Genomic DNA, 57,671 nt, shown 5'->3' with positions numbered 1-57,671 from the left:
TCTACACGCTGACTTCGACCGAAGCCAACGTGATGAACTTCATCTTCAACCTGAACCACAATGACGAGACCAAGCGAAAGCTCTTCCGCAACAAGGATTTCCGCGCAGCACTCTCCATGGCGCTCGACCGCCAGGCACTGATTGATGCCGTTCTCGTCGGCCAGGGTGCGCCTGCCCAGCCTTCGATCAAGCAGGGCGATCCGCTCTACAATGAGCAGCTCGCGACGCAGTTCACGAACTACGACGTCGACAAGGCAAACGCCATGCTCGACACGCTCGTCCCGAAGCGTGACGACCAGAACTTCCGTCTGGACGAGAAGGGCCGTCGCCTGACGGTGATCTTCGAGATCGACCAGGCGCGCGCCGTCTTCCTCGATCTTTTCCAGCTGGTCATACCGATGTTCCAGGCTGTTGGTATCGATGCGCAGATGCGCACCATGGACCGTTCGCTCTGGGAGACCCGTGTCCGCCAGGGCCGCGATTTCGATGCGACGGCTCACCAGTTCGGTGCCAATGGCGGCGTAGCTGCCATGCTCGACCCACGCTACTATGTGCCGACGGATTCAAACGCCATGTATGCCCCGGCCTGGCAGCTCTGGTATCTCGACCGCAACAATCCCAATGCGGAAGAACCGCCGGAGGAGACGAAGAAGCAGCTCGAGCTTTACGACAAGCTGAAATCGACCTCCGACCCAGCGGGTCAACAGGAGATCATGAAACAAATCCTGCAGGGTGCCGCCGACAACTTCTACGTCTTCGGCATTTCCCTGCCACCGGATGGCTACGGCATCGTCAAGAACAACATGAAGAACATCACCAAGACCATGCCGAATTCCTTCGGCTGGCCGACGCCCGCTCCCACCATGCCGGAGCAGTTCTACAAGGTCTGATGGCCTGAAATAGCTTGATGCATTGCAGGCGCCGGTCCCATCGGCCGGCGCCAAGGCCCCTCTTTTGCCAATGATTGGATGAAGTCGATGCTCGACGCCAGAAGACAGAATACCGACACGTTGCGCACACCGGATTGGTTCAAGACCGCAACGCGCTGGACCCAGCTCACTTTCGTAGAGGACGATCCTGAGAAATACGATCCGGCCTTCTGGGTCGATGTCTTCAAGCGCACCAAATCCAACGCCGTGTGCCTCAGCGCCGGCGGCTACATCGCCTATTATCCAAGCGAAGTGCCCTATCACTATGTGAGCAAATATCTCGGCGACAAGGATATTTTCGGCGCGCTCGTCGATGCCGCCCGTAAGCTCGATATGCATGTCATGGCCCGCGTCGACCCGCATGCTATTCACGATGATGCCGCCAAGGCGCACCCCGAATGGGTGATGATCAATGCCGACGGCACGCCGCGCCGCCATTGGGCCTATCCCGATGTCTGGGTCACCAATGCCTATGGCGATTACAACACCGTCTTCATGCCGGAAGTGGTCAAGGAAATCGTGCGCAAATACGACATCGACGCCATCTTCGCCAATCGCTGGCAGGGCCATGGTGTCGATTACAGCGAAGATAGCGCCCGCCGCTTCAGAGATATGTTCGGCCATGATCTGCCAAAGACGCCGAATGCCGAAGACCCGGCTTGGCAAGCCTGGGTGCAGTGGCGCCGCCGGGTTCTGACCGACATGATCGCCCAGTGGGACGATGCGGTCAAAGCGATCCGGCCGCATGCGAGCTTCATCCCGAATATGGGCGGCGCTTCGCTGATGGAATTCGACCTCTCGGTCATCGCCAGACATTGCCCTTTTCTCGTCGTCGACCATCAGGGCCGCAAGGGCCTCGAGCTCGGCTGGTCGGCCGGCCGCAATGGCAAGCGCATCCGCGCCACCTTCCCCGACCGCCCGGTGGTCCTCATCACCTCGATCGGTCCGGAAGAGGAATATCGCTGGAAGGATGCCGTCACCTCCGGCGAGGAAATGCAGCTCTGGATCAATGATGGCACGGCCCATGGCCTCTACGCCTGGTTCACCAAATTCAACGGTGTCGTGCCGGACAAGCGCTGGGTCGAACCGGTCGCCGACTCCTTCGCCCTGCAGGCCGCCGTCGAACCGATTCTCGAAAGCATGCACCCAACCGCCGAAATCGCCGTCATCGACCCCTCGACGACGCTCCGACATTGGGCGCCGGAAGAGCGCCACGGCGCCGAAAAACATGATCTCGGTTTCTATCATGCCCTCGTCGAAGCCCGCCTCCCCTTCGAGCTTCTTTCGGACCAGGTTCTGACCAAGGAAAATCTCGACCGCTTCAAGCTGATCATCCTCGCCAATGCCTCCTGCTTATCGGATGCACAGAACGAGGCGATCCGCGCCTATGTGGAGCGTGGCGGCAGCGTTGTCGCATCCTACGAAACCTCGCTTCGCGACGAATTCGGCAAGAAGCGCAGCGAATTCGGCCTGTCCGATGTGCTCGGCGCCAGGTTCGTCTCCGGTCCGCGCGGCATCGTCAAGAACACCTACGTCGCGCTCTCGGGCGATCACCCGATCAATCAGGGCTACGAAGGCGCCGAGCGCATCATGGGCGGTACGCGCCTCATCCATGCCGACGCGACCGGCAATGCGACGACGCCATTTCTCTATGTGCCCGATTTCCCGGACCTGCCGATGGAAGAAGTCTATCCGCGCAAGGCACCGGAAGGCGCTGGCGTCATCGCCCGCGAAACCGGCAAGGGCGGCCGTACGGTCTACATTCCCTGGAATATCGGCGAGATCTTCTGGGAAGTCTTTGCCGTCGACCACGGGAGGCTGATCGCCAATGCTGTCCGCTGGGCACTAGGCAAGACCTCACGCGTCACCGTGGAAGGCCCCGGCGTCATCGACATGGCGCTTCGTGAAAATGCCGAAGGCATTGCGGTCAGCCTCTTCAATCTCACCAATCCCATGATGATGAAGGGCCCAATACGCGAAAATTACCCTCTGGCGACCCAGACGGTTTCAGTGGAAATTCCTCGGGGCAAATCGGTGGCAAAGGCATGGCTTGTCGTGACCGACCGCGCCGCAAACTTCAGCGTCAGGGATGGCCGCGCGCAGGTGGAGGTGCCGGGCATCGAGCGGCTGGAGGTGCTGCACCTTACCTGGAAATGAGGTGAGGAGACTAGGAGGAGCGCTTTCGGCCTGGAGGGGCCGAAAGCGGATGGAGATCCGAAGGAAGCGCCTGGCCGGGCGCTCTCAACGGGAGGAGAAACAATCTGATGCTTGGCTATATCTTCAAGCGCGTGCTCTACATGATCCCGACCCTGATCGGCATGTCGCTGATCTCGTTCCTGATCATCCAGCTGCCGCCGGGCGACTATCTAACCTCGATGATCGCGACGATGAGCGATAGCGGCCAGGCCGTCGATCCGGCGCAGATCGAGCGGTTGAAAGAGATCTACGGCTTCGATGATCCCTTCTATATCCAGTATCTCAAATGGATGTGGGGCATCGTCAGCCGTGGCGATTTCGGCTGGTCTTTCGAATGGAACCAGCCCGTCTCCGGCCTCATCTGGGCGCGCATGGGCTCGACGTTAGTCATCTCACTGCTCAGCCTCCTCTTCGTCTGGATCGTCGCCCTGCCGATCGGCATCTATTCGGCCGTGCGCCGCCATTCGGTCGGCGATCACGTCTTCACCTTCTTCGGCTTCATCGGCCTTGCGGTGCCGAACTTCATTCTGGCGCTGACGCTGATGTACATCGCCTATCGCTACCTCGGCCAAAGCGTCGGCGGGCTTAATTCCCCCGAATTTGCAGAGGCACCCTGGAGTCTTGCCAAGGTCGGCGATTTCCTCGCTCATCTCTGGATCCCGATCATCATCATCGGCGCCTCAGGCACGGCTGCCCTTATCCGCATCCTGCGCGCCAATCTGACGGACGAGCTGCACAAGCCCTATGTCATCACCGCGCGTGCAAAGGGCCTGCCCGAATACAAGGTGATCATGAAATATCCGGTACGCATTGCGCTCAACCCCTTCGTCTCTGCAATCGGCTGGGTGCTGCCGCACCTCGTCTCGGGTGTGACGATCACCGCCATCGTCCTGAACCTTCCGACCGCAGGTCCCCTGCTCTTCCGCGCGCTGGTCTCGCAGGACATGTATCTCGCCGGCAGCTTTATCCTGCTGCTCTCGGCGTTGACCCTCGTCGGCATGCTCCTATCGGACCTGCTGCTCGCGCTGCTCGATCCGCGCATCCGGTTCAATTGAGGAGGCGCCGATGACGCACGAAACATTCGGAACCCATAAAGGTCCTTTGAACGTCACCGCCGACGGTCCGTCGATCAGCCCGTTGAAACAGGGCAAAACCGTCTCGACCGCCGCCGTCGGTCCCTGGCGGCTGATTGCCGGTAAGCTGATCCGCCAGAAGGTGGCGATGTTCGCCGGCGTGATCATCCTGCTGCTCTATCTCATCGGCCTCTTTGCCGAATTCCTGGCTCCGTCTCTGCCCGCGACCTCCAAACCGCAATATACCTATGCGCCACCGCAGGGCCTCAGCTTCTTCGTCACCAAGCCGGACGGCGGCTCCCAATTCAATTTCCACGTAAAGGGTTACAAGGTGGAAATCGACAAGGTGGCGCTGCGGCGCACCTTCGTTGTCGATGACACCAAGGTCGTACCGGTCGGCTTCTTCGTCAGAGGTCCGGCCTATTATCTCTGGGGCCTGATCCCGATGACCACGCATTTCTTCGGTCCGATCAATCCCAACGATCCCATGTACCTGCTCGGCGCCGATCGTCTCGGCCGTGATGTGCTTACGCGGCTGATCTATGGCACCCGCATTTCAATGTCGATCGGTCTCGTCGGCGTCGCCATGTCACTGGTGCTCGGGGTTGTCCTCGGCTCCATCTCCGGCTTCTACGGCGGTTGGGTAGATACGCTGATCCAGCGCGTGATCGAGGTCGTGAGCGCCATGCCGACCATCCCGCTTTGGCTCGGCCTTGCAGCAGCGATCCCGCTCACATGGTCGCCGGTCAACGTCTACTTCGTCATCACCGTCATCGTCTCGCTGCTTGGCTGGACTAGCCTTGCCCGCGAGGTGCGAGGCCGCTTTCTGGCGCTGCGCAGTGAGGATTTCGTCACCGCCGCGAAACTCGACGGCTCAAGCGAAGCAAGGCTGATCTTCCGCCATATCCTGCCCTCGCTGACGAGCCATATCCTCGCCGTGGTCACTCTTGCCGTGCCGACGATGATCGTCGCCGAGACCTCGCTATCCTTCCTCGGCATAGGCCTCAAGCCGCCGGTCGTCAGCTGGGGCGTGCTGCTGCAGGACGCCCAGAACATCCGCACGGTCGCAACCGCGCCCTGGCTGCTGATCTGGCCGTCGCTCGCTGTCGTAATTGCCGTCCTGTCCTTCAACTTCTTCGGCGACGGCCTACGCGATGCAGCCGATCCCTATGACAATTGAGGAGGAAGCCATGACCGATCTTCCTGATGACGTTGTTCTCTCGGTTGAAAACCTCTCGATCGATTTCCGGCTGCGCACACATATCCTGCACGCCGTCGAAGATGTCAGCTTCCAGCTAAAGCGCGGCCAGACGCTCTGCCTCGTCGGGGAGAGCGGCTCCGGCAAGAGTGTCACGGCCCGCTCGCTGCTGCAGATCGTCGACAAGCCCGGTACCATCGTCGGCGGCCGCATCCTGTTGCGCAGTGGCAGCGAGATCACCGATATTGCCACACTACAGCCCGGCAGCCGCGCCATGCGGGAGATCCGCGGCCGGCGTATCGGCCTCATTTTTCAGGAGCCGATGAGCTCCCTATCGCCGGTCCATACGATCGGCTCGCAGATCGTCGAGGCAATCCGCCTGCACAGCAATCTCGACAAGAAGGCGGCCCGCGCCCGCATGGTCGAACTGCTGCGCCAGGTGGAAATACCCAATCCCGAGAAGATGGCCAACCGCTATACGTTCGAGTTCTCGGGCGGCATGCGCCAGCGCGCCATGATCGCCATGGCGCTAGCCGGCAATCCCGATATCCTGATCGCCGACGAGCCGACCACCGCGCTCGACGTGACCACGCAGGCCGAAATCCTCGATCTCATCAAGCGCCTGCAGGTCGATCGCGGCATGGCAATGTTGCTCATCACCCACGATATGGGCATTGTGGCCGAAGTGGCGGATGAAGTCGCCGTTATGCGCTTCGGCCATATTGTTGAGCGCGGCCCGGTCGATGCGATCTATCACGCCGCTACCCATCCCTATACGCGCCAACTGCTGGCCTCGACTGTGAAGCTCACCCATCATATCGAAGGCAAGCTTCCAGCCATCGCTCTCTCATCGGAAGCACCGCAACCAATCCTGTCAGTGCGTAATCTCGGCAAGACCTTCGGCTGGCACGGCAATGCCAATATGCTGCGCGCCGTCGATGACGCCAATTTCGACCTCTATCCCGGCGAAAATCTCGGTATCGTCGGCGAAAGCGGTTCCGGCAAGACCACGCTCGGCCGCCTGATCCTGCGCACTGTGGAGCCGACGACCGGCACAGTGCTTTACCGCGGCAAGGATGGCAGCGAGACCGACGTCACCAAGATAGGCAAGAAGGAGTTGCGTAATTTCCATCGCGAAGTCCGCCTCGTCTTCCAGGATCCCTTCGCCTCACTCAATCCGCGCATGACCGTCAAGGAAGTGATCGGCGACCCGCTCATCGTCAACGGGCTTGCCAAGGGCAAGGCTCTTGAGGACCGTGTCGCCGAACTGATGCGCCTTGTCGGCCTCGATCCGATGGGCATGGAGCGTTATCCCCATGCCTTCTCGGGCGGTCAGCGTCAGCGCATCGGCATTGCTCGCGCCCTTGCCCTCGATCCACGCATCATCATCGCCGATGAAGCAACCTCGGCGCTCGACGTCTCCATCCGCAGCCAAATCCTCGACCTGCTGCTTGATATCCGTCAGCGGCTGAACCTGAGCTTCATCTTCATTTCCCACGATATCTCCGTGGTACGCTACTTCTGCGACCGCGTGGCCGTCATGCATCGCGGCAAGATCGTTGAACTTGGCGAGGCCGAGCAGATCTGCACCGCGCCGCAGGAAGCCTATACGAAGAGCCTCATTTCAGCCGTTCCCAATCCCGACCCACGCGACAAGCGCATGCTGCACCGGCATCGCTTCATCGCTCCAGCTAATGCCTGAGGATGTTCCAGTGCCGAAATTTTCCGCCAATCTTTCTTTCCTCTATCAGGATCTTTCCTTCCTGGACCGCTTCGCCGCCGCCGCAAAGGACGGTTTTGGCGCGCTCGAATATCTCGGCCCCTATGCCGAACCGAAGGAAAAGGTCGCCGATGCGCTCCAGGCAAACGGCCTGAAACAGGCGCTCTTCAATGTGCCTTCGGGTGATTGGGCCGGTGGCGAGCGCGGCATTGCCTGCCTGCCGAACCGTATAGGGGAATTCCGCAATGGAGTCTCACTGGCGCTCGACTACGCCAAGGCGCTCGCCTGCCCGCAGGTCAACGTCATCTCCGGCCTCGTGCCTGATGGTGCCGATCTCGAAACTCTGGAAAAGATGCTGGTCGAAAATCTGAAGTATGCCGCCGAACGCACGGCCGATGCCGGCGTGAAGCTGCTGATCGAACCGATCAATCTGCGCGATATTCCCGGCTTCTTCCTGTCGAACACCGATCACGCCGAGCGCATTCTCGAAAAGGTCGGCTCCGACAATCTCTACATCCAGTATGATTTCTACCACATGCAGATCATGCAGGGCGACCTGATCCCGACCTTCATCCGGCTGAAGGACAAGATCGCCCATGTGCAGATCGCCGACAATCCCGGCCGCAACGAACCCGGCACGGGCGAGATCAACTACACCTTCATCCTCTCCGAACTCGACCGCCTCGGCTACGACGGTTGGGTCGGCTGCGAATACAAGCCGAAGGCCGGTACCAGCGAAGGGCTCGGCTGGATGAAACCCTATCGGAAGTGAGCGTAACATGAATATCGGTTTTATCGGACTGGGCGTCATGGGCCGCCCGATGGCGGAACACCTGATTGATGCCGGCCACACGCTGCATCTGAGCCGCGTGAAGGAGGCCTCCCAGCATCTCGTCAGCAAGGGCGGCAAGGCCGCTCATAGCGCCAAGGCTGTCGCCGAAGCCTCAGACATCATCATTCTGATGCTGCCGGATACGCCTGATGTCGAAGCGGTTCTCTTCCGCGAAGATGGCGTGGCCTCCGGCCTGTCCGCCGGCAAGCTGATTGTCGACATGAGCTCGATTTCCCCTGTCGCCACTCAGGATTTTGCTAAACGCATCGAAGCGCTCGGCTGCGACTATCTCGATGCGCCCGTCTCCGGCGGCGAGGTCGGCGCCAAGGCCGCCTCGCTGACAATCATGATCGGCGGCAAGGAGCAGGCTTTCGAGCGCGCCCGGCCGCTTTTCGAAAAGATGGGCAGAAACATCACGCTGGTCGGCGGTGTCGGTGACGGCCAGACGGCCAAGGTCGCCAACCAGATCATCGTCGGTCTCACCATTGAGGCCGTCTCAGAAGCCCTGCTCTTTACCAAACGCGCCGGCGCCGATCCCGCCAAGGTGCGCGCTGCCCTGATGGGTGGTTTTGCCGCCTCCCGGATTCTCGAAGTCCATGGCGAGCGCATGGTCAAGGAAACCTTCGACCCCGGCTTCCGCATCCGCTTGCACCGCAAGGATATAACGCTTGCCGTCGATGCCGCCCGCGCGCTCGATCTTTCGCTGCCGAACACGGCCTCCACCCAACAACTCATGAATGCCGCGATCGCTAATGGCGACGGTGAACGCGACCATTCCGCCCTTATCCGCACGCTTGAGCTCCTCGCCGGAGGGCCGCGCTAGATCACGACCACCTAGAACACCCGGACCACATCTTCGATTGCCTCCTGCCGGAGCCTTTTCTCCGGACGGCGAAGCCATGTCCGGACATCGATAGAGAAGGACAGCACAATGCTCAGAAACGATATCCAATTCCCTTTCGGCGCCGTCTATTTCCGCAAATCCAATCCGCCGCGCGACGATTGGGAACGCGACTACACAACCGCCAGCGAAGACGGCCTCAACATCTTCCGCCACTGGTTCATGTGGAGCGCGATCGAAGTGGCCCCCGGCGTCTACGACTGGGAAGAGTATGATCGCCAGCTCGATCTCGCCGCCAGGAACGGTATCAAGACCGTTATCGCCGAACTCATCCATGCCGTGCCGGACTGGGCGGTGCGCAAATATGCCGATGCACTGCAGGTCAATGCCGACGGCACCAAGCTCGGCTCTTATATGGGCGTCTCGGCCGCAACCGGCGGCTTTTCCAATAATGGCGGTGGCGCCGGTGCGCTGACGCTGAATTGCCCGGAGGTGAAGGAAGCAGCCGGCAAGTTCCTCACCGCGCTCGCCACCCGCTATAAGGACCATCCGGCGATCTACGGCTACGACGTCTGGAACGAGGTCAATTATTCCGCCGATGTCGACTACAGCAGCTATGCAAAGGCCGCCTTCCGCAAGTGGCTGGAGAAGAAATACGGCGGCCTGAAAGTTCTCGCCAAAGCCTGGCACCGCTACAGCTATGCCGAATGGGAGGATATCGAGCCGCCGGTCCATATGGCGCCCTACCCTGAATGCATCGACTGGCTGCAGTTCAAGCGCGACAATTTCTATGACCAAATGCAGTGGCGCATTGATACGATCCGCGCGGTCGATCAGAAGAATGTCATCGCCGCTCACGGCATTTCTGGCGCAATCCCGAACATGGCCGCCAATGGCTGCGATGACTGGCTCGCCGCCTCCAAGGTTGAAATCTACGGCTTCACCTGGATCCAGGCCCGCAAAGGCACCGAACCCTGGAAGACCTGGTACGGCGTCGATATCAACCGCGCCGCCGCCCGCGGCAAGCCCTTCTGGCACGCAGAGCGTCAGGGCGGTCCGCTCTGGCTGCAGCCGCAAGTGATTGGCCGCGACAAGGAAGACGGCCGTGTCGCCGAGCCCGAGGATATCCGCATCTGGAGCATGACCTCCTTTGCCGGCGGCGCGCGTGGTGTGCTGAACCTGCGCTGGCGCCCGTTGCTCGATGGCCCGCTCTTCGGTGCCTTTGGCGCCTATGGTATGGACGGCAGCCGCACGCCGCGCTCCGACATGCAGAGCGCCATGGCGAAATGGGCGAACGACCCTGCGCAAAAGGCACTCTGGGACGCGAAGCCGGTGCGAGGCGAGGTCGGCATTCTCGTGGTCCCCGAAACGCAGGAATGGGATTACCTGCTGAACTACGACCGCAAGGAAAAGCCTTATCCGGAAGCCATGTGGGGCGCCTACCGCGCCTTCCTCGGCCAGGGATTGCAACCGGACTGGGTGCATATCGATGATATCGATGCCTACAACTTCCTCTATTTCCCTTACCCGATTATGTTCACCGCCGAGCAGGCGGCGCGCCTGAAAGCCTGGGTAGAAAAGGGCGGCACGCTGATTGCCGAAGCCTGCCCCGGTTACTTCGGTGACCGCGGCCATGTCGGCCAAGTGCAGCCGAATATGGGGCTCGACGAGGTCTTCGGTGCGCGTGAGGAAGAAGTGGAATTCATGCCCGATATCGGCGACCGCATCCACTTCAAGTTCGATGATACGGCTGTTGACGGTGGCGGTCTCCTCCAGTCCTACCGCCTGACCGGCGGCACCGGCCGCGGCACTTTCGATGGCGGCCGTCTAGCCGTCGTCGAAAACCGCTTCGGCAAGGGCCGCACCCTGCTGATCGGCACCAACCCCTCGGTCGCCTTCTACCGCACCGACGGCAAGGCCAATGCCGCCTTCTTCGCCGAATTGGTGAAATGGAGCGGCAGGACCCGTCATGTGACGCTATCCAACGACGCGGTCTTCGCCCGCATCCACAAGGGCGAGAAGGGCAGCTTCCTCTGGCTGGTCAACCCGACGCGCAAGGCGCAGACGACAACAGTCAGCCTTGCCGAAGGAAAACTCTCCGGCAGCAAGCCCGCCTGGCCAGTGGAATACGGCTACGATGTAAATCGTATTGAGGTGCCGGCCCGAGACGTACTGATCCTGCCGCTCGCGTAACTAGCGGGCGGCGAGCTGCTCGACCCAACCGCCTTCCGAAAGCGCGGTTCGGTCGAGTTGGCTCTCGATGCGGCCGGCCTGCATCAGCACGGCACGGTCGCACATATGCGCGACAACGCCGGGATCGTGGCTGACGAGCACGAAGGTCATGCCATGCGAGGCCTTCAGGTCGTTCAGCAGGTTCAGGATCTCAGCCTGAACCGAAACATCGAGCGCCGAGGTCGGCTCATCGAGCAAAAGCAGCTTCGGCTTCAGAAGCAGAGCGCGAGCAATTGCCACGCGCTGCCGCTGCCCGCCGGAGAGCTGATGCGGATAGCGCCCCGCTGCGGCGGCCGGCAGGCCAACCTGATCAAGCGCGATGCGCACTTCTTCCTCGACATGGCGGGTGCCACGCAGCGACAAGGGCTCGCCAAGAATGCGAGAGATCCGATGGCGCGGATGCAACGAAGAATAGGGATCCTGAAACACCATTTGAATGTTGGATCGCAAGGCCCCGGTGATCTTGTGCTCCGGCCGCAATGCCTCATCGAAAACCGTGATGGAGCCCTGCCAATTGGTATTCAGTCCGGCAACGGCACGCAGCACCGTCGTCTTGCCACAGCCGGAGGGACCGATCAGCCCGAATGTCTCTCCAGGCGCAACCGCGAAGCTTACGCTACGCACGGCAGTGAAACCCTTGCTGCTGCCCTGGAAACTCACCGAGAGATCGGAAACGGCAAGTGCGCTCATGCCTCGTCTCCGTAAACCGGCAGGCGTGTTCCGTAGGTCGCGGCAGACGGCCGAGCCACCCAGAGTGCCCGCGTATAATCCGATTTTGCATTGGCAAGATCGACCGATGCCATTTGCTCCTCGATCCTTCCGTGACGCATGACCATGACGCGGTTGGCATAGCGAGAGACCTGCTGCAGGTCATGGCTGATGAGCAATAGTCCCATGCCGAGTTCTTCGGTAAGCGACCGCAGCAGCGTGAGAATCTGGTCCTGCAGGCCGCGATCGAGCGCCGAGGTGGGTTCATCGGCGATGAGTAACTTCGGTTGGTTAATCAGCATGGCCGCGATCATTGCGCGCTGTCCCATGCCGCCGGAAAGGGCAGCTGGATAACTCGAATAAACCCGCTTTGGATCGAGCAGCCCAACCTTATCCAGCATGTCGAGCGCCCGCTCGCGCCGCTCGGCGGCAGAAAGCTCCGTGTGCAGAAGCAACGCCTCTTCCACTTGCCGACCAACCTTATGCGCAGGGTTCAGCGAATATTTCGGATCTTGCAGGATCAAGCCAAGGCCGCTGCCGCGCAGTCTGTTCCAGCCGGAGGCAGAAAGCGTCATCAGCTCCTGCCCATCGAAGACGAGACGTCTTGCGCGCGCTTCCGCCCGGCGCGGCAACAAACCCATGATCGCTCGCCCCGTCATCGACTTGCCAGAGCCGGATTCGCCAACGAGCGCCACGACCTCACGCCCGACCGAAAAGGAGATACCGTCGACGACGCGCACGGGCCCAGTCTCTGATGGAAAGGCGATCGACAGATCCTCGACAGAAAGCAGCGGCTCAGTCATTACGCGGATCCAGAATATCGCGCAGGCCGTCGGCCAGAAGATTGAAGGCGAAGGAGGTAATCAGAATGGCAAAGCCGGGTACAGCCGCCACCCACCACTGATCGAAAATCACCTGCGTTCCCTCAGAGACCATCGAGCCCCATTCCGCCGTGGGTGGACGAACACCAAGCCCCAGGAAACCAAGACCAGCGGCAGCAAGGATGATGCCCGAGAGATCAAGCGCCAGACGGATGATCGCTGAAGGCAGCACCAGCGGCAGGATATGCCCCCAGAGCAGCCGCACGCCGCGAATGCCGACCATCTCGGCAGCCGCAAGATAATCGCTGCGCTGCAGCGCCGCCGTCTCGACGCGCGCCTGCCGGGCATAGGCTGGCCAGCTTGTCAGCGCCAGTGCCAGCGCGCCATTGATCAATCCCGGCCCCATGATGGCGACGAAAGCGAAAGCGAGCAGCAAGCGTGGGAAGGACATGACGATATCGGTGAGCCGCATCAGCAGGCGCTCAGTGATGCCGCCGAAGAACCCCGAGAGGATGCCGACGAGAATGCCGAGCGGCGCCATCAGTAGCATCACGACAAGCACGAGCAGCAGCGTCGGCCGCGCACCGTAGATGATCCGCGACAGAATATCCCGCCCGAAGCCATCCGTGCCGAGCCAGTGCGCAGCACTCGGCGGCATCAGTCGATTGGCAGTTTCCTGCAGGTTCGGATCATAGGGCGCAATCAAGGGTGCCAGCAGGGCAAGCGCCAAAATGACGAGAACCACTGCGCTGCCCGCCGCGGCCGAGGGAGAATGGAGTACGCGCCGCAGGAATGATGGCCCGCCGAGCGGCGCCTGGACGATCACGCTCATCGCTTCTTCCCCGCTTCCAGCCGTGCCACGCCGAGATCAGTCAGCGCGTTGAGAAGCACGAAGGAGGCACCGACGACGAGCGTGGCCCCGAGGATTGCCGGCATGTCGCCGGCAAACATCGCCGTCGTCAGGTAGCGGCCGATGCCCGGCCATGCAAATACCGTCTCAGTCAAGACAGCACCTTCCAACAGGCTGGCATAGGAAAGCGCAATCACGGTAAGCAGCGTGCCGGAGACATTCGGCAGGATATGAACGAAGACGATGCGGCCAAGACTCGCGCCCTTGGCCCGCGCGGTCGTCACATATTCCTGCCCAAGCTCGGTCAGGATCGCAGCGCGCGTCAGCCGCGAAATCGCAGCGAGCGCATGGAAGGCAAGTACGATCGCCGGTAGCGCCAGATGCGCCATCGCATCGCGGAAAGCTCCCGCCTTGCCGGAGATCCACGTATCGATCAGCGCAAAGCCGGTGACGGATTTGACGGTATATTGAAACACGACATCGGCCCTACCCGGTCCCGGTGCCCAATGCAGGTGTGCATAAAACAGGAGCAGCATCAACAGGCCGAGCCAGAAAATCGGCACGGAATAGCCGAAGAGCGAAACGAAACGTGCAAGACCGTCAAGCCATGTCCCCTGCCGCATGGCGGCTGCAATGCCGAGCGCAAGCCCGATGCCCGCGCCAAGGATGATCGCCGCTGTCGCAAGCTCGATGGTTGCTGGAAAGGTGCGGGAAATATCCTTTGCCACAGGCTGGCCGGTCGAGATGGACTGACCGAAATTGCCGGATAGAGCGGTCTCGACATAGCGGAAAAACTGCACCGGCAGCGGCTGATCCAGCCCAAGCTCCAGTCGTGCCTGCTCATAGGTGGACTGGCTGGCATGATCGCCGACGAGCTGCAGTGCCGGATCGATCGGCGAAAGCCGCGTCATCGCAAAGGTGACCAGCGCCAGCCCGAAGAGCGTCAGCACAAATGACCACAGCCATTTCGAAAGCGGCCAGACGAACGACAACTCCCGCCAGCTGTTGCGCTGGCGGGAGTTGCTCATGTCGGCTTTATCGATCGTTGCCGGTTGCGGCACTTATTTTGCTACCTTGTCATAATAGACCTGGTCCGCATTGAGACCTTGGGCATAGTTCTTCACCTTGTCGCTTAGCACGACCTGGTCATTGCCTTGAAGCATGAAAACGAAGGGCGAGCTTGCCTGGATCTTCTTCTGCAGATCCTGATAGAGCGAGGCCCGCTTGGCGGCATCCTGCTCCTTGACGGCTGAAAGCGTCTCGTCTGTCAGTTCAGGGATCACCCAGCCGGCCTGCTTCGCAACGGTGTTGGCCGAGTTGTCCTTGTTGATGGCGAAGGCGCTGGCATTGGAGTGAGCGTCGAAATAATCCGGGATCCAGTAGCGCAGCGTCATTTCGAACTTGCCAGCGCGGCCGCGCGCATAGATGTCGCTCGCCACGCCCGGCTGGATGTCGAGCGTGATGCCGGCCTGGGCGAAGGTAGACTGCAGCGACTGAGCGATCGACAGGAATGGCTGGTCGTTGAAGACGATGAATTCGATCTTGAACGGCGTCTTGATACCGCCATCGGCGAGGATCTTTTTGGCCTTCTCGACATCGAGCTTGAAGGGTGTGTCGCTGAGCGCGCCGGGGAAACCGTTCGGCAGGAAGGCCTGGTGAACGCTGCTCTGGCCACGCAGCAGGTTCTTTGTGATGCCGTCATAATCGACGAGATAACGTGCCGCTTCCCAGAAAGCCGGGTTGCCGAGCGTCGGGTTCGCCTTGCTGTTCAGCAGGATATAGTCCTGCCGGGCCGAGGGAACGGAGAGCACCTTGATACCGCTCTTGTCCTTCAGCGCTTCGATCTGATCGGCAGACAGGCCACGAGCGATATCGGCATCGCCCTGCTCGACGAGCAAGCGGCGGGCGCCGACGTCAGGCACGTTGCGGATGATGACACTTTCGAGGGTTGGCTTGTCGGAGGAATTCGCATTGGCCTGCAGCACCAGCGCTTCATGCGGCGTGTAGGTGGCGATCGTGTAGGCGCCGCTGCCGGCTGAATTGGTCTTCAGCCAGCCATTGCCGAAATCATTGTCCTTGGACTGCGCCGAAACTGTCTCTTCATCGACGATGGAGGCGATCGGCGCCGTCAGGATCGACAGCGCGAAGCCGGAGCCGACGTCGGCCGTCCAGGTGAGCTTGACGTGCTTGTCGTCTACCTTGGTGATGCCAGCATCGACGTTCTCGGCCTTCCAGCCGAGTTCGTTGAGGATGAAAGCCGGCGATTTGTTGAGCTTCACCGCGCGCGTCAGCGAGAAGATCACGTCCTCAGGGCGAACCGGATTGCCGGAGGCGAACTTGGCATCGGCAAGCGTAAAGGTCAGGCTTTTGCCATCGCTGCCGGCCTCCCAGGAAGCTGCAAGTGCCGGCTCGATCTTCGTGCCGTCGTCGCGATTGGACTGCACCAGACGCTGATAAAGGTTGTTGAACGACTGAACGGTGGTCAACTCGAAGCCTTCGGCGGGGTCGAAGCTGACGGCATCGTCGATCGACTGGGCAACGACGAGTACGTTCGGCGGCGTTTCAGCGTGAACGGCCGGCGCGCTGAAAGCCAGCGCCAGGCTGAAAACGGTGCCGAGCAGCTTGGCACGGCTGGTGATGATGGACATGGAAAACTCCCCTCGGGTGATGAAACTTCAGTTAGCGCCTTCGGCAAAAGCCTCAAGCTCGGGATCGAAATCGACCTCGATGACATTATTGAAAACGGCAGTGGCAATCATGATGCCCGCAAAGGCGACGAGATCGACGAGCACCTTGGTGTCGTAGCGCGCCTTCAATTCGGGCCAGAGATCGGCAGGAATGGCATTGGAATCGACGACGATGGCTGTGCCGAAACGTTTAAGCAGAGATTCGGTCTCGCTCAGTTCCAGGGCATCTGGGTTAAAGCCGCTATTGATGAGCGCCCGGCGGAAGAAGGTGATGGCGATATCGGACTTCAACGCCTTGGAGATCGAATGCGAGAAGATCCAGATCTCGCGATCGTTAACGGCGGGGTTGAGTTCAGCCCGCAATGTGAACCATTCGGCGTAGATACGGTGCGCTGCCGGCGAATGCAGCAATGTCCGTTTCATATTGGTCATGCGGCCACGAACACGCATTTCCTCATCGTGCGCAACCCGAATCTCTTCGGAAGCGGTATCGTAATCGATCTGCGGAAGCTGGCTCATGCGGGTTGCTCTTTCTTTGTGCGATAGGAGGCTAGCGAGGTGGCAAGATATTGTGCAGTCCATATTCATCCAGCTTTTCAGCCTTTTGACGAAAAATATTCCGCCTGCCGGGACACCGCACAAACGAACTTTTCCCCACAGATATATCAGCATTTCGTATTCGACATTCTTGACATCAGCGCGCACAAACGACACGATGAAACCGGTTTCAATCGTACATAGGGAGTGATCGTGCGGTTCGACCTTTCGATCCTCTTGCCCCATCTGGGCTTTCTTGGTCAAGGCGCTCTGCTGACGGCGGAAGCCTGCGTGCTGGCATTGATCGGAAGCGTCGTCATGGGCGCCTTCGTCGCCATTGCCCGTACCTCTTCATCTGCCCTTCTGCGCAGGATTTCCTTCGTCTACGTCGATATCTTCCGCAACGTCCCCTTCATCGTGCAGCTGTTCTTCTTCTATTACGGCCTGCCCGAGATTGGCATCTATATCGATGCCTTCACGACGGGTGTCGTGGCATTATCGATTGCCGGCGGCGCCTATGCGTCCGACGTGATCCGTGCCGGCATTCTAGCGATCGATCCGGGCATCATCGAAGCCGCCGAAGTGAGCGGCCTGTCGCGCAGGGTGACCTTCACCAAGATCGTGCTGCCGATCGCGCTCAGAACCTCGGTTCGTCCGCTTGGCTCCGTGCTGATCAACATGATTCTCACATCGTCGATCCTTTCGACCATCACGCTCAACGAGCTGACCGGCTCGGCGCAGATCGTCGTTTCGCAGACCTACCGGCCCTTTGAGGTCTATGTCGTGCTGCTCGTCGTCTATGCTCTTCTGACCTATCTCGTCTCGCTCGGCATCGCCTTCCTCCATCGCCGCCTGAATCGCGACATGATGGAGGCCGTTGCCTGATGCGCTTTTCCGATTTCACGCCTTTCGATATCTGGTTGCTGCTGCAGGGTCTCGGCGTCAGCCTCGGCCTGTTTTTCTCGACGTCGCTGATCGGCCTCTTGATCGGCACATCATGGGCAATCTGCCGCTTCTACCGCGTACCGGTACTGACCTCGATCATCACCTTCTTTGCCGAACTCCTGAAGAACTCGCCCGTGCTGGTGCAGCTCTTCCTCGTCTTCTTCGGCCTGCCCGGCCTCTTCCATATCCGCATCACGCCGACGACGGCCGCGACCATCACGCTCTCGGCCAATACGGCAGCCTTCGTCTATGTCATCGCGGTCTCGGCAATCGAATCCATCGGCCGCGACCAGATCGAGGCAGCCCGTGTCTTCGGCCTCACCCGCTGGCAGGTGCTGCGCCATGTCGTGGCGCCGCAGGCCATGGCCTTCGCCATCGGCCCGATGACGGCACTGCTCGTCAACCAGCTGCAGGTGACCTCGCTGATCTCGGTCATTGGCGTCGTCGATCTCACCAAGATCGGCAACATCTTAAACCTGCGTACGCTAAAACCCTTCATCGTCTGGACGGTAGTCGGCCTGCTCTATTACGTCTGCGCCAAGCTGCTCGCATGGCTCGGCGCCCGCTTCGAAAACCGCCTCAGAGCGCATGCCGCCTGGAGAGGGCTCTGATATGCTCAAAGTAGAAAATGTCAAAAAGGCCTTCGGTCCGGTTACCGTTCTCGACGGCGTCAACCTCACCATCAATCCCGGCGAGGTCGTCTCCATTCTCGGCTCCTCCGGCTCCGGCAAATCGACGCTGATCCGCTGCATCAACGGCTTGGAGAAGTTGAACGGCGGCCACATCACCGTCGATGATTTTGACGTTGGCAAGCCGAAAGAACTGGCCGAAGCCCGCAAACGCTCGGCCACCGTCTTCCAGCTCTTCAATCTCTACCCACATATGACGGTGCTCGGAAACATCACACTGGCGCCGATCGAGGTGCTGAAGAAACCGCGCGCCGAAGCCGAAACCACGGCCCGCGCGCTGCTGAAATCCGTAGGCCTTGGTGACCGTGCGGATGCCTATCCCGCCCAGCTTTCCGGCGGCCAGCGCCAGCGCGTCGGCATCTGCCGCGCGCTCGCCATGCAGCCGCGCTATCTGCTGCTCGATGAAGTGACCAGCGCGCTCGATCCGGAGATGACGGCCGAAGTGCTGGCGATCCTCGCCAAGCTTGCGGCCGAGGGCACCACCATGCTCTTCGTCACCCACGAGATCGAATTCGCGCGGCAGATTTCCAACCGCATCGTGTTCCTCGACAAGGGCAAGCTGCTCGTCGATCTACCGACTGCGGATTTCTTCGCCGCCGAAGGCGGCATGGCTAACCCGCGTATCGCCCAGTTCCTGTCCAAAATGCGTAAAGATTAGAGGTATTCATGCTGCTCTTGGCCAATAAAGAAGCCTGGCCCGGTTTCCCGACGACGGTGCAGATGCTCCGCGAGGGCGCCATCAGCCTCGACGCCATGGTCGCCGGCATCAGCAAGGTGGAAAGCGAAGTCCAGGTGCGCAGCGTCGGTTACGGCGGCTGGCCGAATATGCTAGGCAACATGGAGCTCGACGCTGCCGTCATGGATGGCAATACCCGTGATGTCGGCACCGTCGGCGCCGTTCCGAACACCCTGCCGGTCGCCCGTCTCGCCCATGAAGTGATGAAGCGGCTGCCGCATGTGATGCTGACCGGCGACGGAGCCCGACGCTTCGCCAGTGAAATCGGGTTCTCCGAAGATGACGTGCTTTTCGAAGACAGCAAGCGCGTGTGGTGGGAAAGGCTGGAAAAGGAACTGTCGCCGGAAGAACTGGCGAAATTTCCCGATATTCCGCTGGCGCCGCTGAGCCGCGCCATCACCGACCCCGAGCGCGTGCGTGATACCACAGTCTTCCTCTCCGCTGACCGGACGCGCGGCATTCACGCAGCAACATCGACGTCGGGCTGGGCGTGGAAATATCCGGGCCGCCTCGGTGACAGCCCCATTCCTGGGGCCGGCTTCTATGCCGATAGCCGTTATGGCGCGGCCGCCTGCACCCATACCGGCGAGATGACCATGCGCTGTTCGACCGCACGCACCGTCGTCCTGGCGCTCAAATTCGGCTATTCGCTCTCCGACGCCGTCAAGCTGGCTGTCGAGGAGCTCAGGGAACTATCCTCCGGTTTCCTGGCTGGCGTGGTCATCCATGCCGTCGATGCCAAGGGGAACCACGAGGTCGTGAATTTCAGATGCGAGGGCGAGATCCGCTACTGGCTCTGGGAGGACTCGATGCCCGAACCGGAACTCCGGGCAGCGAAACAGGCATAATCAAGAGAGGGAAATGGAACCATGAAACGCATTCTCACAGCCATTGCCGCGCTGGCCGTCGTTGCCGGCTCTGCGCTTCCATCCTTTGCCGGCATGATCGACGACATCCGCTCGCGCGGCGTCGTACGCATCGGTGTATCGCTCGGCGGTGAGCCGATCGGTTTCCGCGACGCGCAGAACAATCCGGTCGGTTATGATGTCGATGTTGCCAACCGTCTGGCTGAAAAACTCGGCGTACCGGTCGAGTTCACCGACGTCTCGGGTGACGCCCGCATCTCCATGCTCGTCTCCGGCCAGATCGACGTGGCGATCGCCAATACCTCGGCCACGCTCGAGCGCGCCAAGGTCGTCAACTTCTCGATCCCCTATAACCGCGCCGGCCTGCGCGTCATCGTCCAGAAAGACGCCGGCATCAAGGAATTGAAGGATCTCGCAGGCAAGAAGGTCGTCGTCGGCCGCGGCACAACGGGTGAAACCTTCCTGAAGTCGTCCGTTCCAAATGCACAGCTCGTCTATGTCGACCAGTTTGCCCCCGATGGCGTCTTGCAGCTTCAGCAGAAACGCGTCGATGCCGCGATCGAGGATTCCTCGCTGCTCGACTACCTAGCCACCAAGAACCCGACGCTGGTCACCCTGGCTGGCCTCTATTCGAACGACCCGATCGGCATTGCCGTTGCCAAGGGCGATCCGGAATTCGTTCGCTGGCTCGACATGTTCGTCTCCGACTACATCCAGTCGGGCGCCTACGAAGCCAATTACAAGAAGTGGTGGGGTGCCGAAGCCAACCCGCCGGCTCTGAATCCGCAGTGGTAAGGTGATCTGACAGGCCGCCTCAGGGCGGCCTGTTTGTTATCAGGAGGTCAGGCGGGGAAAAAAGGTCGTCGGCACGATGACCGGCGGTTGGCCGGACCGGAAATCGCTGGGATTGGCGATGAAATCCACCATCTGCTCCACATAGGCGCCCTTGTCGTAGCCGATCGAGGAGATCGGATACGCATCGAAATCGGTGAGCGACAGATTGTCGAAGCCGTAGAGCCGGAAGCGCGTTGGCCGGTTGCCGGGAAAATCGGCCCGGCAGACATCGAGAATGCCCATGGCCATCGCATCCGACGTGCAGAAGATCGCATCCGGGCAATCCGCACCCGTCAGTACTGCCGCGGCCGCATGGCCGCTCTCATAGGAATAGTCGCCTTGCACCGTGCGCACCAGTTCTATGCCGTTCTTCGCGAAGGCCCGCTTGTAGGAGGCGATGCGCGCCTGCTCCATCGGCGAGGACGAACGTCCGGTGACAAGCCCCGCCCGCTTCACGCCCTTTGCCGCCGCATCGGCCACGGCCTCGGCGATGCCGCTGTCTTCATCGGGAATGACGACGGGCGAGAGATCGTCATGAAGACCGTTCAGCATGACGACGAGATCAGAGCGGAACATGCGCCGGACCGTGGGTGCATCCGCAAAATCGGAAAAGACCAGCGCCGCATCGACATGATAGGCGACACCATTGCGCAGGAATTCCTCGACGCGGGCGACCGAACCGATGCGGATCATGATGACCTGCTTGCCGATCGACTGGATCTGATCCAGCAGCCTGTCGAAAAGGTCGAGGTCGGAGAGATCATGGATATGGTTGACCACGACGGCGACGAGGTTGACTGTCTTGGTCGTCAGGCTCTGCGCCAGGAGATTCGGCTTGTAGCCAAGCTGGGCGGCCGCCTCGACTACGCGTTCGCGCTTGTCGGCAGAAACTGGCCGCGGCTCGTTGGACAGCGCCCGGCTGGCAACCGCGCGCGACACCCCGGCCAGCCGTGCAACATCGGCAATTGTCGGAGCGGCATCGCGGCCATTGTTCTGTGTCATATTCGAGCACTTCCCAACCTGTCATGGCGTGATAGCGCAGAGAAGCGCATCTTCGCTATCGGAAACTTGCAATCATCCACTTTCCTGGCACTGAAACCGGTGCCAACGCCACTTTTCGACTCGATGCCAGTTTGAATGGAGGAACCGCATGGCAATCACCCTCTCACCCGTAGCCCTGCCCGATTTCGGACCAATCGCCGCCGAACAACCACAGATCCCAGCACGAACCTATGACGCCCGCGCCGATGCCGCGCTGAAGGCCGCCGGAACCGACTGGCTCGTCGTCTACGCCGACCGCGAGCACTTCGGCAACATCATGTTCCTCTCCGGCTTCGAGCCGCGCTTCGAGGAAGCCTTGCTGTTGCTGGGTCCCAAGGGAAAGCGGGTGATCATTACCGGCAATGAATCCGAGAGCTATACGGTGCTTGCCCGCCTGCCAAGCATAGAGGTGCTGCGCGCCCAGACCTTCAGTCTGATGGGTCAAGACAGAACGCAGAACCCACGCCTTGCCGACCGTCTCAGGGATGCCGGCGTCGGTAAAGGCGACAGCATCGGCCTCGTTGGCTGGAAATATCTGTCGGCGGAAGAGGACGAAGACCACGCAAACTGCTTCTTCGTGCCGGATTTCATCGTCTCCGTCCTGCGGCGCCTCGCCGGTAGCGTCACTGATGCAACGTCTGTCCTGATGCATCCGGAAAACGGATTGCGCTCGGTCGTCGATGTCGATCAACTCGCCGCCTTCGAATGGGCCTCCGTCCGCTGCTCGCGCGCGCTCTGGCGCGTCGTCTCAGGCGTTCGCGAAGGCGACAGTGAATTCGAAGCGCTCGGCCGGCTCGGCTACGAAGGCGATCCACTGAATGTCCACACCATGTTCGCCTCCGTCAGTAAGGGCGAAAGCATCGTTGGCCTGCGCAGCCCGACGGCGCGAAGGATGAAGAAGGGCGACGGCGTCACGACAGCACTCGGTTACTGGGGTGCCCTCTCCTCTCGCGCCGGCCTGCTGACCGATCATGACGAGGTCTTCCTCAAACCCGCCAAGGCCTATTTCGAAGCTTTGATCACATGGTACGAGACGGCCGATATTGGCACGACCGGAGGCGATCTCTTCACCGCGGTCACCGAGAAACTGAAATCCGCCGGCCTGAATTCGGCCCTCAACCCCGGCCATCTCGGCAGCCATGAGGAATGGCTGCATTCGCCTACCCGCCCGGGCTCGACCGAACGCCTGCGCTCCGGCATGCCCTTCCAGGTGGATGTCATTCCGGTGCCGATGCCCGCCGGCTGGGCGCTGAACTGCGAGGATACGATTGCCTTTGCCGATGCCGATCTACGCGATGCCATCCGCACTCGCTATCCGGAAATGCATGCCCGCGTCATCGCCCGCCGCGCCTTTATGGCGAACAAGCTCGGCGTTGCTCTGAAAGACAGCATCCTGCCGCTTTCGGATGCGCCACTCTATCTGCCGCCATTCTGGCTGAGAGCAAACCATGTGCTGATTCGCGAATGATGATAACGGACCGGCAGCCCTTGGCCGCCGGTCTCGCCTTGCTTAGATTGCCCTCAAAGCAGGAGAAGCGGCATGGGCGACGATCACGACCACAAGCACATCGACTGGCGCGAACACGGCGTCAAAGTCATCCCCGGCAATGCGCTCGATCCAAATACGGCCCAGACGCCGGGCATGAACCGCGCGACCGCGATCAACAATGCACGCGCGGGCGCCGAGAAGATCTGGGCCGGCACGGTGACGATCCATGCCAATGCCAAGACCGGCGCTCATCATCACGGCGATCTCGAAAGCATCATCTATGTGGTGAAGGGCAAGGCCCGCATGCGCTGGGGCGAAAAGCTCGAATTCACTGCCGAAGCCGGCCCCGGCGACTTCATCTATGTGCCGCCCTTCGTGCCGCATCAGGAAATCAATGCCAGCCGCGATGAGACGCTGGAATGCGTGCTCGTGCGCTCAGGCCAGGAACCTGTCGTCGTGAATCTCGATATTGAACCGGCCGAGAAGCCAGAAAACGTGCCGTGGATCGACCCGATTCACCGGCATTAAGCGTAGGTTTTCAGGCTGCGGCGAGGATCATCGCCGCGCCCTTCTCGGCCACCATCATCGTCGGCGCATTGATATTGCCTGCCGTGATGTTGGGGAAGACCGAGGCATCGACGATCCTGAGCCCGCTGATGCCGTGCACCTTCAGGGAAGCATCGACGACGGATGTCGTCTCATCCGGCCCCATCGCAGCCGATCCGCAAAGATGATAGATCGAACCGGAATTGCCCCGGAAATAAGTCAGCAATTCCTCGTCGGTCCGAGCCTCTGCCGAAGGCGGCATCTCCATTTTGGTAATGGCCCGGAGCGCCGGCGCTTCCATGATCCGCCGCACAAGCCTGCTGCCCTGGATCACCTCTTCCTCGTCATGGACGGTGCCGAGGTAGTTCGGCCGGATCTGTGGCGCATCCGTAAGTTCGGGAGAGACGATGTTGATCGAACCGCGGCTTGTCGGCCGGCAGGAATTGAAGGCCAGCAGGAAGCCCGAATAGGGCTCCGGCTTCAGCCCTGCCTTCGGATCCGTCGGGATGCGATAGGAAAGCGGGTTGAAATAGAGCTGGATATTCGGCCGCTTTTCCTCCGGGCTCCCACGCAGGAAGGCACCTGCCTGGTTGACACTAAGCGCCAGCGGCCCCCGTCGTGTCAGGATATAACGCAAGGCCTGCCGCGCCTGCCCGAAGATCGTGCCGAGTTCGTCATTCAGCGTCGGTACGGTGGAACGATAATAGAAGCTGGCGCAAAGATGATCCTGCAGGTTTTTGCCGACCGCCGGCAGATGCCGGATGAGCGGAATCCCGAGGGATTGCAGATGCGCACCGTCGCCGATACCCGAAAGCTGCAACAGCTTCGGCGTATCGACCGCACCGGCCGAGAGGATCACTTCATTCCGCGCCGAATAGCTGGTGATGCCGCCCGGTCCGATCACCTCGACACCGGTTGCGCGGGCTTCCGCATCAACGAGAACGCGGCGCACACGGCTATGGCGCAGGATCGCCAGATTGGGGCGCCCAAGTGCCGGGCGCAGATAGGCGAGCGACGAAGAAGAGCGCACACCGTTCCTCGTATTGATGTCGTATATGCCGGCGCCTTCGATGCTCTCGCCGTTGAAATCCCCATTCAGCGGCAGCTGCAACTCGGCGCAGGCCTCCAGAAAGCGGTCGGTGATCGCATGCGACTGGCCACGCATCGGTGTGACGTGGATCGGCCCGGCGCCGCCATGATACTTACTCTCGCCGCCCGCATGGGTCTCCAGCTTGCGGAAGAAGGGCAGTACGTCTTCATAGCCCCAGCCGAGATTCCCGGCCGCCTTCCAGTCGTCGAAATCGTCAGCCGCGCCGCGCACGAAGATCATCGCATTGATGGAACCCGAACCGCCCTGAACCTTGCCGCGCGGCGCATAGATCCGCCGGCCGTTGAGTGCGACCTCCGGTTCGCTCCAGTACATCCAGTTGACCTTTGGATCGTAGTAGGAGCGCGCATAGCCCACCGGGATGCGAAACCACGGCGAATTGTCATTGCCGCCGGCTTCGATCAGCAGCACGTTGTGCCTGCCGCTCTCGCTGAGGCGCGCGGCCAGAATGCAGCCGGCCGAACCGGCGCCGACGATGATATAGTCGTATGTTGTCATCTTCGTTCTCAGCCGCGGGCCGGCGCGAAAGCCTTCACATCGGCGGGCTTGTCATCCATTTGCAGATGCAATCGCTGCCCCGCGTAAGGCGAGTGTTTGACCACGACATCGAGATTGAGCTCCACGCCCAGTCCCGGTTCGTCTGACGGGATCAGGTAGCCATCTTCGAAACGCAGCGGCGTCTTGAGGATTTCGGCATAGAAGCCCGAGAAATCGACGATTGCCTCGTGAATCAGGAAATTCGGTGAGGAAGCGGCCAACTGAATGCTGGCCGCAGCGCCGATAGGACCATTGTAGAGATGGGGCGCGATCTGCGCATAATGAGCCTCTGCCATGCCGGCGATCTTCTTGGATTCCAGAATGCCGCCGGCGCGCGCGACGTTCATCTGCAGAATCGAGGCTGCACCGGTTTCCAGCACGCGTTGGAATTCGTATTTCGTCGTCAGTCTCTCGCCGGTCGAAATCGGGATCGAGGTCTTGCGGGCGACTTCCGCCATCGCCTCTTCCTGGTCGGGCGGCACCGGCTCCTCGAACCAGAGCGGATCATATTTCTCGAGCCGCTGCGCCAGCCGGATCGCTGATGACGGCACCATCTGACCATGCGTGCCAAACAGCAGATCGGCACTGCTTCCGACAGCTTTGCGAATCTTGGCGCAGAATTCCTCGCAGCGGTCCATGACACCGAGTGAAACCTGATGGCCGGAATAAGCCGTATAGGGGCCGGCCGGGTCGAACTTGACGGCGGTAAAGCCCATCTCGACCATCTTCACCGCGCATTCGGCGGCAAGATCCGGATCGTTATAGTCATATTCGCCGGCGGCGTTCTTCGGATAGAGATAGGTATAGGCGCGCAGCTTCTCGTGCACGCGCCCGCCGATCAGCTTGTGCACCGGCTTGCCGGCCGCCTTGCCGATAATATCCCAGCAGGCGATCTCCAGGCCCGAGACGATGCCCATCATCGTTGGGTCCGGGCGCTGGGTGAACCCGCTCGAATAGGCAAGCCGCCAGAAGCGCTCAATATCATGCGGATCATGGCCGAGCAGATAGCGCTGGAAAACATCCTCGATCAGCGGCACGAGCGCCTGCGGATGAAAGGCGGTCGAATAGATCTCCCCGACGCCCTCGATACCGTCGGCCGTCGTCAGCCGCACGAAGATCCAGTACATGCCGCCGATATGCGGTGGCGGAACGGCGACGACATGGGTGGAAAGCGATGCGATCTGCATGGTTGTGATCCTCAATGCTTGAGTATGACGAGGCGCGTCTGGGTGAATTCGAGCATGCCATGTTTGCCATCGTCGCCGCCGAGGCCGGAGCGCTTCCAACCGGCGTGATAGCCCTGATAGGGATCGGCCGGGAAACGGTTGACGTAGAATTCGCCAGCCTCGATTACGTCGGAAAAGCGCATGATCGTGCGGTGATTGTTGGTGAAAAGCACTGAACTCAGACCGAACTGGTGATCGTTGGCGAGCGCCAGCGCCTCCTCCGTCGTTTCGTAGGCAACGACAGGCAGAACTGGCCCGAAAATCTCTTCGGTGATGATTTCCATCTCCTGACGGCAATTGGAAAGCAGCGTCGGCGGATAGAAGAAGCCAGGCCCTTCAGGCAGGATGCCCCCGGCTTCGATGCGCGCACCCTGCTCCACGGCCTTCAGGACGGCCTTGTGCACATTGGTCTGCGCGGACTTGGTAGCGAGCGGCCCGACGCGGGACGCATCCACTGATCGGTCGCCGAAGGTGCGTGCGGCAAAGCCAGCCTTCAGCTTGGCAAGCAGCGCGTCATGGATGGAACGATGCACATAGACACGCTCCGGTGCGGTGCAGAGCTGGCCGCAATGATTGGTCTTGGCGGCGACGAGCTGCGCGGCAACGGCATCGAGATCGGCGTCCGGCTCGATGATGACGGGTGTTTTGCCACCGAGCTCCAACGAGGGCTTGGCAATGTTCGCCTTGCAATAGTCGAGTACGACGCGGCCAGCCTGCAGACTGCCGGTCAGGGTGATCATCCCGATCTTCGGATGGGTGCAGAGTGCCGCCGCAACCTCATGCGACATGGTGAGGATGTTGACCAGCCCGGCGGGCAGACCCGCCTCGACCACGGCTTCGGCGATCTCGAAAGCAGAAGTGGGCGTCGAATTGCTGGGACGCACAACCACGGCATTACCGGCGATCAGTGCCGGCGCGATCTTGCGCACAAGCGTGTAGATCGGAAAGTTGAAGGGAATCAGGCAGGCGATGACGCCGATTGCCTCACGCTTCAGAAGCAGCGTCTCATTGGTATTGTCGCTCGGGATGATTTCGCCCTCGATGCGGCGCGCCCATTCGGCATGATAGCGCATCAGATCGGCGCCATAGATCGCCTCGCCCGTCGCATCGGCAAGGCTCTTACCGGATTCCAGTGCCAGCGCTGCACCGATCTTTTCCGCCCGCTGCTCGATAACCGCAGCGAACTTGCGCAGGGCCTCGCCACGGGCAATGGCTGGCAGCGCCCGCCATTCCTTCTGCGCCTTCGCTGCCGCTTCGACGGCCTCGGCGGCTTCTTCGGTCGTTGCCGACGGTACCTTGGCGAATTGGGTTTCCGTTGCAGGATTGAGCACCGGCACCAGCGTGCCAGAAGACCGGAATTCTCCGGCGATGAAATTGCGATATTCCGTCATGACGGTATCCTCAGTGCAATAGCAAACCACGCGCATGCCGGCCTCTGCCGGCCATGCGTTGAAACGAAACAGGTGCCGTCGCCCGGAAGCGGCGGCTAGAACGTGCTGCGGCCCGGCGCCGCGTCGAGAAGTGTTCTCGTATAGGGATGCGTCGGCGCCTGCAGCACCTGGGCCGCACTGCCGCGCTCGACGATTTCACCCTTCTGCATCACCACGATCTCGTCGCTGATCTGGGCAGCGACGCGCAGGTCGTGGGTAATAAAGACGATGGCGAGCTGCAGCTTCTCCTGCAGTTCGCGAAGCAGTTTCAGAACCTGCGCCTGTACCGACACGTCGAGCGCCGAAACGCTCTCATCCGCGATCAGCACATCCGGCCGCATGGCAAGCGCGCGGGCAATGCCGATGCGCTGACGCTGCCCGCCGGAGAAAGCCGACGGCTTGCGCCAATAGGCGCTCTTCTGCAGGCCGACGAGATCGAGCAGCTCTTCTGCACGGCGGCGCGCTTCGCCAGCCTCGATACCGGCAAGCCGGGCGGAGCGAGCAATCATCGGCCCGACGCGGCGGCGTGGATTGAGCGAACCGAACGGATCCTGGAAAATCATCTGGATCGACCGGCGGCGCGCCCGCAACGGCGCCGGCGAAAGGCCGAGAAGATCAGCACCCGCGACTTCCACCCGACCGCTCTTCGGCTCGATCAGCCGGATCATCGCCTTGGCAAGAGTCGACTTGCCACAACCGGATTCGCCGACGATGGAAACCACACGACCCGGCAACAGGCTGAGTTCCACATGCTTCAAGACCTGCACATTGCCGTAGGAATGCTGGAGATCGTGCACTGCAAGCACCGGCTCCTCGCCGCTCTGCGCCGCCGGACGGCCATGCGGCGTCAGGCTTGGAACGGCGGCGATCAGCTCCTTCGTATAGGGATGGTTCGGCGCCGTCAGCACCTGCTTCGCCTCGCCGATCTCAACGATCTCGCCATGGCGCATGACCGCCACGCGATCGGCAATATCGGCCACCACGCCGAAATCATGGGTGATGAAGACGATGCCGTGACCATGTACGTCGCGCAGTTCACGCACCAGCTTCAGCACCTGCGCCTGCGTCGTCACGTCGAGCGCCGTCGTCGGCTCGTCGGCGATCAGCACGCGTGGGTTCATCGCAAGCGCCATGGCGATGACGACACGCTGGCACTGACCGCCGGAAAGCTCATGCGGATAGGCTTGCAGGATGCGATCGGGGTTCGGCAGATGCATGGATTCGAGCAGCGCACGGGCGCGCCTCCTGCGCTCGGCGGCATCAAAATCCGAATGCAGCTCGAAGACTTCCTCGATCTGCGCCGAAACCGTCATCGCCGGATTGAGCGAAGCGATCGGCTCCTGAAAGATCATCGCGATATCACTGCCTCTGATAGCGCGGAACGCCCGCTCGGAGAGGCGGACGAGGTCGGTATCGCCGAGCACGACCTTGCCGCCGGTAACCTTCAGCCCCTCGGCCACGGCGCCCATGAGTGCGCTCGATAGCACCGACTTGCCCGAACCGGACTCGCCCACGATGCAGAGGATCTCCCGCGGCTTCAGATCGAAGCTCGCGCCCTTCACGGCGAAGGGCCGATCGGCGCCCTTCGGCAGCGCGACGCTCAGATTTTCGACCCGAAGGATCGGCTGGCTTTCGTTGCTGCTCATGCGCGCCTCCCTTGCGCTTCCGAGACTTCCCGCAATCCGTCCGCCAGCAGGCTCAAGCCCAGCATCAGCGACGAGATCGCAAGGCATGGAAAAATCACGAGATGCGGGAAGGCGATCGCCATGGCGCGGCCCTCATTCACCATTGTGCCCCAATCCGGCGTTGGTGGCGGCAGGCCGAGGCCGAGAAAGCCGAGCGTGCCGATGGTGATGGCCGTGTAGCCAAGGCGCAGGCAGAAGTCGACTGCAAGCGGCCCGCTGGCATTGGGCAGAATATCGAAGAGCATGATGCGCCAGGTGCTTTCGCCCTGCGTCACCGCCGCCGCTACATAGTCGCGGCTGGCGACATCGATGGTAATGCCACGCACGATACGGAAGATCGCCGGCGCGCTGCCGAAGGTGACGGCAAGCACGATGTTGAAGGGCGATGAGCCGACTACGACGATGATGACGATATAGAGCACCAGCACCGGAAAGGAGAGCACTACATTGGCGATGTAGGACAGCAGCGCATCGCCCCAACCGCGCCAGTAGCCGGCAATAAGCCCGAGCACCACGCCGACCACATAGGCCGTCATCGTCGCAAGTGTGGAGAACACCACGACCGTGCGCGCGCCGTAGATGAGGCGTGAGAGGATATCGCGGCCGAGCTTGTCTGTGCCAAGCCAGAATACATCACCCGAGGGGGCTACTGTGCCGGGCTTTGCGAGCGGCAGCAGGGTGCGGATCGGATCATAGGGTGCAAGGATAGGTGCGAAAATCGCCACCAGCAGCCACCCGATCGTCAGGAAACCGCCGATCAGGACGACCGGATTGGAAAAATAGGGTATTACAGCTTTCCGCATGGCGCCCTCACTTCCGTCCCTTGGCTGCATCGAGCAGCGAGACGCGCGGATTGAGCCAGCCATAGGCAAGATCGGAAAGGATCTGCGTTGCGACGACGACCACGACGCTCACCATCGCGCAGGCCTCGACGAGACGGATATCGCTGTTGAGCGCAGCGTCGTAGAGAAGCGTGCCGAAGCCCTTATAGGCATAGAAAACCTCCACGACGATGACGCCGGACAAGAGCCATGGAAGCTGCAGCATGATAACTGTGACGGGGGTGATCAGCGCATTGCGCAACGCATGGCGCCAGACAATGCGCGCGGTGCTCGCACCCTTCAGCCGCGCGGTGCGGATATAATGCGTGCCCATGACTTCGAGCATCGAGGCGCGGGTAACACGCGCCAGATAGCCGGTGGAATAGAAACCGAGCACCATCACCGGCAGGATGATCTGCTGCAGCGTAAAGCCAGTTAGCATCGTGCTGGCGCCGGGCAGCCAGTGCAGCCAGAAAACGAAGACGGCCGAGAAGAAGACGGCGGAGGCGAAATCCGGGATCGAGGTTGTGATAATCGCGATGAAGGAGACGACGCGATCAAGCAGCGATCCGGGCCGCATACCGGCAACGATGCCCGCAAAGAGGCCGACGGGGACGATGATGAGCAGTGCACCACCGGCAAGGATACCGGAGGCCGCAAGCCGGTCCGGAACCAGTTGCGCAACCGGTGCACGATAGTAGGTGGACATGCCCCAGTCACCGGTCACGAAGGACCAGAGCCAGCGGCCATAGCGGAGAATGAAAGGATCGTCGTAGCCGTTGGCGGTCAGCCACTGGGCGCGCTGAGCGGGCGTCGAGAACTGGCCAAGGACCTTGACGGCGACGTCGCCGACATTGACCTCCAGCGCCAGATAGACAAGCAGCGACACGGTGAACATCACCGCGAGTGCGCTTGCCAGTTTACGAAGAATGAAAAGAAAAACGGCCACGAACCACCTCTTTGCCGGGTCGGGGCCGCCTTTTCGGCGGCCCCTGCCGAAGATCAAGCCTTGGCGAGCCAGACGCCGTCCATGCGGAAATAATCCGCCGGATGGAGCTGGAAGCCGCGGACGGTGGTGGCTGCGGCGCTGAAGCGGTTCGGCCAGTAGGGCTGAACGATGACGGCGGAATCCTGCAGGATCTGCTGAACATCCTTCATGGCTTCAGGGCGCTTGGCCGGATCGACGACAGCCATCGCCTTGTCGAGCGCGGCGTCGAAGTCCTTGCTGGCAAAATGGCTCTCGTTCCAGGCGCCGCCGGAGCGGTAGGCGAGATCGAGCGTCATGGAGCCGAGTGGGCGGTGCGCCCAGTAGGTAAGGCCGAAAGGAACCTTGTCCCAGATCGGCCAGTATTGTGAGGCCGGCAGCACATTGAGCTTCAGCCGGATGCCGGCTTCGGCCAAATTCTGCTGCAGTACCTGCGCGGTATCTTGTTCCCAGGTGCCCTGTGTGTTGCCGAGCGTCAATTCCAGATCGAGGCCATCCTTGTGGCCGGCTTCGGCAAGCAGCGCCTTGGCCTTCTCGACATCGCGGGGCACGGCCGGCAGCGCGTAGTAATCGGGCTGAACCGGGGAAACGTGATAGTTGGCGCCGACTTCACCCTCGCCGCGATAGGCGACCTCGAGCATCTGCTTGTTGTCGGCGGCAAGTTGCACGGCCTTGCGGATGCGAATGTCGTCGAACGGCTTCTGGTCGGACTGCATACGCATGACCAACGTATGGGCCGCTTTGCCGGTCAGAATCTGGATATTCGGCAGCGACTTCATGAGATCGTATTCGGCGATCGTCGCGCGGTAGATGATATCGATCTGGCCGCTCGAAAGCGCAGCGAGATGGGTGGTGATATCGGTGCCGAGGTCGATGTACTGGATGCCATCGAGATGCGCTGGCTTGCCCCAATAATCGGCGCGCTTGGAAAAGACGGCCTGACGGCCGACTTCATAGCTCTCCAGCTTGAATGGACCGGTGCCGATGGGATTGGCCGGCCAGTTGGCGCCGCCCTTGACGAAATCGCGGTGCAGCATCGGGCAGGTGTAGGAATAGAGCTGTTCCGGCAGCGAGGAAACGGCGCGCGACAGCGTGATGCGGACGGTATGGTCGCCAGTCTTCTCCACCTTCTCGACGGCCGAGAAAGCGGTCTTGTTGGAAGACTGGGAGTCCGGAGCGATCCAGCGCTGGATGTTGAAGATCACGTCTTCAGGCGTGAAGGCATCGCCATTCGACCATTTGGCGCGCTCGTCGAGTTCGAAATCCCAAGTCTTCAGATCGGCAGACGGCGTCCAGCTCTTGGCCAGATAGGGATGCGTGACATTATCGGCATCGACATAGGTCAGGAATTCGAGGCTGTTGCGATAGAGGTTCGAAGCCTCGATCCAGCTCGTCATCATCGGATCGGTCAGTTCCTGGATCTGGCAACCGAAACGCAGCGTACCGCCATCCGTGGGTGTCTCCTGAGCCAGGGTAGGCTTGCTCTCACCAAGGAAGGCGCTGGCGGAGGCCGCCGTCACACCGAGCCAGGCGACGGCACGCAGGAAGCCGCGGCGGTCGATCTTGCCGGCGCGGACCTGTTCGCACAGTTCGGGCACCGAGGGATGCAGCGGATTGCCGCTATTGGTCTTCAATTCAGTCATAATCTGCCTCCTCCTTGAATGGCAGTGAATTCGTTTCAGGCACCCTCTGTGCCAGACACGATGCGCAGGGCGGGCTTTTCCCCTTCGTTCACCATGCGATTGCTGAAGCGGCTGATGATCCAGGATCGAAACCCTGCAATAAGAGGATCCACCAGCCCTTCCGCATCGGTCTTCAGGTAATACCCGAAGCCTTCGTAATAGTGTGCGGTGACCGGCGCAACCAAGCGGCCGCTTTCTATTTCCTCCCGAAACAGCGCCGGATCTGCCAGTACCAGGCCCTGCCCCGACAATGCGTATTGAACCCCAAGACTGGCGCTGTCGAAGGTCACGCCGCGCGCCACCGAAACCCCGCCAAGACCGTTCTGAACAAGGAACCGCTGCCAGGTGAGATAGGGCTTCATATCGACGATCTTGATGTGGATGATCTCGTTTGCGGCGATAAAGGCCGCGATATCCGAAACCCCTCCCCCGACCAGATCGGGATGGCAAAGGATCGTCGGCCGCTCCTCCCAGAGCAGGTCGGTGACCCATTCATCGACGGCCGGTCGCGTATAGACGACCGCCACATCGAATTCGCTATCCGGCACCCCATAGGGCGTCGAAACCTCCAGCAGCACATCCGGAAAGCTGCGCCGGAAATCGGTCAGCAGCGGTACGGTGAGCTTCATGGCAAAGCTCGGCGGGAGGTTGATGCGCAGCTTTCGCTGGCGCTGTTCATCCGGCGCACAGACCTCGCGCATCGCCTGTTCGATACGATCGAAGCCCTTGCCGATGCCCGCAACGAGCGAGCGCCCGGCATCCGTCAGCGTCGTAGCCTTGTGCGCACGTTCGAAAAGCTTGCGCCCGATACTCTCTTCCAGACCGATGACATGCCGCGAAAGCGCGCTCTGCGAAATGTTGAGCGCGGCAGCTGCCGCCGTGAAGCTGCCATGATGCGCCACCGCCTCGAAGGCCCGTAGCGCATTCAGCGGCAGCCGGCGGCGATCGACTGCCGGCTCCTTCTTCGTCTGGGGGGAGCGATCCTCCGTCATTATCCCGCAAGCCCGCCGAACAGGACGTATTTGCTCTCTAGGTATTCATCGAGCCCTTCGCTGGCTCCTTCGCGGCCGAGGCCGGATTGCTTGACGCCGCCGAAGGGTGCCACTTCCGTCGAGATCACGCCCTCGTTGATGCCGACCATACCCGCTTCCAGCGCCTCGGCCACACGCCAGGCGCGGCCGAGATTTTGCGTGAAGAAGTAAGCGGAAAGGCCGGTTTCCGTGTCATTGGCAAGCGCGATCGCCTCTTCCTCGCCCTTGAAGCGGAAAAGGCCGGCAACCGGGCCGAAGGTCTCTTCGGTCGCAAGCGCCATATCGGTCGTCATGCCAGTCAATACCGTCGGCTCGTAGAACAGGCCGCCGCGCTCGTGCGGCTTGCCGCCGGTCAAAACCCTGGCACCCTTTTCGACAGCATCGGTCACATGCCGCTCGACCTTGGTCAGCGCCGGTGCATTGATAAGCGGTCCCTGCGCCGCGCCATCCTCCACGCCAGGCGCAACCTTCATCGCCGCGACAGCTTTGGCAAGCGCCTCGGCATAGCGGTCATAGATGCCATCCTCGACAAGGATGCGGTTAGCGCAGACGCAGGTCTGTCCAGTATTGCGGAATTTGGAGGCGATGGTACCGCGAACGGCCTGATCGATATCGGCGTCGTCGAAGACGATCAGCGGCGCATTGCCGCCCAGTTCGAGGCTGATCCGCTTTACCGTATCGGCGCTCTGGCGCATCAGCAGCTTGCCGGTCGCCGTCGATCCCGTGAACGAGAACTTGCGTACGACAGGGCTTTTCATCCAGACGCCGACGACATCGGCGGGCGACTTCGTCGTCACAACGCTGACGACACCAGCGGGAACACCGGCCTGCTCACCGAGACGGGCAAGCGCCAGCGCCGAAAGCGGTGTGTCCTCGGCCGGTTTGATGATGATGGTGCAGCCGGCAGCCAACGCCGGGCCAACCTTTCGGGTAATCATCGCCAGCGGGAAGTTCCACGGTGTCACTGCCGCGACGACCCCAACCGGCTCTTTCATTACGACGATACGCGCGTCGGCCTTGTGAGACGGCACGACGCCACCATGCGAACGGCGGCCTTCTTCGGCAAACCAGGTCAGAAAGCCCGCTGCATAGGCGACTTCGCCACGCGCTTCAGCAAGTGGCTTACCCTGCTCGGCCGTCAACAGCCGCGCCAGATCTTCCTGATTGGCAATCATTAGCTCGGCCCAGCGGCGCAACACCGCAGAGCGCTCCGAGGCGAGCGTCTTGCGCCAGGTCTTGAAGGCTTTAGCGGCGGCATCGACCGCCCGCTGAGCTTCCGCCGCGCCGCAATCCGGCACGGTCGCAAGCTCGCTGCCGTCCGCGGGGTTCAGCACGGTGAAGCGCTTGCTGTCAGCCGCACTTCCCCAGCCTCCGCCGATCAGCGCATTATCTTCGATGAGTTTCATGTCAGGCGACCTTAGGCGTGAAGAATGGATTGCCGACCGTTGCTACGCCTTCGGCAAGCTCGGCACGTGAGGGCCAACCTTTCATCAGCGCGCGTTTGGCTGCAAGATGCGTCGCAGCCTTGTTATTATGATACACCTCTTCGGCATCATTTGCCGACGGATTGACCCAGACGGCGGCAATCGCGACCCAGTCATCCTCGGCCGCGGCCGGCAGCGAGCCGTCAAGCAGGGCTGCCGTAATGCCGGCAGCAACACCAGCTTGTGCTGGACCCCAGGTCATCAGCTCATGCGACGAGCCGGATTCCATCACCGCCTTGGCGATGAACAGCGTCACGGGCTTGGCCGGCAGATTCGGCTTCAGGACCGCCTGGAACGGCAGATGGCCGGGACCGGGGCTTGCGGCCGCACCGGCAAGCGCGCCGGAAATCGGGCCGTTCTTCGGGCCGAGATAGAGGTTGATATGAGCAGCATTCGGGCCGGAACCCTCGAAGCCTTCACCGATATAAAGCATTAAATTCTCCAGTAACGATGCGGGTCGACCCATTATGCCTTCGAAAGGGCACGCGGACGACGAACCGGGTTATAGTCGTTGATCATGTCGCGCGGGCGGTAGGGGTCCTCAAGGAACGCGCGCTCTTCTGCCGTCAACTCGATCGCCGCAGCCTCGACTGCGGCAACGACATGCTCGGGGCTTTCCGTGCCAACGATCGGAACCGTGCTGTTGCCGGAACCGATGACCCAGGCCTGGGCGATCTGGCTTGCCGTCTTGCCACGCTTGGCGGCGACTTCGTTGACGCGCTTGGCAATTTCCTGGTCGATCTCGTCGCCGAACCAATCGAGATAGAGGTCGTGTGCGATACGCGGCGCCGAACCGCCGCCGGCGAGATAACCGCGGGCGAGCGGCGAGAAGGTCGTCACTGCAATACCCTCTTCCTGGCAGTAAGGCATCATTTCGCGCTCTTCCTCGCGATAGAGCAGCGAATACTGGCACTGCATGTTGACGAACCGCGTCCAGCCGTTTTTGTCGGCGACATGGTTCATCTTGGCGAACTGCCAGGAATACATGGTGGAAGCGCCGATGTAGCGTGCCTTGCCCGACTTCACGATCTCATGCAGCGCGCTCATCGTCTCTTCGACGGGCGTTTCCGGATCGAAGGCGTGGATGATGTAGAGGTCGACATAGTCGGTGCCCATCTGCTTCAGCGACCTGTCGATTGAGGCCATCAGATGCTTGCGCGACAGGCCCTTGTCGTTGGGATCGTCGCTCATCGGATAGAAGGCCTTGGTGGCGAGCACCAGCTTTTCACGATCCGTCAGCGACAGCAACGTGCGGGCGACGACCTGCTCGTTGACGCCGGTTGAATACCAGTCTGCCATGTCGAAGAAATTGATGCCGACGTCGAGCGCCTTTTTGAGGATCGGCACCGACTTCTCCTCATCGAGCACCCAACCCTTCCACTTGGATGAGCCGATACCCATGGTACCGAGGCAAAGCGACGAAACCTTCAGGCCGGTCTGGCCAAAGCGCACATATTCCACAGCAATGTCCTAAAAGTGTTTCTCCCTGTTAGGACTATGCCGTGGCGACACTATTGTGACAAATAGGTTTATTCGATGCGGCTATCTCAAAATGAGATATGGCGTACCTTCCTCCGCACAGACGAGTTTCGCAGCCATTCGTCCAGGAAACCGACCTGCCGCTTTGTATGGCCGAACCGAAACCTAAGTATAGTTTTGCCTGAGCAAGCCTGGATCTATCTTCTCCTCAGCTGGAACCGACCTGACCATTCAAGGTTTCAGCTGGTGGCACCGCCCCTGCCACCTTCAGGGCAGGCATTCCCCTCCGCCAAAGCCCCGCGGATCCTCCCATCCGCCAGAGACCGTCCCGCCGCCCGGGACGGTCTTTCCTTTCGGATCGTCGGAATTATTTGTCCTGTACTTCCAACACTTTTGTATAGCTTTGCGCCGTCAGACACCGCATTAAGCTACGCCAGAATTAGTCGGCGGAAGTGAAGGCCGGAGCCAGCGAGGGGGCATGCGATCATCGGTATTGTGGAAGCTGATCAACCCGCGAGGAACACTCTCGCATGAAATCACACTTGGCCTGATCGCACTCGTGCTTGGCGCCGCCGTATTTTATGTCGATGCCTTCACCGAGATCCAAAGCGCCATCGCGGTTCTCTATGTCATCGTGCTGCTGCTGGCTGCCGAAATGCTGACGAGGATCGGAACAACGCTGCTCGCGCTCATCTGCACCGCCCTCACACTTTTTGCCTATTTCTACTCCCACGGCCTGGGGGAAGATGTCCCAGCGCAGTTGCGCCTTGCGGTTTCCCTGGCCGCCATCACCATCACCTGCGCTCTCATTCTCCGCAACGAAACCGCGCGAGCCGGTCTCATCGAGGCCAACCTGCACCTCCGCGACAGCGAGACACGTTACCGCTATATTTTCGAACACAGCCGCATCGCGCTCTGGGAGCGCGATTATTCCGCAGTGCGCGCCTTCCTGATGTCCTTGAAGGCAGAAGGCGTGAACGATCTCAAGGAATACTACCGCACCAATCCCGGCATCATCGCCACGTGCACGGGTCTCATCCGCACCATCGCCTCCAATGACGCCGCTCTCGAGCTGCTTGGCCATGTCGCCGGCGGCCTGCCCTCACACACGATGCGCCGCCACATCGCTCCTGACGACGACGCCTTTTTGGACCTGCTGAATGCCATCTTCCGCGGCGAACGGCATTTCGAGGGCAAGGGCGATCTGATCGCCGAAAATGGCGAGACCAGACTTGTCATTATAAGCATGAGCTTTCCTGAGGATCCCGCCGCCTTTAATCGTGTCGTCGTCGGCATGGTGGATATCACTCAGCGGGAAATGATGCAGAAGGCCATTCGCGAGGCTCAGGATGAGCTTGCTCGCGCCTCGCGCGCCGCAACCGTCGGCACACTTTCCGCCTCGCTCGCCCATGAGCTGAACCAGCCGCTCGGCGCCATCGTCGTCAACGCCCAAACGCTGCTCCGTTGGCTGAACCGCGAACCGCCGGATCTTGCCGCCGTACGTCGTTCGGCCGAGCGCATCATCCGCGATAGCCAGCGCGCAAGCGAGATTATTCACAATACGCGCTCGATGCTGACGCAGACCGATCGCGTGCCCGAATATGTCGATCTCGAAGTGCTGATCGAGGAAACGCGCACCTTGATGGAGCACGATTTCCAGCGCGACATGGTGACCTTCGAGGTCGACCTGACCGAAAGGCAGCCCGCAGTGAAGGCGATCCGCATCGAACTGCAGCAAGTACTCATCAACCTTGTCACCAACGCCATACAGGCCATGCGCGAAACGGCAATCGACCAGCGCAAGATTCTGATCTCGCTCGCCAGGAAGGATGATATATTCGTGACGCTCTCCGTCAGGGATTTTGGCCCTGGCATCAGCGAGGAGGCCATGACAAAGCTCTTCACGCCCTTCTTCACGACCAAGGCGGCTGGAATGGGCATGGGGCTTTCCATCTGCCGCAGCACGCTGGAGGCTCGCGGCGGCCAGCTTACGGCCGGCAACCATCCTGAAGGCGGCGCCATCTTCGAAATGATCATACCGATTGAGGACGACCATGACCGACACTAGTGCCGCATCGAAGGCAGCCGCTCAGTCCACAATGCCGATCGTCTATGTTGTCGATGATGACGAATCCATCCGCGAGTCGCTGGTCGACCTCTTCCGGTCGATCCAGATGGAGGCCGCTTCCTTCGCCACCACGACCGCCTTTCTCGACAAAGCCGATCTGCGCCGACCTGGCTGCATCCTCCTCGACGTGCGCCTGCCCGGCCTCAGCGGCCTGGATTTCCAGCTTCATCTGGAACGGATTGGCAGCAGGATGCCTATCGTCTTCATGACAGGCTTCGGCGATATTCCAATGAGCGTGCGCGCCATGAAAGCCGGTGCCGTCGACTTCCTGACCAAGCCCTTCCGCGACCAGGATATTCTCGATGCCGTTGGCGTCGCGATCGAAAAGGACATGACCCGCCGGCGCGAAATGGCGGCAAGCGATGCCGTTGCCTCGCTGGTCGATACGCTGACCCCGCGCGAGCGGGAAGTGATGGCCGCCGTCGTCAAGGGCCTGATGAACAAACAGATCGCCTATGATCTCGGCATCAGCGAAATCACCGTGAAGCTGCATCGCGGCAATGTCATGCGCAAGATGCAGGTCCGCTCGGTGGCCGATCTGGTTCGCAAGGCCGAAATGCTGGAAGGCAGATAGCGGAACCTAGACCCTTGTATGGTACCGCGAGACGGTACGGCCCTCCATAATGAACGCAGCATAATGCAAGAATAAGCAAGGCTACTAATCTCGTGTCACATACATCCACAATCGCGGTCGTCGATGACGACCAGGCCATCCGGGAGGCTCTTGATGATCTGATCCAGTCCTGCGGCTACCAGAGCAGGCTTTTTGCCTCGGCGGAAGAATTTCTGGCCTTTGACGACAGGGCGGCAATCGACTGCATGCTGGTCGATGTCAAGATGCCCGGCCTCAGCGGCATCGAATTGCAGGAAATCCTCAACGGCGAACCTGAGAAGCCGCCGATGATCTTCATGACCTCCTATCGCGACGAGCGAACCCGCACGGCGGCCATGGAAGGCGGTGCGCTGGCCTTTCTGGGCAAGCCAGTCGAATTCGATTCCCTCATCAACTATCTGGAAATCGCTTTGAAGCCGTAAGATCCCACCACGTGGTCTCCGGATATTGCTTACTCAACCGGCGCCGATTACAAGTTCCGCTGCGCGCTTTTGCGCCTGGAGCTGAAAAATCCTGTCTGCGAATACCAGCCCTCAGCCGATGCCGAACGGGCCGTCGAAGCGCTGTGGCAGCTCTCGGCGGCAAGCCGCCGAGACTGAACAAGTCCGGCAAAAGCACGCAGGCTTTGCCGGAATTGCATCAAAATAAGGAAATCAGGTCGGCACTGCGTCGAGTGCATACAAAATGCCGCGCAGTTCGGCGAGGCCGCGAAGACGGCCGATCGCCGGATAGCCGGGCGTGACATTCTTCTGCAGGTCGTCGAGCATGCGGTGTCCGTGGTCCGAGCGGAAGACGATTGACAGATCCGCGCTGCGGCGGCGATCCTCGGCAACCAGCTCCTTCAGCACCGCAACCATGTTCACATCACCTTCCAGATGTGCGCTTTCGTGGAAGGTGCGGCCATCGCCTTCGCGGGTCGTAGCACGCAAATGGGCAAAATAGATGCGCGAGGCAAAGCGACGCGCAATCGCCGGCAGATCATTATCGGCGCGCACGCCGAGGCTGCCGGTGCAGTAGCACATGCCATTGGCGGCCGCCGGTACGGCATCGAAAAGCGCGGCATAATCCTCAGCCGTCGAAGCGATACGCGGCAGGCCGAAAAGCGAACGCGGCGGATCGTCGGGATGCAGCGTCAGCTTCACGCCGCGTGCTTCTGCGACCGGTACAACGGCTTCCAGGAATTCGATGAGATGCTGGCGGAGCTTCTTCGCATCGATACCCTGATAAGCGATGAGCTTTTCACGGAAAGCCGGAATGGTCAGCGGCTCGGTTGTCGAGCCCGGCAGGGCGGAAGTGATAATGCGGGTAATCTCCGCAATCTCTGCTTCCGTCATGCTCTCATAGACGGCCTTGGCCCGCGCCCTGTCTTGCTCCGAATATTCTTCGGTGGCGCCCGGGCGTTGCAGCACGAAGAGCTCGAAGGCCGCGAAACGCTCATGGTCGAAGCGCATCGCGGTTGCGCCGGTCGGCGTCACATAATCAAGGTCGGTGCGGGTCCAGTCGACGACGGGCATGAAGTTGTAACAGACGATCGGGATGCCACAGGCCGCAACAGCTTCCAGGCTGGCAATCCAGGCCTCGATCTCGGCCTTGGCCTGTCCACCCTTGCGCTTGACGGCATCGGGAATCGGAATGCTTTCAACGACGCTCCAGATCAGCGGTGAGCGGCCGGCCGGCGTCGTTTCGATTAGTGACTGACGCTCGCGCACTTCCGCCTCGGTCCAGGCGCGGCCGATCGGCACCTGATGCAGCGACGAAACAATGTTCGTCGCGCCAGTTTGGCGCACCTCGTCCAGCGTCACCGGCGCCTCCGGCCCAAACCATCTCCAACCTTGCCGCATTTCGTCTCTCTCCCTTGATCTCTCGTGTTCTCAGCAGAAATAGTCGGGGAACTGCGAGCGCAGCTCCGCCACATCGGGTATAACGGCCCCCAGGTGATGGATCATGGCTTCGCGCGCCGCTTCGACGTCATGCGCCGCGATAGCGTTGCGGATCACCATGTGCTCGTGCACCACATTGTCCATGCGGCCGAGCACCGGCAGCGTCAGGCGCCGCGCCCGGTCGATCTGCACTTTCACCGTTTTCAAAATAGTCCAGATGCCGGGATAACCGGCAATCTGCGCGATCGCTTCATGAAAGACTTCGTCTTCCTCATGAAAGCTCGAGGCATCGCCGAGGGCCGCATAAGTCTTCTGCCGGGCGATGATCACATCGAGCCGCGCAATATCAGCTTCCGTCGCAATGCCGGCCGCAGTCTCAACCGTCGTCCCTTCGAGCGCCTTGCGCACGACCACCGCCTCCGGAATAGCCGAAACCGGCACCCGCGAAACCACTGTGCCTGATTGCGGATAAATATCGACGAGCCCGCCTTCGGAAAGCCTCAGCAGCGCCTCGCGCACCGGCGTGCGGCTGACCCCGAAATCCTCGGCAATCCGCTTTTCCTGCAGCGCCGTTCCCGGTGGAATCCTCAGCGACACGATATCGGCATGCAGCCGCTCGTGGATAGCCGCCGCCGTCGTCACGCGGCGGATCTTCCCGGCGGCGTCGCGCGGCGCCGGGAAAGCGAGGATTTCAGAGTCGGAAGCGTGCTGCATGCATAGTCTCAGGACGTTGACACTTTCGTGCATACTAGTATATCAATTGAATTCTGTTGCCAAGAGACGCCGCGGAGGAGAACAGCGGCCCGGCATTGCACCCGGAGGAAAAGCTTCCAGCTGCGGGCATTTTGATGTCGCCGAGAAACCGGCGCGTCGAGACTTGAGACGTGCATTTCGATGCAAACGGGCGGGCGCTCGGGGCAAAGGCCGGCACCGCCGCAAAAGAGGAGGATAGAATGAAGATCACACGCAGAACATTTGTCGGCGGAGCTGCCGGCGTCGCCGCGGCCGGAATGCTTCCGCTCCGCGCCTTCGCCCAGGCGAAGGCGCCTGCAAGCCCGGTGACCATCACCATCGTCGATGTCGCCGGCAATCTGGCGCTGACACAGGGCATGTTCGAAAATTATGCCAAGGCCAAGCCGGAATTCGTTTCCAGCTTTTCCTTTACCAAGGCCCCCGCCCCTGAACTGCCGGCCAAGATCCAGGCCCAACAGGCTGCCGGCAAGGTCGATATCGATCTCGTTCTGACCGGCACGGACGCACTGTCCGCTGGTGTCGACCAGGGTCTCTGGATCGACATGTCCAGCAAAAAATCCGCCCTTCCGAACCTCGAAAGCATCCTGCTGCCACAGGCCTTCAAGATGCAGGCGCTCGCCAAGGATCAGGGCGTTGTCATTACCTATTACCCGTCCGGCCCGCTGATCGAATATATGCCGGACAAGGTGGCAACCCCGCCGAAGACCGCGCAGGAACTGCTCGACTGGACGAAGCAGAACAAGAACAAGTTTCTCTATGCCCGTCCCGCAAACTCCGGCCCCGGCCGCACCTTGCTGATGGGTCTGCCCTATCTCCTCGGCGACAGTAACCCGCGCGACCCGGTCAACGGTTGGACTAAGACCTGGGAATATCTGGCAGCCCTCGGCGAAAACATTGAATATTATCCGACCGGCACCGCTGTGGTCTTCAAGGAACTCGGCGAAGGCACACGCGACATCGTCGCCACCACGACGGGTTGGGATATCAATCCGCGCGCGCTCGGGATCGTTCCCGAGGAAGCCAAGGTCGGCAAGCTTGATGGCTTCCACTGGGTTACCGACGCTCACTATGCGGCGATCCCGAAGGGTGTCTCCGACGAGAAGGTCGGCGTTCTGCTCGATGTGCTGAACTTTATCTATCAGCCGCAACAGCAGGCCATCGCCTATGACGCCGGGTACTTCTATCCCGGCCCGGCGGTGAAGGATGTCACGCTCGAAATGGCACCGACAGAAAGCCAGGAAACCATCAAGGAATTCGGCCGGCCGGAATATGCTGACTGGATTGCCGGCAGCCCGTTGGAAGTGCCGCTCGAGCCGAAACAGCTCGTCCAGGCTTTCCGCATCTGGGACGAAAAGATCGGCGCCAAGAAGGGCTGATTGTCGAAACGACCCGGCGCCGGCTTCCGGCGCCGGATTTCTGAAACAGTTCCGGCAAACATGTGCAGCGGTCTTGCATCCGGAATTGCTTGAAAAGAGATGGAGCATCTCCGCCACTCAAAAAGACGGAGAGGCTCTATCGGCTATGACCGCCGATAAATGGAGATTGTATTGACTTTGCCGGTTCAAAACGCAGCAGCGCTGTCATCGCGGAAGAATGCGCGACTTGAGCTTGATGGTATCAGGCGATCCTTTGGCGCCTACAATGCCCTCGACGGCATCGATCTCGCGATCGAACCAGGCGAATTCATCGCGCTTCTCGGCCCCTCGGGCTGCGGCAAGTCAACAGCCCTGAACTGCATCGCCGGCTTGCTTGGCCTGTCCGGCGGCGAAATCCGCCTCGGCGGTAATCGTATCGACCAATTGGAGCCGGAAAAGCGCGGCTTCGGCATGGTCTTCCAGAGCTATGCCCTCTTCCCGCACATGAGCGTGCGCAAAAATGTCGGCTTCGGTCTTGCCATGCAGGGAATTCGCGGCGCAGAAGCCGACAAGCGCATCATCGATGCGCTGGCGCTCGTGCGGCTTGAAAGCCAGGCGGACAAATTGCCCGGCCAGCTCTCCGGTGGTCAGCAGCAGCGCGTGGCCATTGCCCGTGCGATCGTCATCCGCCCGCCGATCGTGCTGATGGACGAACCGCTCTCCAATCTGGACGCCAAGCTGCGCCTGGAGATGCGGGCCGAAATCCGCGGCATCCACGATCAGATCGGCTCGACGACCATCTATGTCACTCACGACCAGGACGAGGCGCTGTCGCTTGCCGACCGTATCGTCGTCATGAGCCAGGGTCATATCCAGCAGATCGGGACGCCTCAGGATCTCTACCAGCGTCCGGTCAATCTGGAGGTCGCTGACTTCATGGGCTTCCGCACCCGCATTCCCGGTCGCGTTATTTCCGTCTCCGGCCACGAAGCCGAAATCGAAGCCGCCGGTGCGCGGCTGAGCGGAACCATGCGCGATACGCTCAAGGTCGGCGATGCCGCCGTTCTCTCGGTACGTCCGGAAGACCTCGTCGCGACCATCGACGGCACCGGGGTCCCGGTGACTGTCGCCAGCACCGAATATCGGGGCCGCGCCTTCTTTGGCATGGCCCGCTCGAAGGATGGATCGGAGCTCTATTTCCGCGCCGATGATGCCCTGCCGCGCGGCTCTTCAGCCACCCTGCAGCCAGCCGCGGGCCGTGCGCTCGTCTTCAAGGGGGCAGCGGCATGAGCGGCCCATCCCTGAAAACCAGGCTCGCCGCGCAGGGCCTCGACGGCACGACGCTGCTCGTGCTGCCGGGCCTGATCTTCATGATTGCCCTGTTCATCTATCCCTTCGTTTATGGGGTGGCGGACTCGCTCATACCGAAGGATGGCGGGCCCTGGTACGAGAATTATGCGAAGTTCTTCTCCGATCAGTTCCAATACGGCACGATCGCCAATACCATGTGGCTCGCCCTACCGGTGACGATCGTCAACCTCGCCTTCGCAATCCCGGTCGCCTTCCGTGTCCGCCTGATGCGCCGCCAGCGGCTGCTGACAACGATCCTCGTGCTGCCGATCACACTTGGTACGGTCTTCGTCGCCGATGGCCTTTTGACCTATCTCGGCCCACGAGGCTGGTTCAATCAGACGCTCATGCTCTTCGGAATTCTGGATTCGCCGATCAAACTCACCAACAACTACTGGGGTGTTTTCGCCTCGTTGCTGATCACCGGCTTCCCCTTCGCCTTCCTGCTGACGCTTTCCTACATCACCGGCATTGATCCCGCGATCGAGCAGGCCGCAGCAACACTTGGCGCCAATGCGCGGCAGCGCTTCACGCGCGTTTTCCTGCCGCTCCTGGTGCCGGGCCTTGCCGTGACTTTCTGCCTATCCTTCGTGCAGGCCTTCGCCGTCTTCCCCTCGGCAGTCCTGCTCGGTGCTCCGGCCGGTCCGACGCGTGTCATCTCGATCGCCGCCTATCAGGCCGCCTTCGAGCAATATGACCATTCCTACGGCACGGCAATCGCCCTCATCATGGGTGGAGTCGAGCTCTTCGTTGTCGTCGCCGTTCTCGGCGCACGTTCATTCTTCTACCGCGGCCCCGCCGGCGGCACGAAAGGTTGAGCCATGATCCGTGACCAAGGCCTTACCTCGAAGATCTGGCGCTTCGCCGTCTGGGCGCTCGCCAGCCTTTTCGTCCTCAATCTGCTTGCCGTCATCGCGGTCGTTATCCTCAATTCCTTCGCAACGCGCTGGCTCGGGACATGGTTGCCGCGCGGATGGACCGACCGCTGGTATTTCAGCGCGTGGAGCGAGTTCCAGCTTTCCAGCGTGCTGATCGTCACTTTCGAGATGGTTTTCATCGTCGTCATCATCTCCGGCATTCTTGGTGTGATGACAGCTTACGCGCTGGCTCGGCGCGATTTTCCCGGCAAGCGCGCCATCATTCTGCTCTTCCTGCTGCCGCTGCTGATCCCGCCGCTCACCTACGGCATTCCGCTCGCAACCGTGCTCTATCAGTTCGGCCTTGGCGGCACCTTTTGGGGCGTGGTACTGATCAACCTCGTGCCGTCCTTCCCCTTCGTGGTGCTCGTCATGATCCCCTTCATCGAGCAGATCGATCCACGGATTGAGGCAGCCGCCCGCGTCTTCGGCGCCGGCACGACGAGCCTTTTCATCCGCATCCTGCTGCCGCTCCTGCTGCCTGGCATGCTGGCCGCCCTGCTGCTGGTGCTCGTGCGCACTCTCGCCATGTTCGAGCTGACCTTCCTGATATCGGGGCCGCAGACCCAGACCCTCGTCGTATCACTCTATTATGCGGTCTTTGCCTCAGGGGTGCGGGCCGGCCAGTCCATCGACGCGATGGCTGTGGTCTATATGGTGACGACACTCTTCTGGCTGATCATCGCGCTGCAATTCGTCAATCCGACGCAGATCGTCGCCCGCGCCAAGCAACAGTCGGCGCATTGAAGTATATGTCGCAAAAGTGCCCAGCGGCGTTGCAATAGGAACATGCGCAAAAGAGAGCGTACGAGCGAGTCTGAAAGACCGCGACGCGTTTCAGTCTAAGCTGCTGCCGGTTTCCGGCAGCAGCCTTTTCAATCAATAGACTTCGGGAACGTACATTTCTGGCGGAACCGGAATGCGGTGATAATCGTCGTGGCGCACGCGTTCGGGCAGGACGATCGCTTCCTTCGGCACATCCTCGTAGGGAACCTGGGTCAGCAGGTGCGCGATGCAGTTTAAACGTGCCCGCTTTTTGTCCACGGCCTGGACGACCCACCACGGCGCTTCCGGAATATGAGTGCGGTCCAGCATCTCTTCCTTGGCCTTTGTATACTCCTCCCAGTGGACTCGGCTTTGCAGGTCCATCGGCGACAGCTTCCACTGCTTCAATGGATCGTGAATACGCATGTTGAAGCGGAATTCCTGTTCCTCGTCAGTGATCGAGAACCAGTACTTGATAAGGATGATGCCGGAACGAACCAGCATGCGCTCGAATTCCGGTACGGAGCGAAAGAACTCCTCCAGCTCGTCCTTCGTGCAGAAACCCATGACACGCTCGACGCCGGCACGGTTGTACCAGCTGCGGTCGAAGAGCACCATTTCGCCTGCCGTCGGCAGATGCGGCGTATAGCGCTGGAAATACCACTGATTCCGCTCGCGTTCGGTCGGCGCCGGAAGCGCCACGACGCGGCAGACGCGCGGATTGAGGCGCTGGGTCACGCGCTTGATCGCGCCGCCCTTGCCAGCGGAGTCGCGACCTTCGAAGAGGACGACAACCTTGAGCTTCTTGTACTGAACCCAATCCTGAAGACGAACCAGTTCATGCTGCAGGCGGAAGAGTTCGCGGAAATAGAGCTTGCGGTCGAGCGTCTGCTCCGCCGGACCGGACATCCCCTCGGCAACGAGCTCGTCAAGCCGGTCCTCCTCCATCTGCATTTCCAGCTCCTCATCGAAGCTGTCGGCAATTTCATTCTTGATACGGTCGAGCTGGGTGTTTTCGATCATGGCGCGCTCCCTATTCCATTTGCTCGATAAAGCACGTTCTCGCCATAGCTATATGACAGAGTTGCGACGATCGAAAATTTGCTTCGGCCAAACCCAAAATCTGGAGGCGTAAGACACCACCTATCAGGCCTTTTATGGCCGTTTCATCGGACCCAAATGGCGGACCTGACAGGCGGCGGCAGCTTGTGCCATGTCAAGTTTTATGTATACATTGATGTTGCTGAGCTATTTCGCGACATCAGCTTTTTCCTCTGGAGGAGAGAGGAAAAACGTTCTGGTCGCGGGCATATCTTCGGGAGAGAGATATGATGCGCAACAATGGGAGGAGTATACATGATTTCGTTTACGAGAAGATTGTTGATAGCCGGCGCGGCACTCGCAACGCTTGCCGGCGTGCCTGCATTTGCGCAGGAAACGGTGAAGATCGGCGTCATCCTGCCGATGACGGGTCCCTTTGCGTCGACCGGACGCCAAGTCGAGGCCGGCGCTCGCGCATACATGGCAATTAATGGCGATACGGTTGCAGGCAAGAAGATCGAGCTTGTCCTGCGCGACGATGCCGGCACAGCCGACCAGACCCGCCGCATCGCCCAGGAACTCGTCGTCAATGACGGCGTCAAGATGCTCGTTGGTTTCGGCCTCACGCCGCTTGCCATGGGCGTCGCCCCGGTTCTCAACCAGGCAAAAATCCCGGCGATCATCACCTCGGCCACGACTTCCGCCATCATGAAGCAATCGCCTTATTTCGTGCGCACTTCGATGGCCGGCCCGCAATCCGCCGTGCCGGTCGCCACCTGGGCCGTCCAGAACAACCTGAAGCGCGTCGTCACGCTGGTGACCGACTACGGTCCGGGCATCGACATCGAAAAGGGCTTCACCGATCAGTTCAAGAAGGAAGGCGGCACGGTTGTCGAAGCGCTCCGCGTCCCCCTGCAGAACCCGGATTTCGCACCCTTCCTTCAGCGTGTGCGCGATGCGAAGCCTGATGCCCTCTTCGTCTTCGTGCCTTCAGGCGTCGGCGCGATCTTCATGAAGCAGTTCGTCGATCGTGGCCTCGCAGATGCCGGCATCAAGCTGATCGCCACCGGCGACGTGACTGATGACGATCTGCTGAACGGCATGGGCCTGGCGGCCAAGGGCGTCATAACAGGTCATTTCTATTCGACCGATCACGACAGCCCGGAAAATAAGGCTTTCGTCGCCGAAGTCCGCAAGGCCAACAAGAACATGCGCCCGAACTTCATGTCGGTTGGCGGTTATGACGCTATGCATGTCGCCTATGCCGCGCTTGAAAAGACCGGTGGCGATACGGACGGAACCAAGCTCGTCGAAGCCATGAAGGGCATGGAGTTCGTCAGCCCGCGCGGCCCGATCACCATCGACCCTGATACCCGCGACATCGTGCAAGATATTTACATGCGCGAGGTCAAGGAGAAGAATGGCGAGCTCTACAATGTCGAGTTCGCGACTTATCCGAAGATCCACGATCCGAATACGGCTTCCAAGTAAGCCTAGGAAGCAGGCGGCGGAAGCAATTCCGCCGCTTGATGCAGTGAGGTCTCATGCTGACAATCCTGTTCGACGGCATCGCCTATGGCATGCTTCTCTTTGTTCTCGCCTGCGGATTGTCGGTCACGCTGGGCCTGATGAATTTCGTCAATCTCGCGCATGGCGCCTTCGCGATGGCCGGCGGCTACATCACCGTTATCATGATGAACCGCTACGGCATCTCCTTCTACTGGTGCCTGCCAGCCGCCTTCATTGTAACAGCACTTGTCGGAGTAGCACTCGAACGGCTGCTCTACCGCCGCCTCTATTCGTCATCGCATCTCGATCAGGTGCTCTTCTCCATCGGTCTCGTCTTCATGTCGATCGCAGCAATCGACTATTTCATGGGGGGCCAGCAGCAGCTCATCAATCTGCCGCCGGAACTCAGCGGCCGCTTTGGCTTTTTGGGCATCGATATCGGCCGCTACCGGCTCTTCATCATTGTTATCTGCGCGGTGCTGACCATCGCGCTGCAACTGGCGCTCACCCGCACCCGTTTCGGCAGCCAGCTGCGCGCTGCCGTCGATGACGGGCGCGTCGCTCGTGGTTTGGGCATCAACGTATCCGTCATTTTCGCGCTGACCTTCGCACTCGGCTCCGGCCTTGCCGGCCTCGGCGGTGCGCTTGGCACTGAACTGCTCGGCCTCGATCCGAACTTTCCGCTGAAATATCTGATCTATTTCATGATCGTCGTCACTGTCGGCGGCACCTCGTCCATCACTGGCCCCTTCATTGCCGCGCTCCTGCTCGGCATCGCCGATGTCGCCGGCAAATATTACGTTCCACAGCTCGGCGCCTTCATCATCTACGCCGTCATGATCCTTGTGCTGATCCTGCGGCCCCATGGCCTCTTCTCCCGGGAGGGCGGCCGATGAGCGGCGAATGCAACAACGCCTCCAAGGAAGCCATGGGGCTCTTGATGCGCGCCGACCGCTGGCAAATCTGGGAATTTGCCCTCTGGCTGGTCGCTATTGCCGCAATCTTCGTCCTGCCGTCGCAAATGCTGATCCTGACGGAGATAGCTATCCTGGCGCTCTTTGCGATCTCACTGGATCTCATCCTCGGTTATGCCGGTATCATTTCACTCGGCCATGCCGCCTTGTTCGGCCTCGGAGCCTATACGGCCGGCCTCTTTGCCATCCATGTCTCCGGCGAGCCGGTTATCGGCCTGCTGGCAGCCGGCCTCGCCAGTGGCCTCTTCGGATTCCTGACGAGCTTCCTCATCCTGCGGGGCTCCGATCTGACGCGCCTCATGACCACCTTTGGCGTCGCAATGCTGCTCGCTGAAGTCGTCAATCAGGCAGCCTGGCTCACCGGCGGCGCCGACGGACTGAGCGGTGTGATGCTGAACCCGATCCTCGGTTATTTCGAATTCGATCTCTGGGGCCGGACCGGCTACATTTACTGCCTGATCGTGCTTGTCATTCTGATCTATGTCGCCCGCCGCATCGTCAATTCGCCCTTTGGCCTGTCGCTGAAGGCGATCAAGCGCAACCAGCGCCGCGCCTCCATGCTCGGCATTTCGCCCACCCGTCGCATCGTCGCGATTTACACGATCTCGGCCGTATATGCCGGCATCGCCGGCGCGCTGCTGACCCAGACAACCAGCTTCGTCTCGCCTGACGTACTCGCCTTCCACCGCTCAGCCGAGGTGCTGCTGGTGCTCGTCATTGGCGGCGTCGGTTATCTCTATGGCGGCGTCTTCGGCGCGGTCGTATTCTCCATTCTGCGCAACTGGCTATCAGTCATCACACCGCAATATTGGATGTTCTGGATCGGCCTCGTGCTCATCATCATGGTTCTGATCGGCCGCGAGCGTCTGACACGCTGGCAAACCCTCCTGCCGGGCTCGGCGCGCAAGCGCGAGGCCCGGGTACAGCACGCCGTCGCGGAGGAAAGCAAATGACGCTCGCCCTCGAAACCCGTCATCTCGTCAAACGTTTCGGCGGCTTCGTCGCCACTAACGATGTCTCGCTGCAGGTTCGCCAGGGCGCTCGCCACGCCCTGATCGGCCCAAATGGCGCCGGCAAGACCACGATCATCAACCTGCTGACCGGCGTTCTGTCGCCGAACAGCGGCCAGATCCTGCTCGGCGGCGACGATATCACCGGCCTGTCTTCCTATCGCCGCGTCGGCAAGGGCCTCTCGCGCACCTTCCAGATCAACCAGCTCTTCGGCGATTTCACGCCGCTCGATTCCGTCATGTTGGCGATCAGCGAGCGCAAAGGCCATGGCCGCTTCGCCTGGCGGTCGCTGTCAGCGGACCGCGAGGTCGCCGATGAAGCAGCCTCCCTTCTGGAGCGCTTTCGCCTCCTTGATGTCATGGGCACTCAGACAACGCTGCTGCCCTACGGCAAGCAGCGCCTGCTGGAGATCGCACTGGCGATTGCCATGCAGCCGAAAGTGTTGCTGCTCGACGAGCCGGCCGCCGGCGTCCCGGAAGAGGAGCGCCACGAGGTTCTCGGCATCGTCCGCGAACTGCCGGCCAATGTCACAGTCGTGCTGATCGAACACGACATGGATCTCGTCTTCTCTTTCGCGGACCGCATCTCGGTGCTCGCCGCCGGCGCGCTTTTTGCCGAGGGAACCGTCGCCGAGATCTCCAGGGATCCGCAGGTGAAAGCCATCTATCTCGGGGAGGATGCCTGATGGCCGAACTGCTGCGGGTCGAGCGTCTCATCGCCGGTTATGGCGAAGCGCATGTGCTGGCCAAGGTGGATTTCACGCTGGAAGAAGGCCATTCGCTGGCATTGCTCGGCCGCAACGGCGCCGGCAAGACCACTCTGCTCAACACCATCATCGGCGTCACCACCCACCACGCCGGCTCCGTTCATCTGCAGCAGCGCGACATCACGCGGCTGCGGGCCGAGCAGCGCGCGCCGCTCGGCATCGGCTGGGTGCCGCAGGAGCGCAACATCTTTCGTTCGCTGACGGTGGAGGAAAATCTGACGGCAAGCGCCCGCCCCGGCGCGTGGAATGTCACCCGCGTCTATCACATGTTCCCACGCCTGCAGGAACGCCGCCGCAATCTTGGCAACCAGCTTTCGGGCGGCGAGCAGCAGATGCTCGCCATTGCTCGCGCATTGATGCTCAATCCAAAAGTCCTGCTGCTCGATGAACCGTTGGAAGGCCTCGCTCCAATCATTGTCGACGAGCTTCTGGCCGCACTTCGCCGCATCGTCACCGGCGAAGGCATGTCGGCGATCATCGTCGAGCAGAAGGCACGCAAAGTACTGCCGCTGACGGATGAGGTTATCGTGCTCGAACGTGGCGCGGTTACCTACCGCAATACGTCCGAAGCGCTTCTGGCCTCACCGGAGACCCTCGACGCGCATCTCAGCGTCTAAAGCATGTCGCGCAAAAGTGTGCAGCGGTTTGCGATAACAACATGCGAAAACAATAGCTTAAAGCGTTGCATGCAACGCTTTAAGAATCAAATCTCGCGCGGCGGCACGCGGGTGATCCGCGCACCAAGCGCATTCAGCCGCTCCTGGATCCGCTCGTAGCCGCGTTCGATCTGCTGGGCATTGTTGATGACGCTGGTGCCTTCGGCGCACATGGCGGCGATCAGCATCGCCATGCCGGCACGAATGTCAGGGCTCTCCACCTGCGCAGCGCGCAACCTGGAAGGACCAGCGACAATCGCGCGATGTGGATCGCAAAGCACGATGCGTGCACCCATGGCGATCAGCTTGTCGACGAAGAACATCCGGCTTTCGAACATTTTCTCGAACATCAGCACGACGCCATCGCATTGCGAGGCAGTCACGATGGCAATCGACATCGTATCGGCCGGAAATGCCGGCCAGGGCTGGTCTTCGATCTTCGGAATATGCCCGCCGAAATCCGGCTGAATCTTCATCTCCTGCCCGGCCGGCACCACGAGATCGTCGCTCTCGATGCGGCAGCGGATGCCGAGACGTTCGAAGGTCATCAGCGTTGAACGCAGATGCTCCACACCTGCCCGACGAATGACGATCTCGGAACCGGTGACGGCAGCAAGGCCGATCAGCGAGCCTACCTCGTTGTGATCAGGACCGATGCGGTGTGACGCACCGGCAAGCGGTTGGCCACCGTGGATAATCATAGTATTGGTGCCGATGCCCTCAATCTTCGCGCCCATGGCAATGAGGAAATGCGCAAGGTCCTGAACATGGGGCTCGGACGCGCAGTTGCGCAGGATCGTCTTACCCTTGGCGGCCACAGCCGCGCACAGCGCGTTTTCCGTCGCCGTAACCGAAGGTTCGTCCAGGAACACGTCGGCGCCGCGAAGGCGCTCAGCCCGGAAGCTGTAGGAACCGTTGACGTTGATTTCGGCGCCGAGCTGCTCGAGCGCCAAGAAGTGCGTGTCGACACGGCGGCGGCCGATGACATCACCGCCCGGCGGCGGCAGCGTGATCTCGCCGCAGCGTGCCAGCATCGGCCCGGCCAGCAGGATGGATGCGCGGATGCGGGCGCAAAGGCCGGGGTCGAGATCGGCAGGCTTGAGATCGCTCGCTTCGATTTCGAGTTCATTGCGGCCGAGCCAGCGTGCCTCCGCGCCGACGGACTGGATCAGCTCGACCAGCGCCTCGACATCGCGGATGCGCGGCACGTTGGTCAGATACACGAGCTTGTCGGTCAGCAACGACGCGGCAATAATCGGAAGCGCGGCGTTCTTGTTGCCGCTCGGTTGGATCTCGCCGGCAAGACGGTGCCCGCCTTCAACGATATACTGAATTCGCTCATGCGGCTGGGCCTGTGCCACTGATGTCATCCTTGTTCGATTCGATTTTTCAGAGGGCATATCTGCGTTGTCATTGTGACATCGAAGTGATCGCCGATCGGGAAAGAGTGGCTGTTTTTAGCGCCGCCATTGACCGGCGGCTACCCTAGGAACGCATAAAAACGGCGCCCTCCCAGGCGCCGTCGTGAACACCGTGGATGGTGGTGTCGAATCTCAGCTCTTCTTGCTACGCCAGCTGTCGGCATAATTCTCGCGAGCTTCACGGGAATAGGGGGTGGGTGAAACACGCACGCGGATTTCCGCCTGCTTGTGTGGCTCGACCGAGGTCTTGCCGGAACCGCCGTCGGGTTCACCCCAGACGAGCGTCAGAACGTCGCCGACCTTGACGTCGGCATCGACGATGCCGAGCGAGAGCATGCAGCGTTCGTTGTAGCTGTAGCCGTTGAACATCGACATGCCGACCATCTTGCCGTCACGCATGATCTTGTCGGCACTGGTCGAAGCATAGTTCGGCTGCGGGAAATCGATCCACTTGAAATGATCCTCCCCCGGACGGAAAGCCGAGGCGATGACGTTGACGACATCTTCGGCATTCCACTCGAAAGTCACCTTCTTGCGGCTTGTCTGCCCCTTCAGCTTCTCCAGCGCGGACTTGCCGATGAAGTCGTCCTTTTTCCAGCCGATATAGAAATCATAGCCGAGTTCGAACGGATTGACGTAGTAGTCCTCGATATTGCTGGAAACGAAGCTGCCGCCGATGGCACCTGTTGCCTCGTAGCTGTCGGCGCCCAGCCAGTCGCGATAGGCCGCCAGCATGCCATCACCGGTATAGATGCCCGGCAGCGGCGACGGGATCCAGCCGGATTCCAGCGTATTGGTCGAATAGGCGCGGCTGCCGCAGCGCACCAGATCGACACCGGCTGCCTTCGCCGATTCCAGGATCACCGAGAGAATATAGGCCTTGTCTTCGTAAGGACCCCAGATTTCCAGGCCCGGCGCGCCGGACATGCCGTGGCGCAGCGCATTCACCGTCTTTGAGCCGACCTTGATCTTATCGACATGGAAGAACTTGATATCCGGGATCGGCCCGCCATTCATCTTCTCGAAAATTTTCGGGGCATCCGGTCCCTGGATCTGATAGCGGTAATGCGTACGCAGCACACGTTCGCCTTCCGGTCGCGAGGGCGAACGTGGATCATATTTCAGCCGGACATTCCATTTGCCGTAAGCGGCGCAGAACATCAGCCAGTTCGATGTCGGCGAGCGGCCGACGAGGATGAACTTGTCCTCACGCTCGCGGAAGATGATCTGATCACCGATGACATGACCGTTTGGTGTGACCGGCACGAAATGTTTGGCGCGGTTTGTATCGAAATTCGAGAAGGAGTTGATGCCGTGATAGGCAAGAAACTTCTCCGCGTCAGGGCCTTCAACGGTGAGTTCGTCCATATGGTGCGACTGGTCGAAGAGGACGGCGGAGTTGCGCCATGCTGCCTGCTCCGAGCGCCAGTTGGAAAACTCGGCCGCAACGACCGGGTAGACATACATCCCGATTTTGGAATTGCGCAGCAGCTCAACTGTATTACCGGCCGACTTCAAAACTTCTGATAGGCTCGATTTCGCCACCTGATATCCTCCCATTGGTATGCGATAATGTATACATGAAATGCCCAATGCAATCAGATTGCAAGTCCATTTTCTGCCGGCCGAGCAGCCATCGATACGACGAAAACGAAAAAGGACGGCCGTAAGCCGCCCCTGCAGATCGCGATTTGCCTGCAATTAGCGATGGATGAGCGCAAGCCCCCTGATCTGTTCGATCAGGGCTGGGTCTTCCGCCAGAATGTATTCAAGATTGCGTCGGGCCGTGCGGGCATGCTCCCTGGCAATCGCCTCCGCGCGGCTGCCTTCGCGCGCCTCGATCGCGCTGACGAGCTCTCTGTGCTGGTCCTGCGCGGACCGGAGCGAACGGCGGAAGGCCGCAATATCCGCCTTGTCGGGCAGGAAAGCCGATGGCGAGGCAAAGGGTAGCGAACTTGCCCGCTCTACCTCACGCCGAATGATCTCGCTGCCGGCGAGCGCGGCGAGCTGATGGTGGAATTTCTCGTTCAGATCGGAATAGGCGTCGAAATCGACATCGTCGAGCTGCTCGCCGAAACAGTCGTCGAGCCTGAGCACGGTCCGCTTGATATCTTCTAGCGCATCGGGCGCAACGCCGCGCTCGGCCGCAAGTCTTGCCGCCATGCCTTCCATCACACCGCGCACTTCGATGGAATCGACCACATCCGCAAAACCGAAACGACGAACCACGAACCCGCCATTCGGCAGACGATCCAGCAGCCCCTCCTCAGTCAGTCGCGACATCGCCTCGCGCACCGGCGTACGCGAAATATCGAGCGCCTCCGCCAACGGAACTTCGAAGAGCCGCGTACCGCCCTGCAATTCGCCGCTCAAAATCTTTTCCCGCAACTCGATAACAGCGCGACGGCCATGCGTTGCGGCTTCACTCTGCTTCATCAGCGCCCTCCCAATCCCCGGCTAAATGTATATAGCAGCGCGAACGCATACAAAACCCCAGCCTAAATCAGCATGCTATCACAGAATTGTATGCATCATAGCAACACCCCCCTGTCAAAACAGTATTTATCGCAACAGAACGCAGCCGTCTCTTGACATGATGTATACATTTATGATGTCTGATTTACGGGAGGAAAAATAATGGCAACGCTCGTGCTCATTCCAGGGCTCGTGTCTGACGGCATTGTCTGGGCACCGCTTGCCGACGCCGTAGCGCATCGGATGCCAGTGCACGCGGCCAATGTTTCCCACACTTCCTCGATATTGGGCATGGCGGAGAGCGTTCTCGCCGACACTGAAGGCAACCTGATCGCCGTCGGCCATTCCATGGGCGGCCGTGTAGCCATGGAAATGGCACGCATCGCGCCGGATCGTATCCGAGGATTGGTGCTCGCCAACACCGGCCACCACCCGAAACGCGAGGGCGAGGAAATCAGGCGTCAGCAGATGATCGATCTCGGCCACCGCAGCATGGAGAGCCTGGCCGACGAGTGGCTGCCGCCCATGGTAAACCCTGCCAGTCTGTTGGATACCGGACTGATGACCAGCCTGCACGCTATGGTGCTGCGAGCCGGTCCTCATGTGCATGAGCGGCAAATCCGCGCGCTGATCGACCGACCGAATGCCGGCACTTATATGGCCGAACTCAGCTGCCCCATCCTGCTCGTCGCCGCGCGCCACGACGGCTGGAGCCCGATTACCCAGCATCAGGAAATCGCCGACGCGGCACCGAATACGGAACTCGTCATCATCGAAGATGCCGGCCACTTCGCCCCGGTGGAGCGGCCCGCCGAAGTT

General features: G+C 60.7%; 52 protein-coding genes (2 of these 52 running past the window's edge). 28 read left to right on the top strand and 24 right to left on the bottom strand.

Annotated elements, in window-relative coordinates; all coding sequences use genetic code 11:
- The 8 genes from EV281_RS12055 to EV281_RS12020 all read left to right on the top strand — a co-directional run.
- On the top strand, positions 1-890 hold the final stretch of the coding sequence (locus tag EV281_RS12055; RefSeq protein WP_132653341.1) for an ABC transporter substrate-binding protein. The gene continues 1,036 nt to the left of window position 1, outside the view; the window shows 890 of its 1,926 coding nt (coding positions 1,037-1,926); its start codon lies beyond the left edge, outside the window; its stop codon occupies positions 888-890.
- An 87-nt stretch (positions 891-977) separates the two neighbouring features.
- Positions 978-3,086: an alpha-amylase family protein gene (locus EV281_RS12050; protein ID WP_132653340.1), complete on the top strand. Its 2,109-nt coding sequence runs from the start codon at positions 978-980 to the stop codon at positions 3,084-3,086.
- A gap of 107 nt (positions 3,087-3,193) precedes the next feature.
- Positions 3,194-4,180: an ABC transporter permease gene (locus EV281_RS12045; RefSeq protein ID WP_132653339.1), complete on the top strand. Its 987-nt coding sequence runs from the start codon at positions 3,194-3,196 to the stop codon at positions 4,178-4,180.
- Between the two features lie 10 nt (positions 4,181-4,190).
- Positions 4,191-5,378 (top strand): ABC transporter permease, encoded by a 1,188-nt coding sequence (locus EV281_RS12040; RefSeq protein ID WP_132653338.1) that lies wholly within the window; start codon positions 4,191-4,193, stop codon positions 5,376-5,378.
- 10 nt (positions 5,379-5,388) lie between these two features.
- On the top strand, positions 5,389-7,098 hold the full coding sequence (locus tag EV281_RS12035; RefSeq protein ID WP_132653337.1) for an ABC transporter ATP-binding protein: 1,710 nt from the start codon (positions 5,389-5,391) through the stop codon (positions 7,096-7,098).
- A gap of 10 nt (positions 7,099-7,108) precedes the next feature.
- On the top strand, positions 7,109-7,888 hold the full coding sequence (gene otnI, locus EV281_RS12030; protein ID WP_132653336.1) for a 2-oxo-tetronate isomerase: 780 nt from the start codon (positions 7,109-7,111) through the stop codon (positions 7,886-7,888).
- Positions 7,889-7,895: 7 nt separating this feature from the next.
- Positions 7,896-8,771, top strand: coding sequence for a 2-hydroxy-3-oxopropionate reductase (locus EV281_RS12025; protein WP_132653335.1), 876 nt, complete (start codon positions 7,896-7,898; stop codon positions 8,769-8,771).
- Between the two features lie 108 nt (positions 8,772-8,879).
- Complete coding sequence (locus tag EV281_RS12020; protein WP_132653334.1) at positions 8,880-10,982, top strand: beta-galactosidase; 2,103 nt, start codon at positions 8,880-8,882, stop codon at positions 10,980-10,982.
- Here the strand turns inward: EV281_RS12020 and EV281_RS12015 are convergent, their stop codons facing one another.
- The 6 genes from EV281_RS12015 to EV281_RS11990 are packed head-to-tail and all read right to left on the bottom strand — an operon-like array spanning position 10,983 to position 16,606.
- Positions 10,983-11,711: an ABC transporter ATP-binding protein gene (locus EV281_RS12015; protein ID WP_132653333.1), complete on the bottom strand. Its 729-nt coding sequence runs from the start codon at positions 11,709-11,711 to the stop codon at positions 10,983-10,985. It lies immediately after the preceding gene.
- Positions 11,708-12,532 (bottom strand): ABC transporter ATP-binding protein, encoded by an 825-nt coding sequence (locus EV281_RS12010; RefSeq protein ID WP_132653332.1) that lies wholly within the window; start codon positions 12,530-12,532, stop codon positions 11,708-11,710. The genes EV281_RS12015 and EV281_RS12010 overlap by 4 nt, the downstream gene beginning before the upstream one ends.
- Positions 12,525-13,382 carry an ABC transporter permease gene (locus tag EV281_RS12005; protein WP_132653331.1) on the bottom strand — a complete coding sequence of 286 codons (858 nt, stop codon included), beginning with the start codon at positions 13,380-13,382 and terminating at the stop codon, positions 12,525-12,527. Before EV281_RS12005 ends, EV281_RS12010 begins: the two co-directional genes overlap by 8 nt.
- Positions 13,379-14,461: an ABC transporter permease gene (locus EV281_RS12000; RefSeq protein WP_132653330.1), complete on the bottom strand. Its 1,083-nt coding sequence runs from the start codon at positions 14,459-14,461 to the stop codon at positions 13,379-13,381. The genes EV281_RS12005 and EV281_RS12000 overlap by 4 nt, the downstream gene beginning before the upstream one ends.
- Positions 14,462-16,048, bottom strand: coding sequence for an ABC transporter substrate-binding protein (locus EV281_RS11995; RefSeq protein WP_132653329.1), 1,587 nt, complete (start codon positions 16,046-16,048; stop codon positions 14,462-14,464).
- 27 nt (positions 16,049-16,075) lie between these two features.
- Positions 16,076-16,606 carry a hypothetical protein gene (locus tag EV281_RS11990; RefSeq protein ID WP_132653328.1) on the bottom strand — a complete coding sequence of 177 codons (531 nt, stop codon included), beginning with the start codon at positions 16,604-16,606 and terminating at the stop codon, positions 16,076-16,078.
- A gap of 231 nt (positions 16,607-16,837) precedes the next feature.
- Between EV281_RS11990 and EV281_RS11985 the strand changes: the two genes are divergently transcribed.
- From EV281_RS11985 to EV281_RS11965, 5 genes are read left to right on the top strand one after another with little or no spacing between them, the layout of a single operon-like run.
- Positions 16,838-17,509 carry an amino acid ABC transporter permease gene (locus tag EV281_RS11985; protein WP_132653327.1) on the top strand — a complete coding sequence of 224 codons (672 nt, stop codon included), beginning with the start codon at positions 16,838-16,840 and terminating at the stop codon, positions 17,507-17,509.
- A complete protein-coding gene (locus EV281_RS11980) occupies positions 17,509-18,180 on the top strand; it encodes an amino acid ABC transporter permease (RefSeq protein WP_132653326.1) in 672 nt (223 codons plus the stop codon). The genes EV281_RS11985 and EV281_RS11980 overlap by 1 nt, the downstream gene beginning before the upstream one ends.
- A 1-nt stretch (position 18,181) precedes the next feature.
- Positions 18,182-18,916, top strand: coding sequence for an amino acid ABC transporter ATP-binding protein (locus tag EV281_RS11975; RefSeq protein ID WP_132653325.1), 735 nt, complete (start codon positions 18,182-18,184; stop codon positions 18,914-18,916).
- An 8-nt stretch (positions 18,917-18,924) separates the two neighbouring features.
- Complete coding sequence (locus EV281_RS11970; RefSeq protein ID WP_132653324.1) at positions 18,925-19,842, top strand: N(4)-(beta-N-acetylglucosaminyl)-L-asparaginase; 918 nt, start codon at positions 18,925-18,927, stop codon at positions 19,840-19,842.
- 21 nt (positions 19,843-19,863) lie between these two features.
- On the top strand, positions 19,864-20,655 hold the full coding sequence (locus EV281_RS11965) for a transporter substrate-binding domain-containing protein (protein ID WP_132653323.1): 792 nt from the start codon (positions 19,864-19,866) through the stop codon (positions 20,653-20,655).
- Between the two features lie 39 nt (positions 20,656-20,694).
- On the opposite strand, the gene EV281_RS11960 is transcribed toward EV281_RS11965, so the two are convergent.
- On the bottom strand, positions 20,695-21,696 hold the full coding sequence (locus tag EV281_RS11960) for a LacI family DNA-binding transcriptional regulator (RefSeq protein WP_132653322.1): 1,002 nt from the start codon (positions 21,694-21,696) through the stop codon (positions 20,695-20,697).
- A gap of 148 nt (positions 21,697-21,844) precedes the next feature.
- Here EV281_RS11960 and EV281_RS11955 point away from each other — a divergent pair, with 148 nt between their 5' ends.
- Both EV281_RS11955 and EV281_RS11950 read left to right on the top strand, forming a co-directional pair.
- Entirely contained in the window at positions 21,845-23,203 is a 1,359-nt protein-coding gene (locus tag EV281_RS11955) for a M24 family metallopeptidase (protein WP_132653321.1), read from the top strand.
- 72 nt (positions 23,204-23,275) lie between these two features.
- Complete coding sequence (locus EV281_RS11950; RefSeq protein WP_132653320.1) at positions 23,276-23,752, top strand: cupin domain-containing protein; 477 nt, start codon at positions 23,276-23,278, stop codon at positions 23,750-23,752.
- Positions 23,753-23,762: 10 nt separating this feature from the next.
- On the opposite strand, the gene EV281_RS11945 is transcribed toward EV281_RS11950, so the two are convergent.
- The 11 genes from EV281_RS11945 to EV281_RS11895 form a co-directional block, all read right to left on the bottom strand.
- Positions 23,763-25,376, bottom strand: coding sequence for a GMC family oxidoreductase N-terminal domain-containing protein (locus tag EV281_RS11945; protein WP_132653319.1), 1,614 nt, complete (start codon positions 25,374-25,376; stop codon positions 23,763-23,765).
- An 8-nt stretch (positions 25,377-25,384) separates the two neighbouring features.
- Positions 25,385-26,602 carry a mandelate racemase/muconate lactonizing enzyme family protein gene (locus EV281_RS11940; protein ID WP_132653318.1) on the bottom strand — a complete coding sequence of 406 codons (1,218 nt, stop codon included), beginning with the start codon at positions 26,600-26,602 and terminating at the stop codon, positions 25,385-25,387.
- An 11-nt stretch (positions 26,603-26,613) separates the two neighbouring features.
- Positions 26,614-28,032, bottom strand: coding sequence for an aldehyde dehydrogenase (gene aldA, locus EV281_RS11935; RefSeq protein ID WP_184326763.1), 1,419 nt, complete (start codon positions 28,030-28,032; stop codon positions 26,614-26,616).
- Between the two features lie 95 nt (positions 28,033-28,127).
- Entirely contained in the window at positions 28,128-29,717 is a 1,590-nt protein-coding gene (locus EV281_RS11930) for an ABC transporter ATP-binding protein (protein ID WP_132653316.1), read from the bottom strand.
- Complete coding sequence (locus EV281_RS11925) at positions 29,714-30,559, bottom strand: ABC transporter permease (protein WP_132653315.1); 846 nt, start codon at positions 30,557-30,559, stop codon at positions 29,714-29,716. The genes EV281_RS11930 and EV281_RS11925 overlap by 4 nt, the downstream gene beginning before the upstream one ends.
- A 7-nt stretch (positions 30,560-30,566) precedes the next feature.
- A complete protein-coding gene (locus EV281_RS11920; RefSeq protein WP_207896872.1) occupies positions 30,567-31,526 on the bottom strand; it encodes an ABC transporter permease in 960 nt (319 codons plus the stop codon).
- 53 nt (positions 31,527-31,579) lie between these two features.
- Positions 31,580-33,205, bottom strand: coding sequence for an ABC transporter substrate-binding protein (locus EV281_RS11915; protein ID WP_132653314.1), 1,626 nt, complete (start codon positions 33,203-33,205; stop codon positions 31,580-31,582).
- 35 nt (positions 33,206-33,240) lie between these two features.
- Complete coding sequence (locus tag EV281_RS11910; protein WP_132653313.1) at positions 33,241-34,236, bottom strand: LysR family transcriptional regulator; 996 nt, start codon at positions 34,234-34,236, stop codon at positions 33,241-33,243.
- Positions 34,236-35,681, bottom strand: a complete 1,446-nt coding sequence (locus tag EV281_RS11905; RefSeq protein ID WP_132653312.1) for an NAD-dependent succinate-semialdehyde dehydrogenase — start codon at positions 35,679-35,681, stop codon at positions 34,236-34,238. The genes EV281_RS11910 and EV281_RS11905 overlap by 1 nt, the downstream gene beginning before the upstream one ends.
- 1 nt (position 35,682) lies before the next feature.
- Positions 35,683-36,192 (bottom strand): formaldehyde-activating enzyme, encoded by a 510-nt coding sequence (fae, locus tag EV281_RS11900; RefSeq protein ID WP_132653311.1) that lies wholly within the window; start codon positions 36,190-36,192, stop codon positions 35,683-35,685.
- A 32-nt stretch (positions 36,193-36,224) separates the two neighbouring features.
- On the bottom strand, positions 36,225-37,220 hold the full coding sequence (locus EV281_RS11895; RefSeq protein ID WP_132653310.1) for an aldo/keto reductase: 996 nt from the start codon (positions 37,218-37,220) through the stop codon (positions 36,225-36,227).
- Positions 37,221-37,716: 496 nt separating this feature from the next.
- On the opposite strand from EV281_RS11895, the gene EV281_RS11890 reads away from it, so the two are divergent.
- The 3 genes from EV281_RS11890 (at position 37,717) to EV281_RS11880 (ending at position 40,401) form a co-directional block, all read left to right on the top strand.
- Positions 37,717-39,306: an ATP-binding protein gene (locus tag EV281_RS11890; protein WP_132653309.1), complete on the top strand. Its 1,590-nt coding sequence runs from the start codon at positions 37,717-37,719 to the stop codon at positions 39,304-39,306.
- Positions 39,293-39,940 (top strand): response regulator transcription factor, encoded by a 648-nt coding sequence (locus EV281_RS11885; protein WP_132653308.1) that lies wholly within the window; start codon positions 39,293-39,295, stop codon positions 39,938-39,940. Before EV281_RS11890 ends, EV281_RS11885 begins: the two co-directional genes overlap by 14 nt.
- A 92-nt stretch (positions 39,941-40,032) precedes the next feature.
- The gene (locus tag EV281_RS11880) at positions 40,033-40,401 is read left to right on the top strand and encodes a response regulator (protein WP_132653307.1); all 369 of its coding nucleotides are present in this window, start codon (positions 40,033-40,035) and stop codon (positions 40,399-40,401) included.
- A 231-nt stretch (positions 40,402-40,632) separates the two neighbouring features.
- Here the strand turns inward: EV281_RS11880 and uxuA are convergent, their stop codons facing one another.
- Together uxuA and EV281_RS11870 are read right to left on the bottom strand one after the other, a co-directional pair.
- Entirely contained in the window at positions 40,633-41,820 is a 1,188-nt protein-coding gene (gene uxuA / locus EV281_RS11875; RefSeq protein WP_132653306.1) for a mannonate dehydratase, read from the bottom strand.
- Positions 41,821-41,850: 30 nt separating this feature from the next.
- On the bottom strand, positions 41,851-42,573 hold the full coding sequence (locus tag EV281_RS11870; RefSeq protein WP_132653305.1) for a GntR family transcriptional regulator: 723 nt from the start codon (positions 42,571-42,573) through the stop codon (positions 41,851-41,853).
- A 239-nt stretch (positions 42,574-42,812) separates the two neighbouring features.
- Here EV281_RS11870 and EV281_RS11865 point away from each other — a divergent pair, with 239 nt between their 5' ends.
- From EV281_RS11865 to EV281_RS11850, 4 genes are all read left to right on the top strand, one after another.
- On the top strand, positions 42,813-43,988 hold the full coding sequence (locus EV281_RS11865) for an extracellular solute-binding protein (RefSeq protein WP_132653304.1): 1,176 nt from the start codon (positions 42,813-42,815) through the stop codon (positions 43,986-43,988).
- A 159-nt stretch (positions 43,989-44,147) separates the two neighbouring features.
- Complete coding sequence (locus EV281_RS11860; protein WP_132653303.1) at positions 44,148-45,257, top strand: ABC transporter ATP-binding protein; 1,110 nt, start codon at positions 44,148-44,150, stop codon at positions 45,255-45,257.
- The gene (locus EV281_RS11855) at positions 45,254-46,135 is read left to right on the top strand and encodes an ABC transporter permease subunit (protein WP_132653302.1); all 882 of its coding nucleotides are present in this window, start codon (positions 45,254-45,256) and stop codon (positions 46,133-46,135) included. Before EV281_RS11860 ends, EV281_RS11855 begins: the two co-directional genes overlap by 4 nt.
- Positions 46,136-46,138: 3 nt before the next feature.
- A complete protein-coding gene (locus tag EV281_RS11850; protein ID WP_132653301.1) occupies positions 46,139-46,981 on the top strand; it encodes an ABC transporter permease subunit in 843 nt (280 codons plus the stop codon).
- A 132-nt stretch (positions 46,982-47,113) separates the two neighbouring features.
- Here the strand turns inward: EV281_RS11850 and ppk2 are convergent, their stop codons facing one another.
- Positions 47,114-48,022, bottom strand: a complete 909-nt coding sequence (gene ppk2, locus EV281_RS11845; protein WP_132653300.1) for a polyphosphate kinase 2 — start codon at positions 48,020-48,022, stop codon at positions 47,114-47,116.
- A 333-nt stretch (positions 48,023-48,355) separates the two neighbouring features.
- Between ppk2 and EV281_RS11840 the strand changes: the two genes are divergently transcribed.
- Genes EV281_RS11840 through EV281_RS11820 form a run of 5 tightly spaced genes read left to right on the top strand, consistent with a single transcriptional unit; the run spans position 48,356 to position 52,917 of the window.
- Complete coding sequence (locus tag EV281_RS11840; protein WP_132653299.1) at positions 48,356-49,531, top strand: ABC transporter substrate-binding protein; 1,176 nt, start codon at positions 48,356-48,358, stop codon at positions 49,529-49,531.
- Between the two features lie 53 nt (positions 49,532-49,584).
- The gene (locus EV281_RS11835) at positions 49,585-50,445 is read left to right on the top strand and encodes a branched-chain amino acid ABC transporter permease (protein ID WP_132653298.1); all 861 of its coding nucleotides are present in this window, start codon (positions 49,585-49,587) and stop codon (positions 50,443-50,445) included.
- Positions 50,442-51,476, top strand: coding sequence for a branched-chain amino acid ABC transporter permease (locus tag EV281_RS11830; RefSeq protein ID WP_132653297.1), 1,035 nt, complete (start codon positions 50,442-50,444; stop codon positions 51,474-51,476). The genes EV281_RS11835 and EV281_RS11830 overlap by 4 nt, the downstream gene beginning before the upstream one ends.
- Entirely contained in the window at positions 51,473-52,219 is a 747-nt protein-coding gene (locus EV281_RS11825) for an ABC transporter ATP-binding protein (protein ID WP_132653296.1), read from the top strand. Before EV281_RS11830 ends, EV281_RS11825 begins: the two co-directional genes overlap by 4 nt.
- Positions 52,219-52,917: an ABC transporter ATP-binding protein gene (locus tag EV281_RS11820; RefSeq protein WP_132653295.1), complete on the top strand. Its 699-nt coding sequence runs from the start codon at positions 52,219-52,221 to the stop codon at positions 52,915-52,917. Before EV281_RS11825 ends, EV281_RS11820 begins: the two co-directional genes overlap by 1 nt.
- An 86-nt stretch (positions 52,918-53,003) precedes the next feature.
- Here EV281_RS11820 and murA read toward each other — a convergent pair whose 3' ends face one another.
- The 3 genes from murA to EV281_RS11805 all read right to left on the bottom strand — a co-directional run bounded on the left by murA (position 53,004) and on the right by EV281_RS11805 (position 56,813).
- Positions 53,004-54,317, bottom strand: a complete 1,314-nt coding sequence (murA, locus tag EV281_RS11815; protein WP_245508259.1) for a UDP-N-acetylglucosamine 1-carboxyvinyltransferase — start codon at positions 54,315-54,317, stop codon at positions 53,004-53,006.
- Between the two features lie 192 nt (positions 54,318-54,509).
- Positions 54,510-55,922: an aminomethyltransferase family protein gene (locus EV281_RS11810; protein WP_132653293.1), complete on the bottom strand. Its 1,413-nt coding sequence runs from the start codon at positions 55,920-55,922 to the stop codon at positions 54,510-54,512.
- A gap of 156 nt (positions 55,923-56,078) precedes the next feature.
- On the bottom strand, positions 56,079-56,813 hold the full coding sequence (locus EV281_RS11805; RefSeq protein ID WP_132653292.1) for a GntR family transcriptional regulator: 735 nt from the start codon (positions 56,811-56,813) through the stop codon (positions 56,079-56,081).
- Positions 56,814-57,014: 201 nt separating this feature from the next.
- On the opposite strand from EV281_RS11805, the gene EV281_RS11800 reads away from it, so the two are divergent.
- Positions 57,015-57,671, top strand: partial view of an alpha/beta hydrolase gene (locus EV281_RS11800; RefSeq protein ID WP_132653291.1) — the 5' portion only. Its footprint extends 54 nt past the window's final position; only the first 657 of its 711 coding nucleotides appear in the window; the start codon lies at positions 57,015-57,017; its stop codon lies beyond the right edge, outside the window.

The organism is Rhizobium sp. BK418, assembly GCF_004341105.1.
Lineage (GTDB): Bacteria > Pseudomonadota > Alphaproteobacteria > Rhizobiales > Rhizobiaceae > Rhizobium.
This window is presented reverse-complemented; position numbering and strand designations above follow the sequence as displayed.

Excerpts from the sequence above, each read along its gene's own strand:
- EV281_RS11890 (WP_132653309.1), top strand. The coding sequence starts at position 37,717 with ATGCGATCATCGGTATTGTGGAAGCTGATCAACCCGCGAGGAACACTC.
- EV281_RS11830 (WP_132653297.1), top strand. The coding sequence starts at position 50,442 with ATGAGCGGCGAATGCAACAACGCCTCCAAGGAAGCCATGGGGCTCTTG.
- EV281_RS12005 (WP_132653331.1), bottom strand. The coding sequence starts at position 13,382 with ATGAGCGTGATCGTCCAGGCGCCGCTCGGCGGGCCATCATTCCTGCGG.
- EV281_RS11915 (WP_132653314.1), bottom strand. The coding sequence starts at position 33,205 with ATGACTGAATTGAAGACCAATAGCGGCAATCCGCTGCATCCCTCGGTG.
- EV281_RS11840 (WP_132653299.1), top strand. The coding sequence starts at position 48,356 with ATGATTTCGTTTACGAGAAGATTGTTGATAGCCGGCGCGGCACTCGCA.
- EV281_RS12025 (WP_132653335.1), top strand. The coding sequence starts at position 7,896 with ATGAATATCGGTTTTATCGGACTGGGCGTCATGGGCCGCCCGATGGCG.
- EV281_RS12035 (WP_132653337.1), top strand. The coding sequence starts at position 5,389 with ATGACCGATCTTCCTGATGACGTTGTTCTCTCGGTTGAAAACCTCTCG.
- EV281_RS11950 (WP_132653320.1), top strand. The coding sequence starts at position 23,276 with ATGGGCGACGATCACGACCACAAGCACATCGACTGGCGCGAACACGGC.
- ppk2 (WP_132653300.1), bottom strand. The coding sequence starts at position 48,022 with ATGATCGAAAACACCCAGCTCGACCGTATCAAGAATGAAATTGCCGAC.
- EV281_RS11995 (WP_132653329.1), bottom strand. The coding sequence starts at position 16,048 with ATGTCCATCATCACCAGCCGTGCCAAGCTGCTCGGCACCGTTTTCAGC.
- EV281_RS11940 (WP_132653318.1), bottom strand. The coding sequence starts at position 26,602 with ATGCAGATCGCATCGCTTTCCACCCATGTCGTCGCCGTTCCGCCACCG.
- EV281_RS11965 (WP_132653323.1), top strand. The coding sequence starts at position 19,864 with ATGAAACGCATTCTCACAGCCATTGCCGCGCTGGCCGTCGTTGCCGGC.
- aldA (WP_184326763.1), bottom strand. The coding sequence starts at position 28,032 with ATGACGGAATATCGCAATTTCATCGCCGGAGAATTCCGGTCTTCTGGC.
- EV281_RS12010 (WP_132653332.1), bottom strand. The coding sequence starts at position 12,532 with ATGACTGAGCCGCTGCTTTCTGTCGAGGATCTGTCGATCGCCTTTCCA.
- EV281_RS11855 (WP_132653302.1), top strand. The coding sequence starts at position 45,254 with ATGAGCGGCCCATCCCTGAAAACCAGGCTCGCCGCGCAGGGCCTCGAC.
- EV281_RS11870 (WP_132653305.1), bottom strand. The coding sequence starts at position 42,573 with ATGCAGCACGCTTCCGACTCTGAAATCCTCGCTTTCCCGGCGCCGCGC.
- EV281_RS12040 (WP_132653338.1), top strand. The coding sequence starts at position 4,191 with ATGACGCACGAAACATTCGGAACCCATAAAGGTCCTTTGAACGTCACC.
- fae (WP_132653311.1), bottom strand. The coding sequence starts at position 36,192 with ATGCTTTATATCGGTGAAGGCTTCGAGGGTTCCGGCCCGAATGCTGCT.
- EV281_RS11925 (WP_132653315.1), bottom strand. The coding sequence starts at position 30,559 with ATGCGGAAAGCTGTAATACCCTATTTTTCCAATCCGGTCGTCCTGATC.
- EV281_RS12015 (WP_132653333.1), bottom strand. The coding sequence starts at position 11,711 with ATGAGCGCACTTGCCGTTTCCGATCTCTCGGTGAGTTTCCAGGGCAGC.
- EV281_RS12050 (WP_132653340.1), top strand. The coding sequence starts at position 978 with ATGCTCGACGCCAGAAGACAGAATACCGACACGTTGCGCACACCGGAT.
- uxuA (WP_132653306.1), bottom strand. The coding sequence starts at position 41,820 with ATGCGGCAAGGTTGGAGATGGTTTGGGCCGGAGGCGCCGGTGACGCTG.
- EV281_RS11825 (WP_132653296.1), top strand. The coding sequence starts at position 51,473 with ATGACGCTCGCCCTCGAAACCCGTCATCTCGTCAAACGTTTCGGCGGC.
- EV281_RS11805 (WP_132653292.1), bottom strand. The coding sequence starts at position 56,813 with ATGAAGCAGAGTGAAGCCGCAACGCATGGCCGTCGCGCTGTTATCGAG.
- EV281_RS11960 (WP_132653322.1), bottom strand. The coding sequence starts at position 21,696 with ATGACACAGAACAATGGCCGCGATGCCGCTCCGACAATTGCCGATGTT.
- EV281_RS11945 (WP_132653319.1), bottom strand. The coding sequence starts at position 25,376 with ATGACAACATACGACTATATCATCGTCGGCGCCGGTTCGGCCGGCTGC.
- EV281_RS11865 (WP_132653304.1), top strand. The coding sequence starts at position 42,813 with ATGAAGATCACACGCAGAACATTTGTCGGCGGAGCTGCCGGCGTCGCC.
- EV281_RS11860 (WP_132653303.1), top strand. The coding sequence starts at position 44,148 with ATGGAGATTGTATTGACTTTGCCGGTTCAAAACGCAGCAGCGCTGTCA.
- EV281_RS11910 (WP_132653313.1), bottom strand. The coding sequence starts at position 34,236 with ATGACGGAGGATCGCTCCCCCCAGACGAAGAAGGAGCCGGCAGTCGAT.
- EV281_RS11850 (WP_132653301.1), top strand. The coding sequence starts at position 46,139 with ATGATCCGTGACCAAGGCCTTACCTCGAAGATCTGGCGCTTCGCCGTC.
- EV281_RS11820 (WP_132653295.1), top strand. The coding sequence starts at position 52,219 with ATGGCCGAACTGCTGCGGGTCGAGCGTCTCATCGCCGGTTATGGCGAA.
- EV281_RS11980 (WP_132653326.1), top strand. The coding sequence starts at position 17,509 with ATGCGCTTTTCCGATTTCACGCCTTTCGATATCTGGTTGCTGCTGCAG.
- EV281_RS11905 (WP_132653312.1), bottom strand. The coding sequence starts at position 35,681 with ATGAAACTCATCGAAGATAATGCGCTGATCGGCGGAGGCTGGGGAAGT.
- EV281_RS11990 (WP_132653328.1), bottom strand. The coding sequence starts at position 16,606 with ATGAGCCAGCTTCCGCAGATCGATTACGATACCGCTTCCGAAGAGATT.
- EV281_RS11885 (WP_132653308.1), top strand. The coding sequence starts at position 39,293 with ATGACCGACACTAGTGCCGCATCGAAGGCAGCCGCTCAGTCCACAATG.
- EV281_RS11835 (WP_132653298.1), top strand. The coding sequence starts at position 49,585 with ATGCTGACAATCCTGTTCGACGGCATCGCCTATGGCATGCTTCTCTTT.
- EV281_RS11930 (WP_132653316.1), bottom strand. The coding sequence starts at position 29,717 with ATGAGCAGCAACGAAAGCCAGCCGATCCTTCGGGTCGAAAATCTGAGC.
- EV281_RS11970 (WP_132653324.1), top strand. The coding sequence starts at position 18,925 with ATGCTGCTCTTGGCCAATAAAGAAGCCTGGCCCGGTTTCCCGACGACG.
- EV281_RS12020 (WP_132653334.1), top strand. The coding sequence starts at position 8,880 with ATGCTCAGAAACGATATCCAATTCCCTTTCGGCGCCGTCTATTTCCGC.
- EV281_RS11955 (WP_132653321.1), top strand. The coding sequence starts at position 21,845 with ATGGCAATCACCCTCTCACCCGTAGCCCTGCCCGATTTCGGACCAATC.
- EV281_RS12045 (WP_132653339.1), top strand. The coding sequence starts at position 3,194 with ATGCTTGGCTATATCTTCAAGCGCGTGCTCTACATGATCCCGACCCTG.
- EV281_RS11975 (WP_132653325.1), top strand. The coding sequence starts at position 18,182 with ATGCTCAAAGTAGAAAATGTCAAAAAGGCCTTCGGTCCGGTTACCGTT.